We start from the raw sequence: 57671 nt of genomic DNA on the forward strand, positions 1-57671 counted from the left end.
GCAGCGCGCGCATTGCCAGCAGAGTCTGCTCATGGCCCTTTCCGGGATAGACGAAGCCGAGCACGACGACGTCAGGAGTGCCGCGGGCTCTACCAGCGTCGCGGGCCTCCGCCCGGGTCGCCCACCGCGCCGGCCGATCGACCGGCAACGGCACCACCGCCACCGGGGGCAGGGCGCCGACTCCTGCGGCCCGCCAGGTCTGCTGTAGTAGCTCGCGCTCGTGCGCGCTGCTGACCTGGATGCCGCACGCCAGCGACGCCACCCGGGCGTACCCCGCTTGCCTGCGCTGCATACCCGGCCCGTCGGAAGCCTGCGGGAGGTCGTGCAGGGTCACCGTCATCGCCCGGCCCTGCAGGATGTGGCGGACGCGTTCGGCAGCCTCGACGGCGTTTGATCCGAAGAGTGCGTCGGTGAAGTGCAGGTGCACCCGCGAGGTGGTCAACTCGGGTAGCTGTCCGTCGACGATGTTTACCGAGACGGCCCGGGGGGTATGACTTAACAGGGCTTCAGCGTGCAGCCGCACCCCGTGTCGGGGTGGCCCGGCCAGCGCCAACGTAAGGTCCCTCATTGCATCAACGCTAAGCCAGTTTGCGAGTCGAAGGAGGTGAGCGTGTCTCATCTGCAGCAGGTCCCCACGTCGCTCGGGAGACGTGAGCACCGAAAACGGTCCCGAGGGCACCGCGACCATCAGCGGATCGCGATGATCGCTCCGTCACGCCACTGCATCAGCCCCCCATTCGCCGGCGGACTGGAATCACTGGTGTGGGACCTGCGCACCCGCCTGGAAGCTGACGGCCACGACGTCACTCTGATTGCACGCGAGGGATCGGACGGTGTCGATCCACAGTGGGAAATCGGCGGGGGTCGTTGGGCGCCCAGCGATCTGGCATCGCGCGACCAGTCGATGCCGGCTGCGGAGTTCATGGCCGAGCACCACGACTACCTGCAGGTCATGCACCGACTCGCGCAGATCGGCCACCACCATTTCGACGTCATCCACAACCATTCGTTGCACTATCTGCCGGTATCGCTCGCCAGCACCTGCGAGGTGCCGATGCTCACCACCCTGCACACCCCTCCGACGCCGTGGCTGGAGTCGGCCATCAGCGCTTCCCGGGGACCGGTCGGGTCGTTCACGGCCGTCAGCGGTTTCACTGCCCGGTCATGGACGGCACTACCGCAGCCTGCGACCGTCATCCACAACGGCGTCGACCTGGACTGGTGGCGACCGGGACCTGGGGGCGACCACCTGTGGTGGTCCGGTCGCATCACCCCCGAGAAGGCGCCCCACCTGGCGATCGATGCCGCGCGACATGCGGGGTACGACCTCGACTTCGCAGGACCGATCAGCGACCCGGCCTATTTTCGCGCCGAGGTGCGACCACGACTGGGACCGGGGGTGCGCTACCTCGGTCATCTGGCGGGCGCAGCCCAGGTGGAGCAGGTGCGCACGGCGCGGGCCGTGCTCGTGACCCCTACCTGGGACGAACCGTTCGGGTTGGTCGTCATCGAAGCGCTTGCGTGCGGGACCCCGGTGGTCGCCTTCGGTAGGGGCGGCATCCCCGACATCCTGTCCTCACCCGAGGTGGGGACACTGGTGCCGTCCGGGGACACTCTCGCGATGGGTCACGCTGCGGTTGCCGCTGCCGGTATCTCGCGTGCGCGGGTGCGGCAGTTCGCCGAGCAGCATTTCTCGCTCGACCGAATGACGGCCGCATATGTCGACCTTTACGCAACGCTGACCGAGCCCGGGTTGGATCGGGCCGTTGGCCCCTGACCGCGACACCGTCCGTAGTGCCACCGTCCGTGTTGCGACCGTCCCGGGTCGCCATCCGTATGTGGACCGTTGCCTGGCCGGTGCCGACGGCATCGTGCACGCGCCCGACCCGGTGGGCAACGTCTCCTACGGTGATCCCTGGAGGCCCTCACCCGCGCTGGAACCCTCATGGGTGCATGCGCATTCCGAGGAGGTCGACGTTGTTCACCTGCATTTCGGCTTCGAGCACCGGTCACCTGATCAGCTGCGCGAATGGACGCGTGCGCTGGCCGTCGCACGAGTGCCACTCGTCGTGACCGTGCATGACCTGGACAACCCGCACCTGCGCGATCAGCACCTGCATCACGAGTCATTGGGCATTCTGACCGGCGCGGCTGCCGAGGTCATCACGCTGACCGATGGCGCCGCGAAAGAAGTCGGTTCACGATATGGAGTGACACCACACGTCATTTCGCACCCTCACCAGTTCGACCTGGACCTCGTTGGTTCCAGACACCGTGCGCGTTGCGCAGAACACCCGTTGATCGGCCTCAACCTGCGCTCACCGAGGCAGAATATCGACGCGGAAGGCGGCCTGGACGTACTGAGCGGCCTTCCCCCCACCTGGAGCGCCGTCGTGCGCGTGTCATCGCACCAGCAGATCCCACCTCGGGTGGCTGCGGGTGCACGGGACGGTCGGTGGGAGGTCCAGGTCGTGCCGGGCTGGTGCGACGAGCGGGATCTCTGGAAATTCGTGTCCGGTCTGGACGCGCTGTTACTGCCATACCGCTGGGGAACGCACTCGGGGTGGGTCGAGTCCTGCTGGGATGTGGGAACGGATGTCGTCGCACCGCCGGTCGGGTACTACGGCGACCAGCACCCGGTCATCATGCTGCCGCTGAACGCCGACTCGGAAACGGTCCACCGCACCCTGCACGACATCACAGCCACCACGGTCGTACCCGAGGCCGAACTCGCGACCCGCAGGGAGCAACGACATGTCGAACAACTCGGTGTCGCAGCCACCCATGCCCAGCTCTACCGCGCCGTGCTTCGATGATCGGGTACTACGTGCACCACCAGGGGGCCGGCCACCTGCAACGGCTGCAGACCGTCGCCGCGCATCTTCAGACACCCGTTACCGGCCTCAGTTCGCTTGCGGCACCGAACGACTGGCCGGGTCACTGGGTCGGGCTGGATCACGATGACCGTCCCGCACCATTGCCGAACGCCGATATCGACGCGCACGGCCGACTGCACTGGGCTCCGCTGAACCACGAGGGGTACCGTGCCCGGATGGTTGCCATTGCAGCGTGGCTCGGCACGGCCCGGCCGCACCTGATGGTGGTGGATGTGTCCGTCGAGGTCGCCGTCCTCGCGCGGACCCTTGGTGTACCGGTAGCCGTCGTCGCGATGCGTGGTGACCGCCGGGACGCTGGGCACGAACTGGCCTACGACCTCGCCACGAGGCTGCTGGCACCCTGGCCGGCGGACCTGGCCGAACCCGGGTGGCCGGATCGGTGGACCGCGAAAACCTTTCACAGCGGTGCGTTCTCACGCTTCGACGAGATCGCTGCGCGGCCCGCGCCGACCCCCACCGGCGTCCTACCCCGGTCGGTCACCTGCCTGCTCGGCTCCGGCGGCAGCGGGTTGTCCGTGCGCGACGCCGAGGCCATCGCAGAGGCCACCCCGACATGGACCTGGACCTTCTGCGGTGCCGATTTCGGCCCATCGCGCGAACCGTTGCCAGACCTGCTGGCCCGGTCGCAGGTCGTGGTCACGCACGCCGGTCAGAACGCCGTGGCCGAGGTTGCCGCCTTGCGCCGACCGGCCGTGGTCGTCGCCCAGGATCGCCCGCACGGTGAGCAACGCGCCACCGCGCAGGCCCTGGACCGCGGCGGTATCGCGGTGACCTGCAATGGGTGGCCGCCCGTGACGGAGTGGCCCTCGTTGCTGGATCAGGCGCTCGAACGCGGCGGTTCGCGGTGGGGATCATGGAACGATCGGGCCGCAGCGCCCCGTTTCGCCGCCGAGCTGGACCGGCTGGCGCGGCAGTGACTGCACCGATCACCACTGCACCGATCACCACTGCCCTGATCACTATTGCGCACGGTCGGCATGCTCATCTGACCGAGCAGGTGCGCCACGTTGACCGCGGCAGCAGCCGGCCGGATCACCACGTGGTCGTGGCCATGGGAGATGAGTCGATCCGTCCTCTGCTGGCCGATCACCCAGGTGTTGACGTGATCGATCTGGCGGCCGACCCAGCAGCCCTCCCACTCGCGGCAGCACGCAACCTGGGCGCTCAGATTGCACTCGAACACGGAGCGGACACGTTGATCTTTTTGGACGTGGACTGCCTGCCTGGTATCGACCTCGTACAGCGATACGCGCAGGTCACCGGTGCTGTGGCGAACGAGCCGCAGTTGTGGTGCGGGCCGGTGCACTACCTACCGCCGCTGACGACGGGTCGCCCTGGATACGACGACGGCGACCTGCTCGCCTCCCATCCGCACCCGGCCCGCCCCGCTCCGGCCCGGGGCGAGCTCATTCGCGAGCCGAGGCTGGAGTTGTTCTGGTCGCTGTCCTTCGCGATCAGTGCATTGCACTGGCGACAGCTCGGCGGATTCTGCGAGAACTACGTCGGGTACGGGGCAGAGGACACCGACTTCGCGCGCACTGCCGACGCGGCTGGGGGTGTGATGACCTGGGTCGGCGGTGCCACGGCTTACCACCAGTACCACCCGACCAGCTCCCCGCCGGTGCAGCACCTCACCGATATCGTGCGCAACGCCAATCTCTTCCACCGCCGGTGGGGCGAATACCCGATGCTGGGATGGCTGGCGGAATTCCAGGCCCGCGGCCTGGCCGGCCGCGACCCGCACACCGGCAACTGGGAAGTCACACCCAACGCGTCACCGCACTAGAGGATGAGAGCTGTCTGATGGCCTACCAATCGTTGGACCTGACACTCAGCCCCGACGGCGATGACGCCATCCGGGCCGGCTGGGAGGCGGTCACCGCACTGGGAGTGCCGTCCGAAGGCGGGCGCACGAGCGACAGCCACCGCCCGCACCTCACCCTGCTCGCCGCGCCGACGATGGGTCCTGAACTGCTGGATCTGGCTGTCCGCCGGATACGCCCCCTCCTGCCGCTGCGCATCGCGCTCGGTGCGGGCGTGGTGTTCGGCCACGGGCCGTTCGTTGCCGCGCACCTCGCGGTCATACCGCCATCGCTCGGGCTGATCGCGCAGGAGCTACGACAGCACCAATTGCCCCGGCAGACCGGTGCGCAATCCGACGGTTCCGGGCAGCCGGCGCGCGACTGGATAGCCCACCTGACCCTGTCCAAGAAGGTGCCGATCGACCAACTGGGCGAGGTGATGCAGGCCGTGCGCCAGCATCGCCCAAATTTCGTGCAGATCGATCATCTGCGACATTGGGATCCAGCCTGTCGGGTTGTCACAACTCTTGTGTGACGTCCCGGGCGCGAACGATGTCGCGAGCGTCTTCGCTCGCGCCACGACCTTGGGTGACCTTGCGTGGGGATCTCGGCTCAGATGCTGCGATCCGCGCGGTAGTCGCGGGGCGCGCCGTCTGCCTCGGTCTGTGAGTCTTCAGCGGGGGGCACACCGTCGTCGGTGCCGGGAGTGGAGTCGGCGCCACCGCCAGGGGTCATCTGCGAGACCTCCGACACCTGCTTCTCGTCATCATCGCTCATCTGGGAAGTATGCGCCGCGCCGGATGACGCAGGGCAGGCGGATGCCCGGCAGCCCTGCACCGCGCCGTACCGTTGAGACGTGACTGACTCTGCACGTGTCCTCGTTACCGGCGCCAGCGGATATGTCGGCGGTCGGCTCATCCCCGAACTGCTGCGGCGCGGCCATCACGTCGCAGGGGCGTTCACCGACGCCGCTAAGGCGCAGCGCTACTGGTGGTCCGATCAGATCGACGTCGTCGAGTTCGACGTATCGGATGAGCAGAGCGTCACGGACGGACTGCAGGGCGTGCACACCGCCTACTACCTGATCCACGGTCTCGGTGGCGAGGACTTCATGGAGAAGGACGCTCAGGGCGCGCGTAACTTTGCGCGCAGCGCCCAGCAGACCGGGGTGCGCCGGATCGTCTACCTGTCCGGAATCGTCCCGCCGGTCGAGCAGGACGAACTGTCGCACCACATCGCCTCCCGGCTGCAGGTCGAGCAGATCCTGACCGAGTCAGGCATCCCGACCTACTCTCTGCGTGCCGCCATCCTGCTCGGCAGCGGCTCCACCTCTTTCGAGATCGTCCGACAACTGTCCGAGCGACTACCCGTGCACACCGTGCCCACCTGGATGCAGTCGCAGGTGCAGCCGATTGCCGTGGTCGACGCCGTGCAGGCACTTGCCGGCTGCATGGAGCACACGGGTGAGTCCCGCTCCTACGACATCGGCGGCCCGGACACGATGGCCTACGCCGAACTCCTGAAACTGTTCACTGCGACTGCAGGCCTGACCAGACCCGAGATCGACGTGCCGCTGCTGCCGACGGGTCTCGTGGGCGCGCTCGCGGGCTCGATCGCCGACGTTCCGAAGTCCACCGTCGAATCGTTGGTCGAGAGCCTGCACGAGGACATGGTCTGCAACGAAACGGACTTCCGCACCGATCTGATGCCGAAGGGCTATGAGCTGATCGGTGTCGAAGAGGCCTTCGAGCGCGCGTTGCAGGTACCCGACGAGGGCACCGACCCCGCCACCCTCGATCCGATCGGGCCCTGGCCACAGGATCCGAACTGGGCCGGCGGCGCCATCGAACGCGATGACGACGGTGACACACACAACACCGGAATCGTGCGCTCTTTGGTGGACCGCTTCCGCAACTGAACCGCTGCCGCGCGCCGTGTACCGTGGAAATCCCTACGTCACACGGCGTCAGGCCCTGCGCGCAGAAGGAGTTCGTCATGGCCGTGCATTACACAGTCCCCGGAATGTCAGTTCAGGACAGCGAGACCCTGGTGCTGTCGCTGCAGAAGCGCCTCAGTGCCTACAACGACCTGCACCTGACCCTCAAGCACGTGCACTGGAACGTCGTCGGACCGCACTTCATCGCCGTCCACGAGATGATCGACCCGCAGGTGGAACTGGTCCGCGGATACGCCGACGAGGTCGCCGAGCGGATAGCGACCATGGGCGGCTCACCCGCGGGCACCCCCGGCGCCATCGAGAGGGATCGCACCTGGAGTGACTACTCCATTGGTCGCGACACCGTGCTCGCGCACCTCGGCGCGCTCGACAAGGTGTACGACGGTGTGGTCGAAGACAACCGCAAGGCCATCACCGACGCCGGCGAGGTCGACCCGATCACCGAGGACATGCTCATCGGTCAGACCGCGCAGCTGGAGAAGTTCCAGTGGTTCGTTCGTGCGCACCTGGAAGACCTCGGCGGTCGGCTCTCCGATGCTGACGCGACCTCGGAGAAGGAAGCGGCCGACACCGCCCGTACTGACGGCTGACACAAGCATCAAGAACACCTCGCCGAGTGGCAGGGATAAGCCTCGACCGGCGTACTCATAAGTACGCCGGTCGAGTTGGTTCCCTGCCACTCGGCGGTTTTGTCTTGTTAGTCAGGCTCTGCGCTCGAGCAGCCCGCGTACGTATGCCGCCTGACCGACGTGCTGGCTGATGTCGCCGAGTACCGAGACCACCCGTGCACCGAGGGTTACCGGCGGGTCGTACCGGTCGTCGACCACCCGCCCGTAATCCTGCGGTGAGAAAGTCTGCAGCGCAGCGAGAGTGGCAGCGTGAACTGCCGCGTGGTACCCGGTCAACAGCGTCGGTTCATCGACGGTGAACTGACCCACCTCCGGGCCGGACTGACCGAACCCGATCGAATCGTCGGGGTAGGACAGCGAGAACCTGCCGGCCCACCCGTCTTTGAGCCAGATTTGTTCCTGCCCGGTCAAGGTGGCGAAATGGTCGTCCTGGACTCGAGTCAGGTGCCAGACCAGCCAACCGATGGAGTTGGCCTCCGTATCCGGTTGCCACTCCAACTCCGCGCTGTCGAGTCCGCCGATGACCTCGGGGACGAGCTCATGCACCCGCTCGAACGCGTCGGTCAGCAGGATGGATGTCGTGTTGTCTGCCATGGCTCACCTTCCCATGCGAGCTGGTCCATCGAAATGGTCAGGAACCGAGCGCGTCCAGCCAGACCGCGATCGCCACCGCGCCAGGGTCCGGGTGCCCCTTGACCCGGTCACCGAGATAACTGGAGCGGCCGCGTCGGGCGACGCGGTCCGCTGTGCCGTCCGCGCCCCGGTGCGCTGCCTGCTGGGCTGCCGCGAGCCCGTCGCCGGCTGCTGCGGCAGCGGGCGCAAGCGCATCAACCATGGTTCGGTCGCCTTCGGCAGCGCCGCCGAGCTCCTGCACGCCCTCGCTACCCGCTCGTAGTGCTGCGGCCCAGTCGCCCCCGGCACGGACGGCTTCGGCAGCGCGTAGCAGACCCGCCGCGTAGAGCGGCCCCGAGGTGCCACCCACTTCACGACGCACGACGCCGGACAGCGCCCGCAGCTGATGCGCTGCCCCACCACTTACCGGGTCGGCCAGCCAGGCACGGGCCCCACGGGCGAGGGCTGTGCCGAGATCACCGTCCCCGACGACCTTGTCCATCTGGGTCAGCTCGTCTTCGGCGTCCAGCAGGGCCTTGCAGGCGCGCTCGATGGCGGCGCTGCACTGCTCGTCGGTTGCGTTGCCTTCGCCTGCCTCGTCGTCGGTCAACTCCGGGCCGGCCGGTACATCGACCTGCGTCAACCCGGGGGCCTGCGCAACGCCGTGACCAGGCCAACTGAGTGACCCCGTGGGCGCATCCAACAGATCCAGCAGACCGTCGTGGGTATCCGTCGCCAAGAGGGACACCGAGCATCCGGCCATCTCGAGACTCGTCATCACCAGTCCCTGGTAGAGCCGATCGACCTCAATGCCCCTGTCCTGCAACAACTTCACCACAGCGCGCGAAATAATCGACAACTCCATCGGTGGCGTACCGCCAGTGGAGTTGATGAGAGCAACCACGCGTGCACCCGAGCCGTACTGCCGGTCGGACACGATGGTGTCGACGAGGCGGGCGGCGAGCTCGTCGGCAGGCGCCATATCAATGGACAGCACCCCTGGTTCGCCGTGGATGCCGAGACCGAGCTCGGCGCCCTCGGCCGCAATCTCTGCCCCAGGCTCGTCCGACCCGGGCACGATGCACGGAGTCAGACCCAGGCCCATCGTGCCGACCGCAGCGGCGACCGCTCGAGCCACCGCGGCGACGTCGTCGAGGCAGCCGCTCTGCTCTGCGAGCGCTCCGGCGCTCTTGTGCACCAGGACGGTGCCGGCCAGTCCGCGCCGACCCGCATTGTCGTCATCGTCAGCGAGCGCGACGTCATCGCCGACGACGACCATCCGCACGTCATAGCCTTCGGAGCGGGCCAGCTCGGCAGCCAGCCCGAAGTTCAGGCGATCACCCGTGTAGGACTTCACGATCAACAGCGCGCCGCCGGTGCCGGTGACGGCTCTGATCCCGTCGAGCACGGCATCGACACTGGGCGAGGAGAAAACCGCACCACTGACGGCGGCTGTCAGCATTCCGCTCGCGACATATCCGGCGTGCGCCGGCTCATGCCCTGCCCCTCCGCCGGAGATCAACGCGACCGGCAGATCGGTGGTCGGGCCGTGGCTGACCCGGTCGGCTCGCACGACGATTGTGCGGTCGCGCAGAATCGCGGTGCCGGGTTGGGTGAGCACCACTCCTTCCATTGACTCACGGACGACGTCGAGCGGGTCGTTGATCAGCTTCTTGACCATCGCAGGTGCCGGCCTAGATCTCGTAGGTGGCGTCGTGCTGCGCGCTGCGACCCTGCGCCGCGGCGAGCCGGCTGATCTCAGCCGCCAGATCCAGATCCTTCTGGGTGACGACTGTCCCATCGTCGTGCGAGCACAGCGTCAGGTCGAGCGTGCCGTAGGTCAGGCTCAGGTCCGGGTGGTGCACTGCTGACTCCGCCGCTTCGGCGATCGCCGTGATGAACGTCGCGGCGGCGCGGTAATCGGGCACTTCAAAGCTGGCGTGCAGTGTGTTCGGGGCCTTGTGCCAGTCGGGGAGGTTGGCGTCGCGGAACTGCTGATCGGTAACGGTATCCATCCCTCCACTGTGGCATCAGCCACCGACGATGGCATCCCGGATCGACGAATCGCTCATGTGCGACATTCAGGCGCGCGGCGTACGGTTTAAATATGGACTTTCGATACTTAGGTAACAGCGGACTGAAGATCTCAGAGATCACCTACGGCAACTGGCTCACCCACGGCAGCCAGGTCGAGGACGACATGGCTGTGCGCTGCGTGCGCGCCGCGCTCGACTCCGGCATCACCACCTTCGACACGGCGGACGTCTACGCGAACGGAGCTGCCGAGTCTGTACTCGGGCGCGCACTCGCCGGTGAATCGCGCGAATCGGTGGAAATCTTCACCAAGGTCTACTTCCCGACCGGCCGTAAGCAGCACAACGACACCGGGCTGTCCCGCAAGCACATCCACGATTCGATTGATGCATCACTGCGTCGGCTGCGCACCGATTACGTCGACCTTTACCAGGCACACCGCTACGACTACGAAACCCCGCTGGAAGAGACGATGCAGGCATTCGCCGACGTCGTGCGGTCCGGCAAGGCGCTCTACATCGGCGTCAGCGAATGGACCGCAGACCAGCTCCGCGCGGGTCACGCGCTCGCGACCGAACTGGGTGTCCAGCTCATCTCCAACCAGCCGCAGTACTCGATGCTCTGGCGGGTCATCGAAGGCGAAGTGGTGCCGACCAGCAAAGACCTCGGCATCTCCCAGATCGTCTGGAGCCCGATCGCGCAAGGCATCCTGACCGGCAAGTACAAGCCGGGGGAACAGCCGCCGGCCGACAGTCGCGCCGCCGACGACAAGGGCGGAGCGGACATGATCAGCCGCTTCATGAACGACACGACCCTGACCGCTGTTCAGAAGCTCGCGCCGATCGCCGAGGACCTGAACCTCACGATGGCGCAGCTCGCCGTCGCATGGGTGCTGGCCAATGACAACGTCGCGGCGGCCCTGGTCGGCGCTTCCAAGCCGGAGCAGGTCACCAGCAACGCCGAAGCTGCGGGCGTCAAGCTCGACGCCGACGTGATGAAGAAGGTCGATGCGGCCCTGGGCGACCTACCCGACACCGACCCGGCCAAGACGAAGTCGCCGGACAAGCGCCTCGTCTGACGTCCCACCACCGAGTTGTGTGAACGGGTGCGCCCCATAGAGCGCACCCGTTCACACAACTTATGGCGCTGGCCTGATCGACATCAATATCCTGACTGACGGACGTTGCTGCGGATCTAACGTGAGTGGTGACGCCGCCTTGTCGCGATGAAGCCGGCGAGCGCGCCACCCGCAAGCACCGACGCGATAGCCGCACCGAGGATCGAACTGCCGGATATCGACCAGAGCAGTTGACTCATGATCAACAGGACGCCGACCAACGCAGCAGCTGACATCACTGTGTCGATGCGCGCCCATGGTGCCCGACCTGGGCGACCGCTCTCCCAGAGCAGGACCACCTGGACAACGGCGTAGAACACCACAGCCCAGATCACTGCGGACGATGTCGTCGGCCTGGTCGCTGCTACGAGCGGCCCGCCGACCACCAGTGCCAGGACACCGGCGCCGGCCACGGCGAAATCTCGTGTTCCGAGATGGCGGCCAGTAGGCGATTGTGTCATTCAGAGGACCGTCCGGATGCGGCTCTCGAAGTCGCGCATGTGCTCCAGCATCAGCTGCTCAGCTCGCGCTTCGTCGCCGGCGAGCACAGCGTCGATCAAGTCGACGAGCCCAATGACATGCGCCCCGATATCGGCCAGGCGCGGGGCTGCAACCGACCAGATACGGGTCGCGAGGTTGCCGTAACGGGTCAGTGCCGTCTGCAGGTGTTCGTTGTGGCAGGCCCGGTAGAGCGCCCGGTGCACGTGCAGGTCCCAGTCCATGTGGTCCCGCGCCGAGGTGTCAACGGGAAGCGCGCGCAGCGATGTTTGTAGCTGCTGCAACGCATTCCGGTCAACCATGTCCAGACGCCCGCTGGCCAGTCCGGCCGCGAGCGGTTCGAGGGACTGACGGATCTCGGAGATCTCGCTCAGCGCGGTGATGTCGACCGAACTGGCAAACGTGCCGCGCCGTGGATAGGTGACCACGAGGTGGTCGGACTCGAGCCGTTTCAACGCCTCCCGCAGCGGTGTGCGCCCGATGCCGAGCTCCTTGGACAGCCCCTGCTCGTTGATCGGCGCACCCGGCGGGATGTCGAGCAGCACCAGCCGGGACCGCAGCGATTCGTACGCGGTATCGGTGAGGGAAGCGACCGGAGCTCCAGAGGCGCCTTCGACGACGGCCGTCATCTACTCCTCCGTAGGGGTTGACAGTGTTCGACGGTTCACGCCAAGGTTATCCGACAACTGATATATCAGAAGAGGGATTCCCGTTCCGTGCCCGGAACCTCTGAAGGAGCCGCCCAATGAGCCAGCGCGACTTGCCCCAGCATCCGAAGTTCCTGTGGCACAACCCCGAGCCGGCCCGTCACTACGACGCGATCATCGTCGGCGGTGGTGGTCACGGGCTCGCAACGGCGTACTACCTCGCCAAGAACCACGGCATCACCCGCGTCGCGGTGCTCGAACGTGGCTGGCTCGCGGGCGGCAATATGGCCCGCAACACCACCATCATCCGCAGCAACTACCTGTGGGACGAGTCGGCAGCGATGTACGAAACGTCACTCAAGCTGTGGGAGGGCCTCGAAAACGAGCTCGACTACGAGATCTTCTTCTCCCAGCGCGGCGTACTCAACCTTGCGCACACCCTGCAGGATGTGCGCGAGTCGGTACGCCGGGTCGAGGCCAATCGGTTGAACGGGATCGACGCCGAGTGGGTCGACCCGCAGCAGGTCAAGGAACTGTGCCCGATCATCAATATCGGGCAGGAGATCCGCTACCCGGTGATGGGCGCTACCTACCAGGCCCGTGCAGGCATCGCCAAGCACGACTGGGTGGCCTGGGCGTATGCCCGCCGCGCCAGTGAGATGGGTGTCGACCTGATCCAGAACTGCGAGGTGCAGGGCTTCGTGATGGACGGCGACAAGGTCACCGGTGTCAAGACCAATCGCGGCACGATCTATTCGGACAAGGTCGGGCTGGCAGCCGCCGGGCATACCTCAGTGCTGACGCAGCTGGCCGGGTTCCGGGTGCCGATCCAGTCCCACCCGCTGCAGGCGCTGGTCTCGGAGCTGCACGACATCATCCATCCGACCGTGGTCATGTCGAACCACGTACATGTCTACGTTTCGCAGGCACACAAAGGCGAGCTGGTGATGGGAGCCGGTGTCGACCCCTACAACGGCTACGGCCAACGCGGGTCCTTCCACATCATCGAGCAGCAGATGTCCGCCGCCGTCGAACTCTTCCCAGCGTTCGCGCGCGCTCACCTGCTGCGCACCTGGGGCGGCATCGTTGACGTCACCCTCGACGCCTCACCGATCATGGGACTGACCCCGGTACAGGGCATGTACGTCAACTGCGGGTGGGGCACCGGCGGCTTCAAGGCCGTCCCCGGCGCAGGTACGGCCTTCGCGCACACCATCGCCCACGACGAGCCGCACCCACTCAACGAACCGTTCGCACTCGACCGGTTCGAGACCGGTGCGCTCATCGACGAGCACGGCGCCTCAGCCGTCGCCCACTGACCGGGAGGAACTTCCATGTTGATCATCGAGTGTCCCTACTGCGGGAAACGCACCGAAGACGAATTCGGCTACGGCGGGCAGGCCCACGTCCCCTACCCCGAGGACCCGCACGCACTGAGCGACGCGCAGTGGGCGCAGTACCTCTTCTACCGCGACAATCCCAAGGGCTCGTACCGCGAGCGCTGGGTGCACAGCGCGGGCTGCCGGAAGTGGTTCAACGCGGTACGCGACACCCGCACCTACGAGATCACCTCGACGTACCTGGGGGCCGGCTCATGACTGCTGCCCGCCTCGACACGGGTGGCGCGATCGACCGCGACACCACCTTGACGTTTACCCTCGACGACGCGAACTACACCGGCCACGCAGGTGACACGGTCGCCTCCGCCGCACTCGCGAACGGGGTGCGTCGGGTGGGTGACTCGATCTACCTGGGCAGACCGCGCGGCATCATGACCGCAGGTGTCGAGGAACCCAACGCGGTCGTCCGGATGAACGGTGGCTACGGCGAATCCCAGCTGCCCGCAACCACACTCGAGCTTGCCGACGGGATGCAGCTGACCTGGGAGGACGGCATCGGCACCCTCGATGAGTCGGTCGACACCGCGGAATACGACCGGATGCACGTGCACACCGATATTGCCGTGATCGGCGCCGGCCCGGCCGGTCTCGCAGCAGCGCGCACGGCGATGTCGACCGGCGCGCGCGTCACGCTGATAGAGCAGGACTTCGAACTGGGCGGCAGCCTGCTCGGGCGACCGGGTGAAAAGATCGAGGGCCAACCCGCTACGCAGTGGATCGCATCCGTGCGCGCAGAGCTGGAGGCCTCAACCGACTGCCACATCCTGACCCGGACGTGCGTTTTCGGCAGTTACGACAACAACTATCTGGTGGCGCTGGAGAAGCGTAGCCAGCACGCCATGCGGGCCGGCGTCTCGCGTCAGCGGGTCTGGCACATCACGGCCGGCCGAGTCATCCTCGCCACGGGGGCGTTCGAGCGCACGCTCGTCTTCGCCGGTAACGACTGCCCCGGCGTGATGCTCGCGTCGGCGGTACAGAGCTATCTGGGTCGGTGGGCGACGCTGGCCGGGCGAGAGGTCGTCGTGCTGACCACCAACGATTCGGCATACGGCGTCGCGAAGGCGTTGCACACGGCAGGAGCGGCGGTACGGATCGTCGACACCCGCGTCGACTCTGTGGCCACGGCGCCGGAGGGGGTGACCGTGCAGCGCGGCTGCGTGGTCGTCGGTGTCGACGGTGCCGAATCAGTGAACGCTGTCCGCATCGCCGAGCTGGGCGCCGATCCGTCGACAGCAGAACGTGTTTCATGCGACCTACTCGCTGTGTCCGGCGGCTGGTCGCCCAATGTCAGCCTGCACTCCCAACGCCAGGGCGCGTTGCGGTGGGACTATCAACTGATGGGTTTCGTGCCGTCGGGCGCGGTGCGCGACCAGCAGGCCATCGGCGCAGCAGCCGGCACCTACTGGACGACCGGCTGCGTCGCCGAGGGCAACGTCGCCGGCGCCGATCCGTCGGCCACCGGCCTGACGACCGCCGAGCGACGGTCCCACTCGGGTACGACGCACGCACTGTGGATGATCCCGGGTGCAGATGGAGACCTGTCGACCCATTTCGTGGACCCGCACCGCGACGAGACAGCGGCGAACGTCATTCGCGCAACGGGCGCCGGGATGCGGTCGGTCGAACATGTCAAGCGCTACACCTCGATCAGCACCGGCCTGGATCAGGGCAAGATCGGCGGTGTCCTCACCATCGGTCTACTGACCCAGCTACTCGGCGAGCAGGACATGGCCGCGATGCCCACCGGCCAGCCGGGACAGCATCCGAGCAGCACGCAGCAGACCACCCTTGGCGCGCTGGGCACCACCACCTACCGCGCGCCGTTCACCCCGGTTGCCTTCGTGGCGCTCGCGGGTCGCGCGCGCGGGCAGCTCTACGACCCGGCGCGGCTCACCTCGGTGCACGGGCGACATGAGGCGTTAGGCGCGAAATTCGAGGACGTCGGTCAGTGGAAGCGTCCGCGGTTCTACCCTCGCGACGGCGAGGACATGGACGCAGCGGTCGCCCGCGAATGCCGTGCGGCGCGGGAGAATGTCGCATACATGGACGCGACGACACTCGGCAAGATTGAGATCCGCGGCGCCGACGCACCCGTCTTCCTGAATCGGATCTACACCAACGCGTTCGCCAAGCTCGCCGTCGGCAGGCAGCGCTACGGGGTGATGTGTGGCCCCGACGGAATGGTGCTCGACGACGGGGTCAGCTTCCGGTTGGCCGCTGACAGGTTCCTCATGACGACGACTACCGGCGGCGCCGCCAAGGTGCTCGAGTGGCTTGAGGAGTGGAGCCAGACGGAATGGCCGGAGCTGGACGTGTGGTTCACCTCGGTCACCGAGCAGTGGACGACGATCGCCGTCGTCGGACCCCACTCCCGCGAGGTTGTCGGCGCACTCGCGCCCGACCTGGATGTGTCGAAGGAGGGCTTTGAGTTCATGACCCACGTCGACACCATCCTCGCCAGCGGCATCCCCGCCCGGGTCGCGCGCGTCACCTTCTCCGGCGAGCTCGCCTACGAGATCAACGTCAGCGGTTGGTACGGCGAAGCACTCTGGCAGGACGTGACCGCCGCCGGCGCCGAGCTGGACATCACCCCCTACGGCACCGAGACCATGCATGTTCTGCGAGCCGAGAAGGCCTTCCCGATCGTCGGGCAGGACACCGACGGCACCGTCACGCCGCAGGACCTCGGGATGGACTGGGTCGTCTCCAAGGCCAAGGACTTCATCGGCAAACGGTCCTTTGCACGGGCCTCGCACCACCAGCCCGGACGTCGGCAACTGGTCAGTCTGCTGCCCGTCGACCGGTCGTTGCGGTTACCCGAAGGAGCCCAGATCGTGCTCGCGTCGGACGCGCCGTCGCAACCGCTGACCGGGCCGGCGTCTACCCCGATCCCGATGATCGGGCACGTCACGTCGAGTTACCACAGTCAGGCCCTGGAGCGCAGTTTCGCGCTCGCCCTCGTCAAGGACGGGCGCGAACGCATCGGACAGCAGGTCATGGCATCCTTCGGCGGGCAGTTCGTGCCGGTCGAAATCGCCGATGCCGTCCTCTACGACAAAGAAGGAGCCCGACGCGATGGCTGAGGTAACCAATGCCGAGGAAAACAATGGTTGAGCGCAGCACTCTCCTGGACCGGCGACGTAGCCCGCTGCACCGGCTGACAGCTGAGTTGACGGCCGGCAGCAGCGACGGCGCGGCACTGCGCGAGGTGCCGTTCCTGACCCAGATCGGACTTCGAGCCCGGCCGGGTAGCGCGTCGGCACGTGTGTTGGAGTCGGCGTTGGGCGGTCCGTTGCCGTCCGGTGTCGGCGTCGTGACTGCGCTGCCGGCTGATCGGCACGTGCTCTGGCTCGGACCCGATGAATTCCTGGCCATTGCGCCCGATGAATCCGGTGGCGGCCCCGATCCCATGCGACTCACCGCCGATCTGGCCCACGCGCTCGGAGACCTGCCCGGCCAGGTCGTCGACCTGTCGGCCAACCGCACCACGCTGCAGTTGTCCGGGCCGCACGCACGGGACGTACTGCAGAAGTCCTGCCGGCTGGACCTGCACCCCCGGGTCTTCCTGCCCGGCCGCGCGGTCTCGACCTTGCTCGAAGGCGTCGGGATCCTCCTGTGGCGGGTCGACGAGCAGACCTGGCGCGTGATGCCACGCTCCTCGTTCGCGATCCACGTGGCCCGTTGGTTGCTCGACGGAATGCGCGAGTACGTCTGATGTCCCTCTCCGTCCTCGACCTCTTCTCGATCGGCATCGGACCGTCCTCATCACACACGGTCGGGCCGATGCGCGCCGGTCATCGCTTCGTCGGACAACTTCGCGCAAGCGACTCGCTGCCGCAGGTCACCCGGGTACAGGTCGAGCTCTTCGGCTCCCTCGCCGCGACCGGCGCCGGGCACGGCACCGACCGCGCCGTCGTCCTCGGCCTGGAGGGCGCGGAGCCCGAAACCGTCGATGTCGGCCATGCCCTCGCGAGGTACGAGGAGATCCGCACCTCGCAGGTCCTACGCCTCGGCAACGAGATAGCCGTCCCGTTTGACACCGCCACCGACCTGCTACTGCACCTCAAGAAGCTGCCTCGGCATCCGAACGGTATGCGGTTCGCCGCCTACGACGCATCCGGCTCCACCATCCACACTGCCGAGTTCTACTCTGTCGGTGGTGGATTCGTCGTCGCGGCCGATGAGGACGAGCTGGTCAGCGATGCCCCCTCGGTGCCGCACCCGTTCCTGACAGCGACTGAGTTGCTCGCCATCTGCCACGCCCGGGACATGACGATCGCCGGGGTGATGCAGGCAAACGAGGCGGCGTTCCGTCCGTGGGATCAGACCCGCGCCGCCCTGCTGCAGATCTGGTCCGTGATGCAGGAGTGCGTCACCAACGGATGCGAGCGCACCGAGGAGTTCCTGCCGGGAAGGCTGCAGGTGCGACACCGTGCTCCCCGGCTCAAACGACGCCTTTGCGAGCAGGAGGCCGTCGCCCGGGCCAAGGGAGGCGAACCGACCGACGCGCTCTGGGCCATGGAGTGGGTCAATCTCTACGCGCTGGCCGTCAACGAGGAGAACGCCTCCGGTGGCCGCGTCGTGACCGCACCGACCAACGGCGCGGCGGGCATCGTGCCCGCGGTGCTGCATTACTACATGCGTTTCGTCGACGGCCAGTACGAGGAGGCGGGCGACGACGCGGTGGTGACCTTCCTGCTCACCGCCGCAGCACTCGGCATTCTCTTCAAGGAGGGTGCCTCCATCTCCGGAGCCGAGGTCGGTTGTCAGGGCGAGGTCGGCTCCGCATGCTCGATGGCTGCCGGCGCGTTGTGTGCCGTCATCGGCGGGAGCCCCGAGCAGATCGAGAACGCGGCCGAAATCGGCATCGAGCACAACCTCGGACTGACCTGCGACCCGGTCGGCGGACTGGTGCAGGTGCCGTGCATCGAACGCAACGCCATTGCCTCGGTCAAGGCCATCAACGCCGCACGCCTCGCGGTACACGGCGACGGTACCCACCGGGTGGGTCTGGACGACGCCATCCGCACGATGCGCCAGACCGGCGCCGACATGAACGACAAGTACAAGGAGACTTCGCGCGGCGGCCTCGCCGTGAACGTCATCGAGTGTTGACCTGGTGCACCGACCGACATGCAGCTGGCTGACCTGACTCTGGACAAACCCCGTCATTGTGGGGTTTGTCCAGGCTCGTCCGGCGAGAGTGCAGGTCCGTCGCTGCGAAGCTGGGCGCTATCGGCACCGACCCAGCCGGCGAGCCGCACAAAGTCGGGAATCTCCAGGTTCTGTGCCTGATCGGATACCTCGCACAATGCATCGGCTGCCATGTCGAGGGTCGTCGCCGACAGCCGCCCCTCGCGCGCTTCGATGAGTCCGACGATCGCGAGCGTCTCAAGCTTCGTGGCGAGCGCCGCGAAATCGGCGCTGCTCACGCCCTGCCGTTCGTCGGTTCGATGCATCGGAGATCGGAGATTCATCACCTCGGTGCGCACTGCATAAAATGGCTGGACCAACTCGCTCACGTCCACGATCCGCGCCCCCGCTACAGATGAGTCCGGCACCAACTGCGCGGTGCGGCGCAGCAAGTCCTGCACCGCCTGTCTGGCGCGACGTACCCGTTCCTCGGCTCGGTCGGGTTCCAGATGTGGCACCACGACGAACCCGCACAGCAGACCAATGGTGACCCCTGCCAACAGCAAACCAATGTACTCGAGCAGGGTCCGGGTGGGATCCAGACCACGCGTGACGACATTCATACCGACGGAGACGATGACGAAACTGCCGATGGACAGCACCTGATTGCTGGCGATCAGCCACAGGCCGCAGAAGGCAGCGACCAATGCGAACGGCAGCAGCCACTCTTTCGGTAGCAGCCACAGCGCCACCGCGAGCAGCGCTGCCCCACCGGCGACACCAAGCAGTCGTTGTTTCGCCTTGAACAGTGTCTGGCTCCAGCTGATCTGCAGAATCGCGAACGCAGCCGTGGCCATCGAGGTGACCAATGGGTCGCGGGGACCGACGGTGGCCCAGGCCAGCAGGAAGGTCAGCACGACCCCGAGCACTGTGCGCAGCGCGTGCCGCAGGATCTGCGAGCGCCGCACCAGCACGGCCCGCACCGATGCTCGCCCGAACACCCAACGAGTCGCCGCCGCACCCTCCACCAGGTCGGCGTTGCGGCGTTGCGCCAGGTGCTCGATGCGGTCCAGCGCCTGCATCGCAAGGTTGAGCGCCGAGCCGCCCGGTGGCGCCGGTTCATCCGGTGGCGCCAGTTCATCCGGTGACTCGGCCACGTTGGGCGGACCAGGCTCAGCCATCGGGTGTTGTGCTGCCACGATGACGGCGACCGCTGCAGCGCGATCATCGGCGGACGACGCCTCATCGCCACTCAGCGTGCCGCGCAGCGTGCGATAGCCGACAGCTGCCTGCAGCACCTCATCGATCCAGCGGACTGGCTTGTCCCGCAACCACATCGTGTACGCCTGCTCGAAGCCCGGATCGGGTTGGGTCAGCGTTTCGGCAGCGAGCTGTCGGGTGACGTCGCTGGGATCGCGGAACTTCAGCAGGATTCGCAGCAACACGACGAAGACGACGCCCACAAAGGCCGCACCCACGGTCTGCGTGGCGGATCCGGTGTCGGATTGCAGGGCGAATCCCAGCACCGTGCCGATCCCGAGCCCGAGCCCGGCCTGCTCGTAGTTACGACCGAGCGCGGGCAGTAATCCCGCCAGGAAGATGACGGCCGCCACCATGACCAGCGCGACGCCGAGCTGATAGTCGGCGACAATCCGCGGGAGCGACACCGCAAGCGCCATCAACGGGCCGTACCACGCGGCTTTGCGTAGGTCGGCGCGCAACGATCCGCCGCCGATACCGAGTGTGAAGAAGATTGCGGTGAAACCGGCGAGGATGATCCCCGGGCCGACCCCCAACTGCGCGGAGATGAGCATCGCGCCGCCCATCACCACGATGACGACGACGATCAGCCCGATGTTCGCGGAGTATCTGCCCGCGGTGCTCGGCACTAGACGATCCAGGTCGCCGTCTGGCCGAGGACGGCGCTACCGTCCAGGTCCGCGAGCGACATCCCGACGAACGCAGATGCGCCGGGGGAAGTCTGCCAACGGAACTTCGGCTCGCTGGTCGTTGCTGCTTCGATAATGATCGCCGCCGCCCCGCGTGCGTCCTGGGCGTTCGCGAAGGCCGCCCCGCTGCGCTTGAGGTACGCGGCGCGTAATTCGCCGTACGGGTCGCCCTCGACACCGGAGCGATCCTGTACGTCGGCATTGGTCACGAAGTCGCTCGCCACGGCAGCGGGCTCGACGACGGCCACGCCGATACCGAACGGGGCAACTACCGGGGCCAGTGACTGCATCAGCCCCTCGACCGCGAATTTGGCGCCGCAGTAGGCATCGGCGAATGGCTGCCCGACCGCGCCACCGACACTCGTCACCGTCACGATGCGGCCACGACCAAGGGTGCGCATCCCCGGGAGCACTGCGCGGGTCAGCGCCGCGACGCCGAGGTAGTTGACGTCCAGCTGCTGCTGCAGGGTGGCGTCGTCGATCTGCTCCAAAGTCCCTACCGAGCCCCGACCCGCGTTGTTGACAAGCACCTCGATCTCACCGAGATCCGCGCGGATGCCGTCCAGACACGCCGCCGTTCCGGCCCGGTCCGTGACATCAAGTGCCCGAACGTCGACCTCAACGCCTGCGTCGGTCGCCGCCGCCCGCAACCGGTCGGCGCGCCCCACATCACGCATGGTGGCCACGACGTGCAGACCCCGCTGGGCGAGGCCCACCGCCGTCCACAAACCCATTCCGCTGGAGGTACCGGTCACGAGAGCTACGGGTTCCGTCGTCATACCCGCAGTCTCTCGCGGAACTCCTCGGTAGCTCGCGGTCTCACCCGAGATCGGCGTAATGTCTGAATATGAGCCCAGCAGCAGCCCACCTTCTGGAAGAACTCGAACCGGTCGTCGCCGAGAACCTCGACCGGCACATGAGGATCGCCAAGGAGTGGCACCCGCACGACTACATCCCGTACGACCAGGGGCGTAATTTCGCGGCGATGGGTGGCACGGACTGGGCACCCGAGGACTCCAAGCTGTCCGAGACGGCGAAGGCCGCGATGTTCACCAACCTGCTCACAGAGGACAACCTGCCCTCGTATCACCGCGAGATAGCCACCCGATTCGGCCGGGACGGCGCGTGGGGTACCTGGGTCGGGCGTTGGACCGCCGAGGAGAACCGGCACGGCATCGTGATGCGCGACTACCTCGTGGTAACCCGCGGCGTTGATCCCGTGGAGCTCGAGCGCGCCCGGATGGACTACATGACCTCCGGTTACGACTCCGGCGACAAGACCGCCCTCGAGGCCGTCACCTACGTCTCGTTCCAGGAGCTCGCAACCCGCGTTTCGCACCGCAACACCGGCCGGGTGACCGAAGATCCGGTCGCCGACAAGATGCTCGCGCGGATCTCCAAGGACGAAAACTTGCACATGATCTTCTACCGCAACATCGTGGAGGCAGCATTGAAGATCGCCCCCGACGAGACGCTGCAGGCCATCCTCAAAGAGGTGAAGGGCTTCGAGATGCCGGGCGCCACGATGGCCGGTTTCCGGCGCAGCTCGATGCTGATCGCCAAGGCCGGTGTCTACGACCAGCGGCTGCACCACGACGAGGTCATCATGCCGATCCTGAAGTACTGGGACATCTTCAACATGACCGGTCTGGGCGCCGAGGGCGAGCAGGCACGCGTGGAGTTGGCCGAGTTCATGAAGGGCCTGGACGAGCAGGCCTCCCGCTTCGTGGAACGCCGTGCCGAGGGTCGGGCCCGTGAGGAAGCCAAGACGGGCAAGACAGCGTTCTTCGTCAGCTGAGCCGAACACGCCCGTCAAGATCGCATCAAGACGCGTGAAGGATGGATCAAGGCGACCTGAGAGAGCGCGCGACCGGCATTGACTGCCGGGTATGGCTGAATACGTCGCAGCGGGCGCCATCGCCCTGGCACTGCTCGGATACCTGATCTACGCGCTCGTCCACCCGGACAAATTCTGATGGGCGACATCCCCGCAGGGCTGCTGACGATCCTGACGCTCGTCGCGATCCTCGCCCTGACGCATGTCCCCCTGGGCGACTACATCGCGCGCACCTTCACCAGTGAGAAGGATCTGCGCGTCGAGCGGGCGATCTACCGCGTGTGCGGAGTCTCCCCACGCTCGCAACAGCGCTGGACGACGTACGCCGTCTCGGTCATCGCCTTCTCGATCGTCAGTTTTGCGGCGTTGTTCGCGCTCTGCCTCGCACAGCCGTACCTGCCCCTCGCGCGCGGCGCAAAAATGGACGTCAGCACCTCGTTCAACACCGCGATCTCCTTCGTCACCAACACCAACTGGCAGAGCTACGGTGGTGAATCCGGCGCCTCACCGGTCCTGCAGACCCTCGGCCTGACGATTCAGAACTTCGCCTCGGCCGCCGTCGGGCTGGCCGTCGTGGTTGCGCTGATCCGCGGGCTGGCCCGCGCGGAGTCCGGCACTGTCGGCAACTTCTGGGTCGATCTCGTGCGCGGCACCGTGCGGATCCTGTTCCCATTGGCCCTCATCGGCGCCATCGTGCTACTCGCCAGCGGCGTCATCCAGGATCTTTCCGCACCGCAGGTGGTGCATACCCTCGGCGGGGGTACCCAGACCATCCAGTCCGGCCTGGTCGCCAGCCAGGAGGCCATCAAGGAGCTCGGCACCAACGGCGGTGGTTACTTCAACGCCAACTCAGCGCACCCCTTCGAGAACCCGAACGCCTTCACCAACATCGTCGAGATCCTGATGCTGCTGCTCATCCCGTTCGCGCTGCCCCGTGCCTACGGGCGGATGGTCGGCGACCGTCGCCAGGGGTACGCCGTGCTGGGCTTCATGGCCACCCTCTGGGCGGCCGGCGTCGCGATCATCACCTGGGCCGAAGCATCGTCCGCGACCAACGCGCTGGGCGCGATGGAAGGCAAAGAGGTCCGCTTCGGAGTCTGGAGCTCGGCGCTCTTCGCGGGCTCCACGACCAGCACATCCACCGGCGCGGTGAACTCGCTGCACGAGAGTTACAGCCCGCTGGGCGGCGGTACCGCGATCATCAATATGGCGCTCGGTGAAGTCTCGCCAGGCGGGGTCGGATCGGGTCTGTACGGCGCGCTCATCATCGCGATCCTCGCGGTCTTCATCGCGGGCCTGATGGTCGGTCGTACCCCTGAGTTGCTGGGCAAGTCGATCGGCCGCAAGGAGATCACCTACGCGGCGCTCTACACCGTGGTAACGCCCGCGCTGGTCCTGGTCGGCACCGGGGCCGCACTCGCCCTGAGCACTGCCCGCAAGGGTCTGCTCGCCACCGGGCCACACGGGCTCAGCGAGATGCTCTACGCCTACACCTCGGCTTCCAACAACAACGGGTCCGCCTTTGCGGGCCTCAGCGCCGACCAGCCCTATCTGAACACGACGCTCGGCGTAGCAATGGCGCTCGGCCGGTTCGTGCCCCTTGTCTTCGTCCTCGCGTTGGCCGGCTCTCTTGCCGCGCAACGCAAGCGGCCACCGAACGACGGCACGATGCCCACCCATACGACCCTGTTCGCCGGGTTGATGGTCGGTGTCGCCCTGCTCGTCACCGGCTTGACCTTCCTACCTGCACTCGCGCTCGGCCCTCTCGCGGAGGCTCTTTCATGACCACCCAGTCCAGCACGCTCATCCGGAGCGCCGGCAGTTCGCTGCCGGACGCGCTGCGCAAATTCCACCCGGCCCACCTCTTCCGCTCACCGGTGATGTTCGTCGTCGGTGTCGGCTCGGTCGTGACCACGGTGTTCGCCGTGGTGAACCCCTCGTTCTTCGCGTGGAGCATCACCGTCTGGCTCTGGGCCACCATCCTGTTCGCCAACCTGGCCGAGGCCATCGCCGAGGGTCGCGGCAAGGCCCAGGCCGACTCACTACGCAAGACGCGCACCACCACCTCCGCGCGCCGGTTGGCTGCCGATCGCAGCTCCGAAGAGCAGGTCGCGGCCGCCGATCTGCAACTGCACGATCTGGTGGTGGTCGAGGCAGGTCAGGTGATCCCCGGTGACGGTGACGTGATCGAGGGCATCGCCACCGTGGACGAGTCGGCAATCACCGGTGAGTCCGCGCCCGTCATCCGGGAGGCGGGTGGCGACCGGTGCGCGGTCACCGGCGGCACCACGGTGCTCTCGGACCGGATCGTCGTAGAGATCACCTCCAAACCGGGTGAAACCTTCATCGATCGGATGATCGCGCTGGTCGAAGGCGCCGAACGCAAGAAGACGCCCAACGAGATCGCGCTCGGAATCCTGCTGGTCGTCCTGACGATCATCTTCCTGCTTGCCGTCGCGACGATCCCGCCGCTCGCCAACTTCACCGGTAAATCACCCACGATCGTGGTCCTGGTCGCGCTACTCGTCTGCCTCATCCCGACCACGATCGGCGCCCTGTTGTCGGCCATCGGCATCGCCGGTATGGACCGGCTGGTGCAGCGCAACGTGCTGGCGATGTCCGGTCGAGCGGTGGAAGCCGCCGGCGATATCTCGACGCTACTGCTGGACAAGACCGGCACCATCACCCTCGGGAACCGGCAGGCCGACGACATCCGGGTGCTGTCCGGACGCGAGACGCACGACGTACACAGCTGGGCACAGTTGTCCTCGCTGGCCGATGAGACCCCCGAGGGTCGCTCGATCGTCACCTGGACCGCTGCCACCCTCGGTGCGACGGCCGCCTCACCGACCGACGCGGTCGTGATCCCGTTCACGGCGCAGACCAGGATGAGTGGTCTGGATCTGAGCGACGGCACCCAACTACGCAAGGGCGCGGCCGGATCGGTATGCCGGTGGGTCACCGAGACCGGCGGCACCGGGGTCGATGAAGCCATGCGCGCAGCCGACGAGATCGGCGCGCTCGGCGGGACCCCGCTGGTGATCGCGGTCCGTCAGGGCGAGGCACCGGCAGCAGCCGTCGGCGTCATCTACCTCAAGGACGTCATCAAGCCCGGCATGGTCGAGCGCTTCGCCGAGCTACGCCGGATGGGCATCCGCACGGTGATGATCACCGGCGACAACCCGCTGACCGCCAAGGCCATCGCGGAGGAGGCCGGCGTGGATGACTTCCTCGCCGAAGCCACCCCCGAGGACAAGATGCGCCTGATCAAGGAGGAGCAGCAGGGCGGCCGGCTGGTCGCGATGACCGGCGACGGCACGAATGACGCGCCTGCGCTGGCGCAGGCCGATGTCGGCGTCGCAATGAACACCGGTACGTCGGCCGCGAAAGAGGCCGGCAACATGGTCGACCTCGACAGCGACCCGACGAAACTGATCGAAATCGTGGCAATCGGGAAACAGTTGCTGATCACCCGTGGCGCGCTGACGACGTTCTCGATCGCCAACGACCTGGCGAAGTACTTCGCGATCATCCCCGCGATGTTCCTGACGCTCTACCCGGGTCTGAACAGCCTGAACATCATGCGGCTGCACTCGCCGAACTCGGCGATCCTGTCGGCCGTCATCTTCAACGCGCTGGTCATCCTCGCGCTGATCCCGCTGTCGCTCAAGGGCGTCAAATACCGACCGATGCGCGCCGATCAGATGCTCGCACGCAACCTGTTGATCTACGGCCTCGGCGGCGTCATCGCACCGTTCATCGGCATCAAGATCATCGACCTGATCGTCCAACTCCTCCCGGGAATGTGACCTGTTATGGCTTCCTCATCTCTGCCCTTGTCATCCCTGGGTCGCCAGACCCTGGCCGCCTTACGCATGCTCATCGTCTTCACACTTGTCCTGGGCATCGGCTACCCCGCCGTGGTCTGGGGGGTGGGCCGCGTCGCATTCCACGACCAGGCGACCGGCTCGATCCTGCAGCACGACGGACGCGCCGTCGGGTCCTCGCTACTGGGCCAGAAGTTCACCGGGCCCACCTGGTTCCACGGCCGGATGTCGGCCTCGGACTACGCCGGTGACACCAGTGGCGGCAGCAACCTGCCCGAATCCGACGCGCGGCTGACCAAGGCCGTCGCAGCCGCCCGCAAAGCCGCCGGCCCGATCGGTAGCCGGCTACCGCCGGACGCGCTGACCAGTAGCGCCAGCGGGCTGGACCCGCACATCTCCCCGGCGTACGCAGCCCTGCAGGCTGCCGGCATTGCGGCTGCCCGCAAGGTGCCGGTCGCGACCGTGCAACGGCTGATCGCGGCGAACACCTCGGGGCGGGTGCTGGGCTACCTCGGAGAGCCGCGCGTCAACGTGCTGCAGCTCAACCTGGCCCTGACGAAACTCCCCAACGCGGGATAATCAGGCTGTGTCACAAGGCAAACTACGCATCTACCTGGGCGCCGCGCCCGGTGTCGGCAAGACCGTCCGGATGCTGCAGGAGGGCGCCCGCCGCCGCGATCGCGGCACGGACGTCGTGATCGGGCTGGTCGAAACCCATGGCCGGACCTATACGACCGAGCAGGTGGGCGGTCTGGAGACCATCCCGCGCCTACGGGTCGCGCACGGCGACACGACCCTGGAAGAGCTTGATGTGGACGCGATCATCGCTCGCCGACCCGAGGTCGCGCTCGTCGACGAGTTGGCGCACAGCAATGCCTCAGGTTCGCGGCACAAACGCCGGTGGCAGGACATTCAGGAGCTGCTCGACCACGGGATCGACGTCATCTCCACCGTCAACGTGCAGCACCTGGAATCGCTCAACGACGTGGTCCAGGAGATCACCGGCATCAAGCAGCGCGAGACCGTGCCGGATGCCGTGGTGCGCGCCGCAGACCAGATCGAACTCATCGACATGACACCGGAGGCGCTGCGTCGCCGCCTTGCACACGGCAACGTGTACGGGCCGGACAAGGTCGACGCGGCGCTTTCCAACTACTTCCGGCCGGGCAACCTCTCAGCCCTTCGCGAGCTGGCGTTGCTGTGGACGGCCGATCGGGTCGATGAGGGTCTGCTGCGCTACCGCGCGGAGCACGACATCGACAGCACCTGGGCGGCCCGCGAGCGCGTCGTGGTCGCCCTGACCGGGGGTCCCGAGCAGGAGATCCTGCTGCGGCGGGGCGCCCGGGTCGCCAGCCGCGGTGCCGGTGGCGAGCTGATCGCCGTGCAGGTCGTGTCGGAGTCCGGACTACGTGAGATCCCGCCCGAGTCCGCACGAGCCGCACGGAATCTCACCGAAGAACTGGGCGGTGAGTTCCACACGGTCAGCGGCGAGGACATCGGCGGTGCGATCCTGCACTTCGCGCGGGGCGTCAACGCCTCCCAGATCATCGTCGGTGCCAGCCGTCGCTCCCGGCTGCAGCAGCTGCTCGGCCGCGGAGTCGGCGAGACCGTCGTCGACGGCTCCGGTGAGATCGACGTACTGATGGTGACGCACTCACGTATCCGCAGCGGCCGGTCATCGGGCCTCGTGCTGCCGGCACTCGGGCGCCGCCGCACCATCCTCGGTTGGCTGCTCGCGACCGCCGGGGTTGCCCTGCTGACGGTGTTGCTGGATGCCACGACCGATTACCACTCGCTGCCGCTGGAGGTCCTGGTCTACCTCGCGTTGACCGTCCTCGTGGCGATCGTCGGTGGTCTGTGGCCCGCAGTGACCTGCGCGGTGATCGCGAGTCTGGTGCTGAACTGGTACTTCACCCAGCCAACAGGGACCTTCACCATCGGCCAGCCGCAGAACGTTGCCGCACTGGTGCTCTTCGTGCTCGTCGCCGTGGCGGTGGCGGGCGTTGTGCACCTGACGGCACGCAGCAGTGCACAGGCGTCGGCGTTCGGGCGGGATGCCCAGTTACTGGCAGCACTCGCGCACTCGCTGCTGGACGCCGACGAACAACTTCCAGCCCTGCTCGAACAGGCCCGCGACACCTTCACCGTCCCCGGAGCGGCGCTGCTGAACACTGCAGACGGTTCGGTCCTTGCGACCAGCGGCAGCATCGAGCTGAGTGACCCGGACCGGTTGACATCCGCGCGGGTCGGCAAGAAACACAGTCTCGTGCTCGCCACCCGTGGCATCGATGCCCGCCAGCGGCGTCTGGTCGAGGCCTACGCCGATCACGCCGAAGCCATCCTGCACCGCGAAAGCCTCGCGCTCGCGGCGGCCGGAGCGGACGCGCTGGCGAAGGACAACCAGTACCGCACCGCGCTGCTCGCCGCGGTATCGCACGACCTGCGTACGCCGCTGTCCTCGATCAAGGCAGGGGTGTCCGGGCTGCGTAGTACCGACATCGAGCTGTCCCAGGAGGATCAGGACGAGTTGCTCGAGACCGTCGAGGAGTCTGCTGACCGGCTCGATGCGCTGATCGAGAATCTGCTGGACATGTCGCGTATCCAGTCCGGCAACCTGACGATCCGCGCGGATGAATCCCTCGCTGCCGACCTGATCGAGGCCGCTCTGCACACCGTCACCGATCGCGACCGCGTGACGGTGCAGCTACCCGACCCGCATCTGACGTGTCGGACCGACCCGGGTCTGACCGAACGGGTGCTCGCCAACCTGATCGAGAATGCGCTGCGTCATACCCCGCCCGGCACGTCGGTGACCGTCAGCGCCGAGGCCACCGACGGGCACGTCGAGCTGCGGGTCATCGACTGCGGTCCGGGCGTGCCGGCAGACCAGCGTGCGGGGATCTTCGAACCCTTCCAGCGGTATGGGGATGCACCCCGCGGCAGCGGAGTCGGCCTGGGGCTCGCCGTTGCCAAGGGCCTCACCGAGGCTATGGGCGGCACGGTCAACGCCGACGACACCCCCGGCGGCGGACTGACAATGACGGTGTCGCTGCTGTGACCCGTATTTTGGTCGTCGATGACGAGCCGAGCCTGGTGCGCACGCTCAGCATCAACCTGAGAGCACGCGGTTATGAGGTGGAGCGCGCGTTCGACGGTCGATCGGCGGTGCAGAGCATTGTCGACTCGGTCCCCGACTTGGTGATCCTCGACCTCGGGCTTCCCGATATCGATGGTGTCGAAGTGATCCGGCAGGTACGCAGGACCAGCGAGGTGCCGATCATCGTATTGTCCGCACGCCATGATTCCGACGACAAGGTCGAGGCACTCGACGAAGGCGCCGACGATTTCGTCACCAAGCCGTTCGGGATGGACGAGCTGTTGGCGCGGGTACGTTCCGCCGTACGTCGCTCCAGTTCGGACGCCGCCCACGCGGCGCCCATCGTGACCGACGACTTCTCGCTCGACTTCGTGGAACGCAATGCCACCCGTGACGGTGTGACGATCAGACTGACCCCCACCGAATGGTCCTTCCTCGAGCGTCTCGCGCTACATCCGGGCCACCTGGTGGGTCAGGCCGAGCTGCTGCGCGCAGTGTGGGGTCCGGGATATGAGCGGGAGACCCACTACCTGCGCGTCTACGCGGCGGGAATTCGCCGCAAACTCGAACCGGCGCCCGGTCGACCGCGGTACCTGCTCACCGATCCCGGGCAGGGATACCGTCTGCGGACCTGACCGCGACTACGAGCCCTGCCCGGTGTCCGGCCACTCGCTGATGCCTGCCACAAAATCAGCGGGGCCCGCAGCGATGACCAGCCGGGCGAACTCGGCGCCGGGATTGGTCACCGACACCGCCTCCTGTTGCCGCACCAGCACGGCGTCACCGGTATTCACGACGAGGACCTCGTTGGCCTGAGCGATGTTCACCGTCCCGATGATGGGCATAACAACGATGTCGGATCCGGAGTGCCGGTGCTGCGGCATCGCGGTACCGGCCGGCACATCTACCGTGATCAGCGCGATCGCGGGTCCGTCCGGCTCGCCACCGAAGATGATCCGCACCGTCGGGACGTTCCGTGCCGCGGGTGCGCCCACCGATGCATCGTTCAATTGGCGTAGTTCCATCTCGCTGCTCACCCCCCGCGTCAGAGGTAGGTGAAGCGGGAGTCGTAGTTCGTGGCCATCGCCACGACCATCCCGTCGAGAAGATCCGACACGTTGAGGCCCGCAGCCTGCATAGCGGGGATCAGGACGGTCTCCTCCTTCTCGATGAGTAGGCCGACCAGGGTCACCAGGGCACGCCCGGCCAGGGCAATCTGCAGCACGTTCTCAGAGCGTTCGATGTCCGTCACCAGCTTCATCAGGAAGCGGCGGTCGAGTTCCAGGGCAGCGACGAGCGCGTCCAGCCCGGCCGCGCGTGCGGCCGAATACAGGATCTGCTCCTCGGTGCGCAGATGGGCCAGGACGTCCCCGTGTAGGAAATCGAGCAGTCTGTCCCGCAGCTGACGGTCCTCAAGGCCGGGATCGGCGCTCGCGGCCGCGACCACCGCGTCGACCCGCCGGATCAACACCGACCACAGTCCGGCGTGATGATCATCGGAGACCCGGCTGTTCGCCCCTACCGACTGGTCACGATGCAGGTCAGTAATTCTGGATGAAGTGTTCATACCTATTAATACAGTTACCCCTGTATTAATAGCAACCCCCAGGGTCAGGTCGGATCATCCTGGCCGGGTTGCCTGTCTGAGCGCACGTCTGAGCGCAGTGCGAGGTGGGCAACACACAACGACGGCTGCATGAATGGCTCGAGTCGATCCACAGAGAGCGGAGAGTCCATTTCTTCCAGCGCCCCCTGCATCAGACCCAGATGAATCGTGCACGTGATCTGTGGTTGAGACGTAGCCACCTCACGAAATGGACAGTTGCGTAGGTGCAGCGGCTGTAGCGGGCCGGCATGCCCAGGCGTACGCACCTCATCGCGATCGGGCTCGAAGCCGACCTCTTCCAGCATGTCCTGCAGCCGACCGCGCGTCTGCTCGGCATCCACCGGCTCGTAGGGAACTGGCCGTTGCGAAAGATAACGCCCCCACGCCCGCCCAGCTTCGAGGGAGACACCCTCCGGATCCGGCACAGACCTGGCCACCAGGCTGGTGAGAATTGTGGACAACATCGGAAAGTTGCGCCGCCCGACGTGCGGCCCCGCGGCCACTGCGGCGTAAACCGTACGCGGCCGTCCTGCAGCAGCCAGCTTTTCTTGTTGCGGTGCTGCCAAACCCTCCTCGACGAGACCGACGAGATGAGTTCGCGCAGTGTTGGGATGCACCTCGAGCAGCTCAGCGACCTCGCGGACGCCGAGGGGCCGGCCGCTGTCGCGTAGCGCTCGCAGCACTCGCGCCCGACGTGCCTTCTGCATCTCCGGCACCTCTCGTCCGCGCGAGGATTTCCTCGCATTCTGCAGCAGATATTACTGGAAACAGGGGTATCCATAGACATCTCAAACAATATTAAACGATTTTAGTTGTTAAAATCTCCGTCGAGAGTACAGTATTGGCTGTACGGCGACCCGACGGCACGCCGAAAAGAGGCCCTGATGATCAACCAGCCGACCGGTAGTTCCCCGGAACGAACTGTCTGCAGCCACGCGCAACTGGCCGAACGGGTAACCGATGCCATCTGGGAGTTGCATCAGGCCCGCCTGACCGAGGTAAACGTCGAAGCAGCTCGCGCGCAACTCGAAGACCTGTTGGTCCGGCAGCTGCTACCGGTTCTGAATACGGAGGATCGCGCCCTTCAATCGTGCGGGACTGATCGCCACCTCGTTCGGCGGATGAAGCAACGCTCCGAACGACGGCACCACCGGCAGCTGCGCGAGCACCGCAGGATGATCGAAGCAGTGCATGACGTACAGCGCGCCCACACTTCGATGCTGGCCCTGAATCACGCGGAGCGGGTGAGCGCGCTACTCACCGCACACCTCATCGGAGAGGACCGCGAGCTTGCCGCGGCGCCGGAGTCTGAGCGGGACCACGGCGCGCTGACCGCTGAACTGCAGGAGCTGGTGCACCACGACCACGCGCGGATCACCCAGGCAATGGTTGCCGCCCGGCTCGCCGCGACGAACCGATCCGAGGATGAACTGGGATCCTTCGATCGGGTTGTCTCCGCCGTATCCCATCACGCAGTGGTGATGACGACGCGCGCCTACCCGATGCTGCGGTCAGCCGACTCAGAGCTCGGACCTGCCTGCACGGCCTCCATGCTCAGCGAATTGCGCTCGATCGAACACACCATCAGAGCATTGAACAACCTCCTGCGCGGCGGTGCGGGTGGCAATCCCTCCGTGCAGCGGCGTCTACAACTCTGGAGTGAGATCGAGCAGTCGTGGGCGCGGCACACCACCGATGAGGAAACGCTGGTCCACCATGCGGGCGCCGAGCTAGGTCCGCAACGAGCGGCCCGGCTGATCACCTTGCTGCGTCGACCGATCGGGCATTCGCTCACCCGAGCCCACCCACGCCTCCTGGGAGGCGGACGGCCCACGAGGGTGGCGATCATTTTTCAAGGCCGACTGGACCGCGCCCGCGATGAAATGGACAACAGGTCGACCTGGTCCTGAGCAACGTCGCGGCACCCCGGGCTCATTGAGTCAGAGGCGGGACGCGCACGATGGGCGGGTGGTAGCGACCCTCCAGCAGTTGAAAGACAACACCCGGAACGCGTTCCGTAGCCGCGTATCGGGCGACCCGACCGGCGCACCGGACTGGGTGCGCGCCATCGCGACGGTCGGTGAGGGGCCCGGTCTTTTCGAACCGGACGGCGTTGTCTGGCGGGTGCACGGCGACCTGTCGACCCTGGCCGGAGGAGTCGCTGCGCTGCTGGGGCAGGCCGCGCATCCTCTCGCCCTGGCGGGGGTGCAGGGCCACTCGGACTACACCGAAGACCCGTGGGCGCGCCTCGCGGGCACCGCGCGGTGGCTGGTGGTCAGCACCTTCGGCTCGGAGAAGCTCGCCGAGCGCGAATCAGCTCGCGTGCGCGGCATGCACCGGAAGGTCAAAGGCTTCGCGCCGGACGGGCGGGCGTACGCAGCGGGAGATCCGGACCTGCTGCGGTGGGTACACCTGGCCTTCACCGACGCATTCCTGGCCGCGCAGCTGGCGGTCGGCACGGACTTGAAGCCGCGATTCGGGCCGCGCTGGCCGGACCAGTACGTTTCCCAATGGGCGATCAGTGCCACCAAGCTCGGAGCGACCGACCTGCCGGACACTCAGGCTGAACTCGCCGACGCGCTCGCGGTCTACCAGCCGATACTCGAACCGGTGCCCGATGACCTGCGGGCATTTTTAGCCGGTCCGCCCGGTCTGAGTGTGGCGGAGCGCCTCGGTTACCGAGGTCTCGCGGGCGGCGCAGGCCTGCTGGTGTCGCCGGTCATGGCTCCACTGGCCGGGGTGCGGGGGCGCGGTCACTACAGCGCAGCCGACCGGGCGCGACTACAGCTGACCAAAACGCTGCTGCGCGGCCTGCTCGCGTCGTTGGGTCAGTCATACAGCCCCTCGGAGGAAGCTGCCCGTTGGCGAATCGGCGTCGGAACCAGGCCATTCTGGATGGAACCCGCCTGACCCCGGGAGGTGATCCTTCGTCAGTCCTCAGCGGCTGCGGTGTGGGGATCGGGTGAACGTGTTCGGTCGGGTGGATCTGGTGGGTCGCCGGTTCCGCCGGCGAGGATCCAGAGTTTTCGGCGGTCGCGTGTGGTGGCGGGGGTGGGGTTGGGGGCGAACCGTACCCATGCGAGGTGTAGTGCTTGCCCGGATGCGCCCCGGTAGGGGGTGGTCTGCGGGTCTGGTTCGTTGGTGGTGGGCGTTCGGCGTTCGATGGGGCCCAGGGGTGCTCCGCCGCGATCGAGGAATCTGTAGTGGCCCGGGTGTGCGGGGAGGGGTTCGATGGTGAAGTCACCGGTGTGGTGTCGGTCGTGGTGGTAGGGGCACAGACTGATCAGGTTTTCGACATTGGTGGGTCCGCCGTCGGCCCAGTGGGTGATGTGGTGGCATTCCAGGTGCCCGGTGGCGCCGCAGCCGGGATGGGCGCACCCGCCGTCGCGGTCTTCGATCAGGCGTCGGGTGCGGGCGGGCACGATGCGTTGGGCGCGTCCGACGTTGACCGGTGGCCCGCTCGTTTCCCACACGGGGTTGACCAGCCCGTTGCAGGTCCATTGACGCAGTAGGTGCGGGGGTAGCGCGCCACTGTTGGTGATCCACCCGTGTCCGCTGGTGTCCAGGTGCAGGTAGATGCGGAACGTGTTCGATCGGCCGGTGGACAGGTCAGTCCCTTGTTGCAGTGATCGGGTCGCGACTTCCAGTAGCGCCTCACCCATGGTGACGTGTGGGTGGCCGGCCAGGAACAGGGCGTCTTTGGCCTCTACTACTGCCTGGTGGACCAGGGCCCCGATGTCGGCGGGCGCGTCGTAGGTCAGGTGGAATCGTCCGTCCTGGGTGTGCATGTGTACCTGGGCCCGCTGCACGGTCGGGTCGAACTCATCCAACCGTTCGACCGTCGCGGCGGTGGTGGCGGCAGTAGCGGCGGCGGCGGGCGTGGGGCTGAATTCGTATTTGCTCAGTGCCCGGCGTAGTTGGGGCACGCTCGCGTGTCGGGCCAGTTCAACGACGTCGGTGTCGAAGTTGTCGGGGGTGTAACGGGCGATGACCGAGGCTTGTCCGATCGACAGGTCACCACCGGTCAGGCCCTGCGCCAGCGCGGGCAGGGCCCCAGACCTTTCCGCGATCCGGACAATGTCAGTCGCGACCGCGTGCGAGAGGCCCGCGTAACACGTCAACCAGTGTTGCGGTGAGCGGATCCCCCCGATCACCCATGACTGATCCGCGAGCACCTGCGTCACGAGCGTGACCAGTTCGGCGTGTGCCGCGTTGAGCCGACCCACCACGTGCGACAGCGCCGTCCGCGGATCCGGTGGTGTCAGGGCCGGGGTATCAACCCAGGCGGTGTTCGAACTCATGTCTTCATACAAGCACCGACCACCGACAGCCCCCCTTGAACAGAGCATCAGCCCCGGGAAGGAAGAAGGTGCTTCGTTGGCAACCCGGATCAGCAGCGACGAGGTCGGTAGAATTCCCGGCATCGCACGCACGACGTTGGAGGCTCATGTTCGTCCTGCACGGATTCTGGTCGTCCTCGATCGGACTGCTCCTCTGGGCGGAGGACTCAGAACTCACCGTGAAGAGTCCCAGTCAAGCGCTGAGCACCGCCCGATCCCACCCCTTCGCAGCGCCGGCGCACGTTGTCTCCGCCATCGCCGGTGTTGGTGGGGGCGCGGAAGCCAGCGCGACGCTCCTACTCCCCTCGCTGCAGTCAGCGCCGCTGGATTCCCCAGAACTGATCCGCATCGCCCCACGACCCGCGCCTCGTTCGCAGCCGCGGCTGCTGGCGTGGACCGTCCCGGTCGTGGTACTCAACGCCGCGCAGGCGTGGGCCGTCCTGGAGGACCCGCCCGACGATGTCCGACTCGGCGCATCGGTGGACTACCTGTACGACCTCGCTGACTTCGCCGAGGACCTACTCGAACGAGGGCGCGTCGTTCCCGCAGTCATCCGGGACGCTCAGGGCACGCGGGCGTCATGGCGGCCAGTGCTACACAGCCACGACCTGCTGACGCTGACCTCCCTGTGCGCCAGCATGCCGCCGGTATGCCGTGCCGAACCGAACGCCGCACCGGCGCAGATGCTCGGGTCCTGCGCTCTGGCTGCGCTGGTGGATGCTGCTGCGCGACGCGCCCTGGCGGCCGCCTATCCCGCGGGGACCGATCTCATGGCGCCCCGCCGGGGTCGTCGGCCCAAACGACAACCCGCTCAGGAAGCGTGGCTCGCCGCCCTGACGGCACCTGACGGGGAATTCGAGGCGGACCCCGACGACGTCCAGGCGCTCGCGCAGGCGTTGGCTCCGTGGGACGAGGTGGCGACGGCGCCGACGGGTCCGGCGCGGGCGACCTTCCGTCTCAGCGAACTCGAGGTAGAGGTAGACGCCGATACCGAGGTAGCAGGCCCGCTAGCCGGCACCCCACCCACCGAGGCGATATGGCGACTGGAGTTCCTGCTCCAGTCCATCGCCGATCCCAGCCTCGTGGTGTCCGCCGAGCGCGCGTGGCAGGACGACGGCAGTCTTCGACGGTGGCTCGACCGGCCGCAGGAGCTGATGCTGACCGAACTCGGCCGGGCCAGCGGGGTGTATCCCGAGTTGGTCCCCGCGCTGCGCACGGCCCGCCCGTCCCAACTCCTGTTGGACACCGCCGCAGCACACCGGTTCCTCACCACCGCGGCGCCGGCGCTCGACGAGGCGGGATTCGGTGTGCTGCTGCCCACGTGGTGGGACCGGCGCCGCCGCTTGGGTCTCGCAGTAAGCGCGTCGACCCCGGTCGAGGGTGTCGTTGTGGGGGCGGGGCGGTTCGGCCGGGATCAACTCGTCGATTTCAACTGGGCGCTGGCTGTTGGGGATGACACGCTGACCGAGGAAGAGATATCGGCGCTGTCGCAGGCGAAAGCTCCGCTGGTCCGGTTGCGCGGCCAGTGGGTGAGCGTCGATCCCGATCAGCTGCGCCGTGGCTTGGATTTCCTTACCCGTACGCCCAGCGGACAAATGACCGCGGCGGCAGTGCTCGCGCTGGCCGCGAGTCATCCGAACGATCACGACACACCGCTGCAGATCAGTTCGGTGCACGCTGACGGCTGGCTGGGTGATCTGCTCAGCGGACGCGCAGACCAGACTTTACAGCCGGTACATCCGCCGACTGATTTCACCGCGATATTACGCCCCTACCAGCAGCGCGGGCTGTCCTGGTTGACGTTCATGTCCTCCCTCGGACTGGGTTGTTGCCTGGCCGACGACATGGGCCTGGGTAAGACCGTGCAGTTACTCGCGATGGAGGCCGTGCAGCGACATGCCGAGCCGGGCACCGGGCCAACGCTGCTGCTGTGCCCGATGTCGCTGGTCGGCAACTGGCAGCGCGAGGCGGCCAGGTTTGCGCCCGCGCTGCGGGTGCACGCCCATCACGGCGTCGACCGGCTGCATGAAAAGGCGTTGCGGGAGCACGTCGCACAGACCGACCTCGTCGTCACCACCTACGCAACCGCCACCCGCGATATCGACGAGCTCGCGGGATACGAGTGGAACAGGTTGGTGCTCGACGAGGCGCAAGCGGTGAAGAACAGTCTGTCGCGGGGCGCGAAGGCAGTACGCCGTCTGTCGGCCGCGCACCGGGTCGCCCTGACCGGTACACCGGTCGAGAACCGTCTCGCCGAGCTGTGGTCGATCATGGACTTCCTGAACCCCGGACTGCTCGGGTCACCGGAGGCTTTCCGCACGCGCTATGCGATCCCGGTCGAGCGCCACGGCGAGACCGAGCCGGCCAAGCAGCTGCGAGCGGCCACCCAGCCGTACCTGCTGCGTCGGCTGAAAACGGACCCGAGCATCATCGATGACCTCCCGGAGAAGATCGAGATCAAGCAGTACTGCCGGTTGACGACCGAGCAGGCCTCGCTCTACCGGTCCGTCGTGGACGACATGATGGACCGGATCGAGAGCAGTGAGGGGATCAAGCGGCGCGGCAACGTACTTGCCGCAATGTCCAAACTCAAACAGGTGTGCAACCATCCGGCGCAGCTGTTGCATGACCGGTCACCGGTCGGGACCCGATCGGGAAAGGTGATCCGGCTCGAGGAAATTCTGGAGGAGATCCTCGCCGAGGGTGACCGGGTGCTGTGTTTCACCCAGTTCACCGAGTTCGCCGAGATGCTCGCGCCGCACCTGGCCGCGCGCTTCAACCAGGACGTGCTCTACCTGCACGGTGGCACTCCGCGAGCGCGCCGCGACGAGATGGTGGCCCGTTTCCAGTCCGGTCAAGGTCCGTCGATCTTCCTGCTGTCACTGAAGGCGGGCGGCACCGGACTCAATCTGACCGCAGCCAACCACGTCGTGCACCTGGACCGGTGGTGGAATCCAGCGGTGGAGAACCAGGCGACCGATCGGGCTTTCCGCATCGGCCAGAAACGCAGCGTGCAGGTCCGTAAGTTCATCTGCTCAGGGACCCTCGAGGAGAGGATCGACGACATGATCACGCAGAAGATGGGTCTGGCCGACCTGGTGGTAGGCGACGGCGAGGGCTGGCTGACCGAGCTGTCCACCGGCGATCTGCGAGACGTCTTCGCGCTGTCCGCAGGAGCCGTCGATGAGTGACTGGTTTCCGCCACCTTCGCGCCCGCGCACCGTGGAAGGGGGCATCAAGGCGCGTAGTCGGCGTGGCGTGATCGGTCAACAATGGTGGTCGGCGCGGTTCATCGAGGTGCTGGAGGGTCTGGGCCTGGGCAGCCGGATGCAGCGTGGCCGCAACTACGCCCGCAGAGGGCAGGTCCTCACGCTCGACGTCGGCCCGGGCTCGGTGACCGCCTCGGTGCAGGGCAGTCGGGCGCGCCCCTACCGGGTGCGGATCGGCGTCACCGCCTTCGGCAAGCAGGACTGGGCTCAGGTGGAGACGGCACTCGCGGGAAGTGCCTGGTACGCGGCGAAATTGCTTGCTGGAGAGATGCCCGAAGACATCGAGGAGGTCTTCACCGGGCTCGGCCTCTCGTTGTTCCCCAAGAACGCCCGGCAGCTGTCGATGGATTGCTCGTGCCCTGACAGCGCCGTGCCGTGCAAACACCTCGCTGCCGCGTTCTACCTGTTGGCCGAATCCTTCGACGACGACCCGTTCGCGATCCTGGCCTGGCGTGGACGCGAGCGCGAGGACCTGCTGGCCAACCTGCAGGCCGCCCGCACCGACGGGCCACCCGCCGCCGACATCGAACACGCTACGGACCGGCCGCTCGCGGACTGTCTCGATTCTTTTTTCGCGCGACCGGGCACCAAGCATGCGCCCAGCCCGTCGGGTAGGTCCACCTCCTCCTTGATCGACCAACTGCCCGCGACCGGCGTCGTGGTGCGCGGGCGTCCGCTGGAGGAGGTCCTACGACCTGCGTACGAGGTGCTCGCACACTGACCTCGGGCCCAGACTGCAGGAGTTGCCTGACGCGGGTCAAGCACTCGTCGTCGATGAACTGCATCGAGACCGCACTTCCGCACCGGGGTTGGGAGCAGGCGCTGTGGGAACAGGCCCCGCGCACCCTCAGAAAACGACGACCGTGACACCGGTCGGTGGCCGCTCACCCATGACTGCGAGCGCCCCGCGTGGACCAGCCAACTGCTCCAACCCGACCGTGGCAGTCACCAGGGACTGCGGGCGCAGAGCTCCGGTCGCGATCTCGGCGAGCATGGCCGGATAGTCGGCAGCCGCCATCCCGTGGCTGCCGTAAATCTCCAGTTCATGGGCAATGACCCGATCCATCGGCACGCTGCCGTGCGCATCATCGCCGAACAACAGCCCCACCTGTATGTGCCGACCGCGTCTGGCCAGGGTTTCGATCGCGGCGCGGCAGGTGAGCCGGCTGCCCAACGCGTCGATCGACGCGCGGGCCCCGCCATTGGTCAGTTCGCGCACCCGTTCGACCACGTGCGGCTCGGTGGCGTCGATCAGGACCTCCGCGCCGAACCGACCCGCCAGCTCACGAGCAGGTGCCGCACTGTCGACCGCAATCACCCGACCGCCACGCGACGCAGCGATCATCGTCGCTGAGAGTCCGACCCCTCCGCACCCGAAGATGACCACCCAGTCACCGGGCAGGACCCGGGCATGCGCGGTGACGGCCCGGTACGCCGTGGCGAAGCGGCATCCGAGCGCTGCTGCCGTAGCAAAGTCCAGATCCGCCGGTATCTCCACCAGATTCAGGTCGGCATGCGGCAGCGCAACCAGTTCGGCGAACGAGCCCCATCCGGTGAACCCCGGTTGGAACTGGTTCTCGCACACCTGTGGTGCACCGGCCAGACAGGTGCGACAGACACCACAACCGCAGACGAAGGGCGAGGTCACCCGTTGGCCGACGAGCGCACCGGTTTCGGGGCCGGCCTCGACGACGACACCGGCGAACTCGTGACCCGGCACGTGCGGCAGCACGATGTCGCGATCGTGACCGGCCCACCCGTGCCAATCGCTGCGGCACAGCCCTGTGGCACGCACCTCGATGACGACGCCATCGCGGGGGCAGATCGGGTCTGCGACGTTTCGGACCGTCGGCGGCATCCCGAACTCTTCGTAGAGCAGCGCCTTCACTGCGGGTGCACCCGACAACTCATGACGTCCCCGACGGGTGTTGCAGAGCACCTGTGATTCACGAAGCAAGACCTTATCGACTGGGATCCACGGCCACCGGCAACTGAGGTGACAGCAAATGGCCCGCATCGGATGTCCGATGCGGGCCATTCAGGCCGGTGAACCAGCCTGTCGTGGTGCGCGAGGGGGGAGTTGAACCCCCACACCCTTTCGAGTACACGGACCTGAACCGTGCGCGTCTGCCTATTCCGCCACTCGCGCGAGTGCCGCCTCAGTTTGCCCTGTACAGACCAGGATCGCCAAACTGAGCCCTCCCGACGCCACTGGGAACACCACGGGCCGGGCGTCGTTTCGGCTCTAGCATGGGGCGCCCCGTTACGATCGGGAACGCCTGCGGCGCATGTCGCGGCGACCGAGACCACGACCGGGAGCAGGGAGGCAGCGATGGGTTTGTTCTCCAACCTCGAACGTCGGCTGTCCGAAGGCGTCAACGGTGCGTTCGCCAAGGCGTTCCGCTCCGAGGTCCAGCCCGTGGAGATCGCGGCCGAGATGCGCGGCGCGATGGATGACCGTGCGGCGCACACCAAGAAGGGCCAGCGCGCGGTCGTACCCAACCTCTTCACCGTCGACCTCAGCCCCGGCGATTTCGAACGCCTGGACCGCGCCCGCGATGAGGTCGGCGACGAGCTGATCGCGAGCGCGACCGAGCATGCCGACGTGCAGCGGTACCTTCCCGGCGGCCCGATCGTCGTGGAATTCGCCGAGGACCCCGACCTGGAGACGGGCGTCTTCCGCCTGCGCCCCTCCATCGCCCGGCAGGTCGACAACGACCGGCGGCCGGCCCGACCACAGCCGCGTGAGTACGACGAGTTCCAACCCTCCTCGGCACGGCAGGAGCCCCAGCACGAGCCGGCCCCGCAACCGTATTTCCATGACGATTACGACCAGCAGGATTACCAACAGCAGGACTACCAACAGCCTTACGCCGAGCCCGCACCGACGCCGCGCACCCCGAGCCCGGCCGCTCCACGTCGTTTCAAGCAGCGGCCGTCGCTGGTCATCGACGGCGACCGCTATCCCCTCCTGGGTGCGATCACCGTCATCGGCCGCGACGACGACGCGGACATCATGCTGGACGACCCGGGGATCTCCCGCCGACACAGCGAGATCCGGGTGACCAACGACGGTCCGCACCTGGTGATGACGGTGCGCGATCTCGGCTCCACCAACGGCACCTTCCTGAACGGCGACGCCATCGACCGGGCGCACCTGCACGACGGAGACCGGATCACCGTGGGCCGCACCCATCTGCTGTTCGAGGAAGGTGGCCGTAAGTGAGCGAGCTGACCATCACGGTCATCCGCATCGGTCTGCTGGTGCTGTTGTGGGCGTTCATCTTCAGCATCGTCGGTGTACTACGTGGGGACCTCTACGGACTGCGCGCTCCGCGTACCGAGGGCCGTCGCGCCCCCGCCCGCGCAGAAGCGGACCGTCGTCCGCCACGCGCTGTCCGCCGAGGCCCGACCCACCTGGCCGTCATCGAAGGCTCGATGCGCGGGATCAGCGTGCCGCTGTCCGAGGGCGGCGTGCTGATCGGCCGCAACCCCGAGTGCGTCCTGGTGCTGTCCGACGATTTCGCCTCCGGTCGCCACGCGCGGGTGTACCGCGACGGCGACGGCTGGTTCGTCGACGACCTCGGCTCCACCAACGGAACGTTCATCGGCGATCAGCCCATCGGCCAGCATGTGCCGCTGCGCGAAGGCAGCCGTATCCGGATCGGGCAGACCGTCCTCGAGGTCAGGAAGTAGGCCATGTCGATCGCTCTGCGCTACGCCGCCCGCACCGATCTCGGGCTCGGCTCCAAGACCCGCAACGAGGATTCCGGATATGCCGGCCCGGACCTGCTCGTGCTGGCCGACGGCATGGGCGGGCACGCCGCCGGCGACACCGCCAGCTCCACCGTCGTCGCAGAGTTGGTGCACCTGGACGGGGAATCCCACGGTGCCGACGACGCGCTGGCGCTGCTACGCGAAGCCGTCATCCGGGCCAACGAGCGGTTGCGCGATGAGATGGACGATGAGCCGGACCTGGAGGGGATGGGCACCACGCTCATCGCCTTCCTGCGCACCGGGAACAAGCTGGCAATAGCGAATATCGGTGACTCCCGGGCCTACCTCGTGCGGGACGGCACATTCACCCAGATCACCAAGGACCACTCCCTGGTGCAGACGTTGCTCGACGAGGGCCGCATCACCCCCGAAGAGGCCGAGCACCACCCGCAGCGGTCCTTCGTGACCCGGGTACTGACCGGTCGCGCCGACGACGAGCCGGACCTTTCGCTCCGTGAAGCGCGGATCGGCGACCGCTACCTGATCTGCTCGGACGGATTGTCCGACTATGTCGCCGGCTCCACCATCGAGGACATCGTCACCTCCGAGGGGATGCCCGGGGAGATTGCCGACCGACTGATCGCCATCGCTCTCAAGGCCTCTGCACGGGACAACGTCACGGTCGTCATCGCCGACATCGTCGACTCCCTGGACCCGACGTCCTCCACCCCGCAGATCGTCGGTGCAGCCGGCGCACCCGCGACCTCCACCGAGCACGACGTGCCCAGTTCACCGACCACACCGGCCGAGAAAGCCGCTGCCCTCAGTCGGGAGGCCAACGCACCTGCAGCCGGCAACGCTGACGACGAGGCCGGTGACGAGGCCGAACCGCCGGTGTTGGCCGAGGAGGGCCCGTCCCGGTTGCGCCGGTTCCGCTGGCTCGGTCTGGGCGTCCTGGTCGTCGCGGTGCTTGCCGTGGGCGGGTGGGTCTCCTACTCCTGGACCCAGTCCCAGTTCTACGTGGCCGACAGCAACGGCTCGGTCGCCATTTACCGGGGCCTGCACGACACCATCGGACCGCTGCACCTGAACTCGATCGACCAACGCACCGACATCCGCCTGCAGGACCTGCCCCCGTACTACCAGACCCGCGTGCGCGCCTCTATCACCGCGACCGACCTGGCCGACGCCCGCCGGGTCGTGCAGACCCTGACCGCCCAGGCAGCCAGCTGTGCGGCGCAACCCGGCGGGTGCAGTCCGTGAGTCCGGTGACCGCGATCCGGACCGGTGCGCCCCGTACCCGGCGCGGGGTGGAGCTGCTCCTACTCATCTTCGCGATCGCCATCGTGCTGCTGGCGTACGCCGACGTCGGACTCGCCGTCAACGACACCCTGCCGCCGGACCTGCTCGTGCTCGGCGTGGGTTTCGCAGGGGTCGCGCTGGCCCTGCATCTGGTGGTGCGGTGGCAGGCTGCGTATGCCGATCCCGTCCTGCTACCCGTCGCCACCCTGCTCAACGGCCTCGGTCTGGTGATGATCCACCGGTTGGATCTGGCAAAGGGCACCAGCATCGGGCAGGGAGTGGCCCTCCGGCAGCTGATCTGGACCGGCCTCGCCGTGCTGGTGGCCGCGATCCTGCTCATCGTCCTGCGTGATCATCGACGACTGGGTCAGTACACCTTCACCTTCGGTCTGGCCGGGGTCGTGCTGCTCCTGCTGCCCCTCACGCCGATCCTGGGACGCAACATCAACGGCAACCGCATCTGGATCGGCCTGGGCCCGCTGTCGTTCCAGCCGAGCGAAGTCGCCAAGATCTGCTTCGTCATCTTCTTCGCGGGTTACCTCGTGCAGAAACGCGATGCGTTGTCGCTCGTCGGCCGACGGGTACTCGGCTTCCCCCTGCCGCGTGCGCGCGACCTCGGCCCGATCATCCTGTCCTGGTTGGCCAGCCTGGCGGTCCTCGTCTTCGAAAAAGACCTCGGCACGTCGCTGCTGTTCTTCGGGCTGTTCGTCGCGATGCTCTACGTCGCGACCGAGCGCCGTTCATGGATCATCATCGGGCTCGGCCTGTTCCTCGCCGGGTGCTACGTGGCCTACCTGCTGTTCGCCCACTTCCAGGTGCGGGTGGACCTGTGGATCAACCCGTTCAACCCGGGTCTGTCCGACCAGCTCGGGCTCGGGCTGATGGGGATGGCCAGCGGTGGCATGCTCGGCACCGGCCTCGGCAAGGGCCGCCCCGACCTCACCTACTTCGCCAACTCCGACTTCATCATCCCCTCCTTCGGTGAAGAGCTCGGCCTGGTCGGCCTGGTCGCGATCATCGTGCTGTTCGCGGTTCTGGTCGAGCGCGGGCTACGCGCGGGGATTGCGGCCCGCGACGGCTTCGGCAAGCTACTGGCCACCGGGTTGGGTTTCGCGGTGGCCATGCAGGTCTTCGTCGTCATCGGCGGCGTGACCCGCGTGATCCCCCTCACCGGCCTCACCACGCCGTTCATGTCGGCCGGCGGCAGCTCCCTACTCGCGAACTGGATCATCGTCGTACTCCTGCTGCGCATCAGCGATCAAGCCCGTCGTCCGGCACCGGAAGAACTCGGCAGCGCCCCGATCGGGGCGGCCGACACCCAGGCGGTGAAGATTCGATGAATGCCCCGATCCGACGCCTGGGCCTCGTCGTGGCAGCGATGTTCTGCGCGCTGCTGATTGCCGCGACCAGCATCCAGTTCTTCCAGGCCAAGGCCCTGGACAACCGCCCCGGCAACCGACGCACACTGTTGGAGTCGTATGCCCGACAGCGTGGTTCGATCCTGGTCGACGGAACGGCCGTTGCCGTGTCCAAACCCAGCAAAGACGAATACAAGTGGCTGCGTACCTACCCCCAGGGCAGCACCTACGCCGCGGCAACGGGGTACTTCTCCTTCATCTACGGCTCCTCGGGCATCGAATCGCGCTACAACGCGCTGTTGTCGGGTACGTCCGACCAGTTGTTCTACCGCCGCTTCAGCGACATCATCACCGGACGCCAACCGCAAGGCGCCAATGTCGACCTGACGCTGAACGCGAAGATGCAGAAGGCAGCAACCAGTGCCCTGGGCTCGAAGGTCGGCGCGGTGGTCGCGCTGGATCCCAAGACCGGCGCCATCCTGGCGATGGTCACCAGCCCGACGTTCGACCCCAACAAGCTCGCCGGCCACGACATGTCCCAGGTCCAGCGCAACTGGAAGGGCCTGATCAACAACTCGGGTCAGCCGTTGCTGGACCGCGCCATCTCCGAGCTCTACCCGCCCGGGTCGACCTTCAAGCTGATTGTCGGCGCGGCTGCGCTGTCCTCGGGCAAGTACACCCCGTCGTCCTCGGTTCCCGGGCCGGCCCGGTTGAAGTTGCCGCAGACGAGCACCACGTTGCCCAACGACTTCCCGGGAGCCTGTGGACCTGGGGACCGTACGACGCTCACCAACGCGCTGGCAATCAGCTGCAACACGGCGTTCGCGAGCCTGGGGCTGACGCTGGGCCAGGACGCCATTGCCGCGCAGGCGAAGCGCTTCGGTTTCGGTCAGCCGCTCACCATTCCGATGCCGGTCGTCGCGAGTCAATTCCCGACGGGCCTCAACCCGCCGCAGTTGGCGCAGTCCTCGATCGGCCAGTTCGACGTGAAGTCCACCCCCCTGCAAATGGCGATGGTCGCTGCGGGGATCGCCAACGGAGGCAAGGTGATGACGCCCTACCTGGTCAAGGACGTGCGTGATGGCGACCTGTCGGTGATCTCCTCGACCGACCCGAAACTGTTCTCCACTGCCGTGACCTCGCAGGTGGCCGCCGAGCTGACGACCATGATGCGCGCCGTGGTCGACACCGGCACCGGCACCAAGGCCCAGATCCCCGGGGTCCAGGTCGCCGGCAAGACCGGCACCGCGCAGCACGGCAACAACCAGCCCGCCCACGCGTGGTTCACGGCGTTCGCGCCGGCCAACGACCCGAAGATCGCGATCGCCGTGCTCGTCGAGGACGGCGGCAAGTACGGCGCCGAAGCCGGTGGCGGCTCGATCGCCGCGCCGATCGCAAAACAGGTCATCGAAGCGGGGCTGCAGCGGTGAATGTCGGGAAAGGCGACACCCTGGGCGGCCGCTACCGGTTGGACGACCGGATCGCAGCCGGCGGGATGGGCGTGGTCTGGACCGCCACCGACGCCATCCTGGGGCGTACCGTCGCGGTCAAAGTACTGACCGGCGGACTCACCGACGATATCGGCTTCGAACACCGCTTCCGCACCGAGGCGCGGCTGGCTGCAGCGTTGACGCACGCCAATATCGCGGCCGTTCACGACTACGGCGAGGACGAGGGCTCCGCCTACCTGGTGATGGAGTACGTCCCCGGCCTGCCGCTGTCGCGCATCATCGCGGACCGCTCCCCGATGCCCGCGGCCGACACGGTCGGCCTGATCTCGCAGACCGCAACCGCCCTGCAGACCGCGCACCGCAGCGGTCTCGTGCATCGTGACGTCAAGCCCGCCAACGTGCTCGTAACCCCCGACGGGATCGTCAAACTCACCGATTTCGGTATCGCGCGTGCCGTTGGGTCGGCAGCGATGACCAAGACCGGTGAGGTGATGGGCACCGCACAGTACCTCGCTCCCGAGGCCGCACTCGGGCTCGAGACGACCCCGCTCAGCGATGTGTATGCATTGGGCGTCGTGACATACGAGATGCTCTGTGGATTCAGACCGTTCGTGGCTGACAGCCCCGTCGCGCTGGCCATGGCCCATGTCAACGAACTCCCGCCCCCGATGCCGGACTTCGTGCCCCCACCGGTGCGTGCGGTCGTCCTGGCTGCGCTGGAGAAGGACCCGAACCTACGTCCGGATTCAGCCGCCGAATTCGGCCGAGCATTGCGTCAGGCAATCGACGACAGCGCCCGGATGGGATTTGATCCGTACCGCGAACCGCCCCGCCACCCGTCCGCAGCCGGCGGACGCCGGGTGCCCCCGCCCGCGGCGACACCCACCCCCACCCGCACGGCCCGGGCCACTGCGGTGCCCCGCACCGCAGTGCACCATCGCGAGCAGGCAACCGGCAGTTCATCTGCGGACCCGAATGGCGGCCGGGGCCGGTCACGCCGCTTCATGCTGCTCGCTGTCGTCGCCCTGGTCATCGTGATCGGGGTCGTGGTGGCGATCGTGCTCACCCAGGGCTCCTCGCCCTCGCAACCGACGGAAAACTTCACCAAGCCCATCCAGATTGTGACGCTCGGCCACCCCGGCGCGTCGCCGAAGGAGTTCCGGTGACCGACACCCCCCGCATCCTCGGCGGTCGTTACGAGGTCGGTGAGCTCATCGGTCGTGGCGGTATGGCCGAGGTCCACCTCGGCCACGACACGCGTCTGGGACGCACCGTTGCCATCAAGATGCTGCGCTCGGACCTGGCCCGCGACTCTTCGTTCATCACCCGGTTCCGCCGTGAGGCGCAGTCCGCCGCTGGCCTGAACCACCACGCGATCGTGGCCGTCTACGACTCCGGTGAGGATGTCTTCCTGGAGACCGGCGGGGCCCGCATCGACGTGCCCTACATCGTCATGGAGTACATCGAAGGCGAGACGTTGCGCGAAATCCTCGACGAGGAGGGCAAACTGGCCCCCGACGAGGCCGCGCGGATCGCGATGGGCATCCTGTCGGCACTGGACTACTCCCACGAAAAGGGCATCGTCCACCGTGACATCAAACCAGCCAACGTGATGCTGACCCGGGGCGGCAGCGTCAAGGTGATGGACTTCGGCATCGCCCGCGCGATGGCCGACACCGGCGCGACCATGACCTCGGCGCAGGCCGTCGTCGGGACGGCGCGTTACCTGTCACCGGAGCAGGCACAGGGCGAAACCGTCGACGCCCGCTCCGATCTGTACTCCGCCGGGTGCGTCCTGTTCGAGCTGCTGAGCGGTCGTACGCCGTTCGTCGGCGAGCCGGTCAGCCTGGTCTACCAGCACATCACCGATCCACCGAAGGCTCCATCGGTGTACGAGCCGTCGGTGCCGCCCTCGATGGACGCGGTGACCCTGCACTCCCTGGAGAAGCCGCGTGAGGGCCGCTACCAACAGGCGGCGGATTTCCGGGCGGACCTGCAGCGGGCACGCACGGGCGAACCGCTCAGTGCGGCGGCGGCAGCAACGCTCAGCAACCGTGACGTCGGCGACCGTCAGCCGCAGGCAGTCCCGGCAACGCAGCGACACGACCACACGGCTGAGTACGACGGATCGCAGTCACCACCTCGGCGGACCGCCATCTGGATCGCTGCGATCGTGGCGCTGTTGCTCGCCATCCTCGGCATCGGATACGTGGTGTCGCAGAATTCACCCGGCACCAAGTCGGTGAAGGTGACCAGTGTCCTCTACCTGCAGCAGGGGGCCGCCGAGTCGGCGTTGCGGGCCGACAATTTCGGGGTCCTGGTCCGCAACGTCACCAATGACGCCACCGTCGGCGAGGTCGTGAAGCAGACTCCCGTCGCAGGTGCGGACGCGCCATCTGGCAGCACGGTGACCATCGACGTGTCCAGTGGTCCGGACTCCCGGCAGATACCCAGCGTCGCCGGACAGAGCGTGGCGGATGCCACCCAGATGCTGAAGAACGCCGGCTTCCTCAACGTCGTTCCCAGCCCGCAGAAGGTCTCAGACACCCAGTACGCCGATGGGCAGGTCGCCAGCACCACGCCGGCGGCGACCAATTCCACCGCACCGAAAACGCAGATCGTGCTCAACGTCAGCGACGGTCAGGTCACCGTGCCGACCGATCTCAAGGGCAAGACCAGCGCCGCTGCGCAGACCGAGCTACGCGCAAAATTCCTGTACTCCTCGATCCAGAACGTCGAAACATCCGACTCCAGCCTGGTGGGCAAGGTCGTCAAGGTCGACAACGCCGGGCAGAAGGTCGCGGTGAACTCGGTGATCACCCTCTCGATCGGCACACTCAAGCCCACGACCGCGACGGTGACGTCGACGTTCACGCAGCCACCGCCGACTTCCACGTCCAGCAGCCCGCCACCGAGCAGCCCGCCACCGAGCAGCACGCCACCCAGCTCCACGAAGCCCTCCGGCTCCTCGACGTCATCCAAATCGGCGAGTCCGCCGACCGCGAACTCCGGCTGAAGCAGCAGTCAGCTCGGCACGCTGATCTTGGCCAGGCGTCGTTGCAGTCGATCGACGCGATGCTCGTTGCCGTGCAGCCGCACATACCGCTCGCCGCGGGTGAGCAGTAGCGCGTCGTCCAGGCGGCGTACGGCGCCCGCCGGATTGCGGTAGTCCATCCGGGCGTCGATTGTCGTCGCGTCGACCGCGCGGATGGTCTCGGCCAGCTCGGCCAGCGAGGTGATGCCCAGCTCGAGCACCAGGCCGGCGATCCAGGCGTACTGCTCCGGGCGTGACCAGCTGGCGTCGGCGTACTCCCCCGCCAGGAACGCCGCGAGTTCCTGCGGGCTGATCCGGGGATCATCGTCGGCCGTGCGCGCATCGGTCTCGCGGACACCCTCCTGCAACCGCTGGCGGATTGTGGAGAACTCCTGGTCGGCCAGCTCCAGCAGCCCGGCTGCCAGGGTAAATCGGCGGTCGAGGTCGGCTCGCTGTTCCTGCGGGATGGTGCCTTTGTAGCGGATGTCGTGCTCGAACTCCGCCCAGGCGTGCTGCAGCACTGTGCGGATCTGTACCTGGATCTGCCGATCTCCGATGCTGGGGTGAGCCGCCCGCTCATCCGGGTCCAGCAGGATCTGCAGGTGCCGACTGGAGTACCCGAAACCGCCTTCGCGGGCGGTCACTTCGCCCATGTCCCGGTCCTCGATGACCACGGCTTCAGTGGCCAGCAGTTCCGCCACCGACGCGACGTCGCTGTGTACGTAGGTGATGACCCGTAGTCCGATGACATCGCCGATCTGGGCTGTCGGGTCGGTGAAGAGTGGAACCTCGCCATTGGAACGACCGGCCTTCTCGGCGAACGACGCGATGCTCTTGGCCCGTCCGGTGACGCTCAGGTAGTTCAGCCCGGCGTCGTCCAGCACACCGACGACGATGGCCATCGCCTCCACGGCTGCACGCTGCAACTGCGGGAACACCTTGGCGTACTGCTGGGTTGCGCGACGCACCATCTCCACCCGCGCGTCCACTGTGGCCTCGATGGTCGGGATCCGCTGCGAAGGTCGTAACCCGACCGGCAGGGTGGGCGTGACGATGTACCCGTTCGCGAAGTCGCCGTACGTGGTCGTCGCATCCGGCCGACGTTCGCGAAAGAGTGCGACGTAGGCGCAGACGACCGCGTCGACCTGATCCTCAGCCACCCGCAGCGCAGCTTTGGTGCCGGCCTGCTCGACATGGGTCACCAGCGCGCTCCATCCAGGATGCGAGACCAGGTGCAGCACGGGGCTACTGGCCGAGAGCGATTCCAACCGGCGCATCAGGATCAGTAGCTGCTCGCGTAGCTGGGCCATCGAACGGCCCTGCTTGTTCTTGTACTTCAGGGTCCGGCCGAGCTCGAAGAGCGCCACGGTTGCTGGGTGCGGGTAGACCTCGATCCCACGATCTGCGGCGCGGGAGTCAGGGTCCATGTCCAGGCCGAGCAGGGCACATACCCGGGCTGCCCGGGTGCCGTTCGCGAACGCCGGGTTCGCCAGATTCGCCGGGTGGGCACCGGCCTGGAACGGGGCGAAGTCCCGGTTGAGGTCGCGTTCGGCAGGTCGGTTGCCCCCCTCGTTCACCACGATCAGCGGGGCGTCGATTCCGACGAGGATGCCGCCGTCGAGGTACGGGGTGAGCGCCGCGACGATCTCCTCGTCGGTACGCACCGCGGACAGGTGCAGCAGGGAGCCGGCGTCGTCCAGGACGGCGACCCCGGTCGGACTCCTGGTGCCCCAAGCGAGGTCTAGGCCGGCGTAGTGCATCCGGTCAGCATGCCCCACCCGCGGCTTCCTCCAGTCCGCGCACCAACGGGGCCATGCCGGCGCTACGGGCGACCGCGTCCGGCATCCCGGTGATCTCCAACCAGTTGGCCAACATCCGGTGGCCACCTTGGGTCAGCACCGATTCGGGATGGAACTGGATCCCGTGCAGCGGCAGGGTTCTGTGTCGCAGGGCCATCACGACGCCGGTATCGGTGCGGCCGTTGACGACCAGGTCGTCCGGAATCGTGCTGGGTACGACGGTCAGCGAGTGGTATCTCGTCGCACGCAGCGGCGAGGGCAGTCCGGCCATCACCCCGCTCGCGTCGTGCTGCACCTGGGAGGTCTTGCCATGCAGCAACTCCGGTGCCCGATCGACCGTGGCTCCGAAGACCACGCCCAATGCCTGGTGGCCCAGACACACCCCGAGCATCGGTTGCGCGCGTTGGGCGCAGGCCTCGATCATCGCCATGGAGATCCCGGCTCCCTGCGGGGTGCCGGGCCCGGGAGAGATCAACACCCCGTCGTACTGTGCGCCCTGGGCGACATCGATGCGGTCGTTGCGCACGACGGTGCACTGCGCACCGAGCTGTTCCAGATAACCGACGATCGTGAAGACGAAACTGTCGTAGTTGTCGATCACCAGGATCCGGGTCTCGGCTGTCATCGCGCATCCTCATAGCTCGTTGCGTATCGCAGTTGGGTACTGCCGTCGTAGGCCGGAAAACTCTTGGCATCCAGGTCGCGCACCGCGTAGCCGAGCCCGACCAGCGATACGTAATCGCGGAAGTTGCTCACCGCATCGTCCTGGGTCAGGGCACTGCGCAGCCTGCTTTGGTCGCCCATGGCGGTGATGGTGAAGGGCGGGGAGTAGACCCGGCCCTGCAGCAGCAGAGTGTTGCCCACGCACCGCACCGCTGAGGTGGAGATCACCCGCTGGTCCATGATCGTCATCGCGGTTGCGCCACCGCGCCAGAGTGCGTTGACGACGCCCTGCACGTCCTGCTGATGCACGAGCAGCCAGTTGGGGTCGGTATCGGCGGGCAGGGTGGACGGGTCGCGGTGCGAGTCGTCCAGCGTCACCGATACTGCCGAACCCCTGACTGTTGTCATCCCGGCTCTGGCGGCGATCGCGTCGCCCTGACGTCGCAGGGCCGCGATCCTCGCGGAACCGGGCGCGCGTGCGGCGCTCAGTGCATTGACCGACGCCTGCAGGGCCTTGACCTCGGCGGCCTTCTCCTGCACCGTCCGGTCGCCGTTGCGCACGACCTGTACCAGGTTGCGCGTCGCCGGCCGCAGGTCGGTGCCCTGCGAGGTGGCCGCGCTGATTCCGAAGATCGCCCCCGCGCCTACTGCCGCGACCGGAACGGCGACGGCCCAGCGGGTACGTCGCCGACGTGGCGCCGATCGTCCGCGCCGCAGCGTGTGGCGGACACGGGCCAGACCGGACATCCCCACACTCCTGCTGTTGCCCACCATTTCGACATCGTGCCGGTGGTCACCGGTGATCTACTCTCTAGCTTAGCGATGCCCGACCTAGGAGATTTCCCCGTGAGTAAGTCCAGCAAGGACCCGTCGACCTCGTCCGCCGACCCGAAGTCCGCATCTTCGACTGCAGCGTCATCAACTGCAGCGTCATCGACTTCGAAGGCCGCGAAGAAGTCCAAGTCCTCGGGTTCAGTGTCCCGTTCGGCAGCCGCCGATGAGCTGACCCGCCGAACGACGGCGCAGAAGGTGCGGGTGACCACCGGGGACAACCCGCAGTACTGGGTGCCGACGATGGTCACCTTGATGGTGCTCGGGTTGCTGTGGCTCGTCGTGACCTACCTGGCCCAGGGCGAATACCCGGCACCCGGGATCGGGGTCGTCTGGAACCTGGGCATCGGTTTCGCCCTGGTGATGGCCGGCTTCCTGATGACCACCCGCTGGAAGTAGCACCGCTCCGGGCGCCTGGCGACCTGCCACTACGTTGTCCACAGTGTTATCCCCAGTTGGGGATAACCACACGCGTGTAACTTCGTACGCCCGTTCGGGTGGTGGCAGGTCATGCTCCAGCACTGCCTCACCCGCCGCCGAGCGCCGCGGTCAGCATCGGAACGCTGGAGAACCGCACGGCGGCCAGCACGATCAGCACCACGACCACCGCGCCGTACGCGGGCCATTGCAGGTTGCGGTACCTACTGCCGAGCAACGTTGCGATCGCGCCGCAGACCAGGCCCACGACGGCCCCGCCCAGGTGTGCCTGCCACGCGATGCCGGGCACCACGAAGCCGATACCGATGTTGATCGCGACGATCGTGGCAAGACCGCCGATCGGCACCCCGAGCCGCTTGTTGGCCACGATCGCCGCGCCGAACAGGCCCATGATCGCGCCGGAGGCGCCAAGGGTAGGTGTGTACCAGCCGAACGACCCGTTGACGGTGTTCACGGTCGGCGCACTGGCGAGCAACTCATACCCGACCGAGCCGCCCAACCCGCAGATCAGGTAGATCGCCAGGAAGCGTGCCCGGCCGAGGGCCGGCTCGAGGAACTGCCCGCCGATCCAGAGCGCGAACATGTTGAAGAGCAGGTGCGTGGGGGTGCCCTGAGCGTGCAGGAAGGTCGCGGTCATCAGCCGATACGGCTGGTCGCCGGTCTCGAACGGGGCGTAGAAGAAGCTCGCGGTGATCGAGGAGTCGACCTGCTGAAGCAACCAGACGACCGAGCAGATGGCAATCAGCGAGATGGTGACGACCGGACGCCCGCCCGCCAGCCGTCCACCGAAAACCGTCATCGGGCTGCGCTGGGACTTTGCGGATTCACGCAGGCAGTCGACACAGTGGATGCCGACGGGGGCGGGGTGTTGGCAGTCCGGGCAGGTGGGCCGTCCGCACACCTGGCAGCGCACGTACGCCACCCGGTCGGGGTGCCTGGGGCAGACGGGCGCCGTCTGTTGCGGTGGGGTGCTCACTGGTTCCTCAACGACCGACGCCGGTGAATTAGTGCCTCAAGGCGACGAATTCACCGGCGTACCGAATCAAGAGATCAGTCGGTGATCTCGACGGACTCGATGACGACATCTTCGACGGGCTTGTCCGAGCCACCGGTACGCACGGCGCCGATCTTGTCCACGACATCGCGGCTGGCCTGGTCGGCGACCTCGCCGAAGATGGTGTGCTTGCCCTGCAACCAGGTGGTCGGGGCCACGGTGATGAAGAACTGCGAGCCGTTGGTGCCCTTGCCGGCGTTGGCCATCGCGAGCATGTACGGAGCGCGGAAGTCCTTGTCGGGGGAGATCTCGTCGTCGAACTTGTAGCCGGGGCCACCGACGCCCTTACCCAGCGGGCAGCCGGCTTGCAGCATGAAGCCGGAGATCACGCGGTGGAAGATCAGTCCGTCGTAGAACGGCGTAGGGCTGGTACGACCGGCGTCATCCTTGTATTCCTTGGTGCCACGAGCGAGGCCGGCGAAGTTCTCCACCGTCTTCGGGGCGGCATCGGGGAAGAGGACGATATTGATGTCGCCGTGGTTGGTGTGCAGCGTTGCATTCATGGCCAGAAGTTTGCCACGGCGGCGCCTATTGGCCGACTCCGGTGCAACAAGGCAGGATAGGTGTCGAACTCATACCTCTGGAGGACGCTCTTGCTCACCACGAAATCACGCTCCGATGTCGCCAAGGACAAGGCCGACCAGTTGATGGCCGCAGCATCTGACACGCTCTCGAGCGTGAAGGAGAAGGCTGCTCCCGCAGTGGAGCAGGCCATCGACAAGGCAACCCCGGTCCTCGAGGCAGGTCTTCAAAAGGCCGGTCACGCTGCTGACGTTGCGCGCGAGAGAATCGCCGACGCTGCGACGGACGCAGGCGCGACTGTGGCGGACAAGACCTCCGATGCGAAGAAGTCGGCGCGCAAATCAGCACAAAAGGCCGGTAAGTCCACGGGTCGTAAGGGCAAGAAGGCCCAGAAGAAGGCGGTGAAGCGCACCGCCACCGTGCAGAAGAAGGCCGCGAAGAGCACCGCCCGCGCGCAGAAGAAGGCCGGCAAAGTCGCACAGAGCGTGCAGAGCAAGACCTCCGACCTGGGTGACTCGATCGCCGCAGCGCCGGTGACCAAGAAGGTGCGCGAGGCCGTCGGCCCGCAGTTCGCGAAGCTCAACGACGCAACCGCGACGCAGCAGGAAAAGGTCACCGAGGCGGTGTCCGCCGCTAGGGGACAGACCTCGGACGCTGCAGCGGAATGGGCCGAACGACTGCACCACGCGCTGTTGGCGGCTTCCGGGGCAGCTACCGCAGCGGGCGCCAATGCTTACACCTCGCTACCCGGTGGCGCTCAGCAGCAGATCGAGCGGGTGGCCCCCCAGGCGGCCAAACTTCGCAAGAAGAGGGGCACCGTCCTGATCGTTATCGGCGTCGTAGCCGTGGTCGGCGCGGGAGCGCTCATCTTCGCCGGTCGCCGCGCCAAGACGCAGGCTGCCCAGCAGAAGTCGACCGCAGCACCGCTGACGACCCAGCGAGCGGACGAGATCGCCACCCCCACCGACGATCTGGTCGGCTCGGTGGAGAACAAGACCGACGCGGCTCTGTCCGGTGAGGCCAGGGGCAAACACAGCGCCAACTAGCCCACACTCCGGTAACCCACCACCCCGGTTTCCCGACACTCGACCGGCGAGTCGTCAGCCGCATCCCGACTTCGGGTCTGTATCCCGACACTCGACCGGTGAGTCGCCGGGGGCGTGTGTAACGTGGCCGGGTGATGACGCAGGTGCCCAACGCAGATGACGTAGCTGCTGCTGCACAGCGGCTGAGTGACGTGGCGTCGCATACGTTGCTGGAGCCCACCACTCGGCTTTCGGCGTTGACCGGTGCCCGGGTCTTCCTCAAGCGTGAGGATCTGCAGCCGGTGCGGTCCTACAAGATCCGTGGCGCGTACAACCTGATCGCCCAGCTGGACGATCAGCAGCGAGCGCGCGGCGTCGTATGCGCGAGCGCAGGCAACCACGCGCAGGGCGTCGCGCTCGCCTGCGCCCAGCTCGGGGTGGACGCCCGCATCCACCTGCCGCGTACGACGCCACGGCAGAAGCGTGACCGGGTGATTGCCCTCGGCCTGGGCCGGGTCGAGCTGGTTGTGGCGGGCGAGACCTACGACGACGCCGCAGCCGAGGTGTACGCCGAAGCGCGCCGGACCGGCGCGACAATAGTGCCGGCTTTCGATGATCCGCGCACCATCGCCGGGCAGGGCACCGTGGCGGCCGAGATCGTGCGGCAGTTGGGCCGCGCACCCGACGTGCTGGTGGTCCCGGTGGGTGGCGGCGGCTTGTTGGCGGGATCGATCGCCGCACTTGGCGCCGACTACCCGCATACCCGCATCGTCGGCGTCGAACCGGAGGGCGCGGCCAGCATGACCGCAGCCCTCGATGCCGGCGGACCGGTCACACTCGAGACGATCGACGGATTCGCGGACGGCACTGCAGTGCGCCGGGTCGGTGACTTCACTTTCCCGATCGTGCGCGATTCCGGATGCGAGGTGCGCACCATCTCCGAGGGTGCGATCTGCATCGAGATGCTCGCGCTCTACCAGAGCGACGGCATCATCGCCGAGCCGTCGGGGGCCATCGCGTCCGCGGCGGTGCTCGAGCTGGATCTGGAACCAGATTCCACGGTGGTCGCCATCGTTTCCGGCGGTAACAACGACGTCAGCCGGTACGGAGAGGTCGTCGAGCGGGCGCTCATCCACGAGGGCCGCAAGCACTATTTTCTGGTGGAGTTCCCGCAGGAACCTGGTGCATTGCGCAAGTTCCTGGACGAAGTTCTCGGCCCTGACGACGACATCGCGCTCTTCGAATACGTCAAGCGCAACAGTAGGGAATACGGCCCGGCGCTGGTCGGGGTCGAACTGGGCAACGTGGCTGACCTGCAACCGCTACTGGACCGGATGCAGGCCAGCCCGCTGGTCATCGAGCGGGTACCGAACGACAGTCCGATGTTCCGCTTCCTGCTCTGACTGACGGGCGCAGCCCGCCCCGCTCAGGTAGGAGTGCCCTCCAGTCCGAAGAAGGCCCTGCGCAGCGAATCGTCGGCCTGCAGTTGCTCCACACTCCCGCAGAACTGGGTCCGGCCGCCTTCCAGCACCACCACCTGCTCGGCGAGGTCCAGGAATGCGATGTTCTGCTCGGCGATCAGCATCGACACGCCGGACTGGTCGACGTTGCGAAGCCCGTCGATGACCTCTTGGACGGCGATCGGCGAAAGACCGGACGACGGCTCATCCATCACGATGAGCTGCGGGTCGCCCATCAGCACTTTCGCGACACCGACCAGCTTGCGCTGCCCGCCGCTCAAACTACCGGCTGGACGCTTGCGATGCGCTGAGACCACAGGGAACAGGTCGTAGGCGCGTTCGAGGTTCTTCTTACCCGTCTTCGCA

At 66.9% G+C, this 57671-nt stretch carries 53 protein-coding genes and 1 tRNA gene (2 of these 54 cut by a window edge); 33 read left to right on the forward strand and 21 right to left on the reverse strand.

Annotated elements, in window-relative coordinates; all coding sequences use genetic code 11:
* Nucleotides 1-568, reverse strand: the 5' portion of a protein-coding gene (locus V3G39_02025; GenBank protein XAS76838.1) for a hypothetical protein. 461 nt of this gene lie to the left of the window's left edge; the window shows 568 of its 1029 coding nt (coding positions 1-568); its start codon is at nucleotides 566-568; the stop codon falls past the left edge of the window.
* Nucleotides 569-610: 42 nt separating this feature from the next.
* Here V3G39_02025 and V3G39_02030 point away from each other — a divergent pair, with 42 nt between their 5' ends.
* From V3G39_02030 to V3G39_02050, 5 genes are read left to right on the forward strand one after another with little or no spacing between them, the layout of a single operon-like run.
* Complete coding sequence (locus V3G39_02030; GenBank protein XAS76839.1) at nucleotides 611-1777, forward strand: glycosyltransferase family 4 protein; 1167 nt, start codon at nucleotides 611-613, stop codon at nucleotides 1775-1777.
* Nucleotides 1767-2816: a hypothetical protein gene (locus V3G39_02035; protein ID XAS76840.1), complete on the forward strand. Its 1050-nt coding sequence runs from the start codon at nucleotides 1767-1769 to the stop codon at nucleotides 2814-2816. The genes V3G39_02030 and V3G39_02035 overlap by 11 nt, the downstream gene beginning before the upstream one ends.
* Nucleotides 2813-3814, forward strand: coding sequence for a glycosyltransferase (locus V3G39_02040; protein ID XAS76841.1), 1002 nt, complete (start codon nucleotides 2813-2815; stop codon nucleotides 3812-3814). Before V3G39_02035 ends, V3G39_02040 begins: the two co-directional genes overlap by 4 nt.
* The gene (locus tag V3G39_02045) at nucleotides 3811-4683 is read left to right on the forward strand and encodes a galactosyltransferase-related protein (protein XAS76842.1); all 873 of its coding nucleotides are present in this window, start codon (nucleotides 3811-3813) and stop codon (nucleotides 4681-4683) included. Before V3G39_02040 ends, V3G39_02045 begins: the two co-directional genes overlap by 4 nt.
* A 17-nt stretch (nucleotides 4684-4700) precedes the next feature.
* A complete protein-coding gene (locus tag V3G39_02050; GenBank protein XAS76843.1) occupies nucleotides 4701-5234 on the forward strand; it encodes a 2'-5' RNA ligase family protein in 534 nt (177 codons plus the stop codon).
* A gap of 77 nt (nucleotides 5235-5311) precedes the next feature.
* On the opposite strand, the gene V3G39_02055 is transcribed toward V3G39_02050, so the two are convergent.
* Nucleotides 5312-5476 carry a hypothetical protein gene (locus V3G39_02055; protein ID XAS76844.1) on the reverse strand — a complete coding sequence of 55 codons (165 nt, stop codon included), beginning with the start codon at nucleotides 5474-5476 and terminating at the stop codon, nucleotides 5312-5314.
* Nucleotides 5477-5555: 79 nt separating this feature from the next.
* Between V3G39_02055 and V3G39_02060 the strand changes: the two genes are divergently transcribed.
* Both V3G39_02060 and V3G39_02065 read left to right on the forward strand, forming a co-directional pair.
* Entirely contained in the window at nucleotides 5556-6617 is a 1062-nt protein-coding gene (locus V3G39_02060; GenBank protein XAS76845.1) for an NAD(P)H-binding protein, read from the forward strand.
* Nucleotides 6618-6694: 77 nt separating this feature from the next.
* Nucleotides 6695-7246 (forward strand): DNA starvation/stationary phase protection protein, encoded by a 552-nt coding sequence (locus tag V3G39_02065; GenBank protein ID XAS76846.1) that lies wholly within the window; start codon nucleotides 6695-6697, stop codon nucleotides 7244-7246.
* Between the two features lie 111 nt (nucleotides 7247-7357).
* Here V3G39_02065 and V3G39_02070 read toward each other — a convergent pair whose 3' ends face one another.
* Genes V3G39_02070 through V3G39_02080 form a run of 3 tightly spaced genes read right to left on the reverse strand, consistent with a single transcriptional unit; the run spans nucleotide 7358 to nucleotide 9912 of the window.
* Nucleotides 7358-7879: a DinB family protein gene (locus V3G39_02070; protein XAS76847.1), complete on the reverse strand. Its 522-nt coding sequence runs from the start codon at nucleotides 7877-7879 to the stop codon at nucleotides 7358-7360.
* A gap of 37 nt (nucleotides 7880-7916) precedes the next feature.
* Nucleotides 7917-9578 carry a dihydroxyacetone kinase family protein gene (locus V3G39_02075; GenBank protein ID XAS76848.1) on the reverse strand — a complete coding sequence of 554 codons (1662 nt, stop codon included), beginning with the start codon at nucleotides 9576-9578 and terminating at the stop codon, nucleotides 7917-7919.
* Nucleotides 9579-9591: 13 nt separating this feature from the next.
* On the reverse strand, nucleotides 9592-9912 hold the full coding sequence (locus V3G39_02080) for a 4a-hydroxytetrahydrobiopterin dehydratase (GenBank protein XAS76849.1): 321 nt from the start codon (nucleotides 9910-9912) through the stop codon (nucleotides 9592-9594).
* A 92-nt stretch (nucleotides 9913-10004) separates the two neighbouring features.
* On the opposite strand from V3G39_02080, the gene V3G39_02085 reads away from it, so the two are divergent.
* A complete protein-coding gene (locus V3G39_02085) occupies nucleotides 10005-11009 on the forward strand; it encodes an aldo/keto reductase family protein (GenBank protein ID XAS76850.1) in 1005 nt (334 codons plus the stop codon).
* A 116-nt stretch (nucleotides 11010-11125) separates the two neighbouring features.
* Here the strand turns inward: V3G39_02085 and V3G39_02090 are convergent, their stop codons facing one another.
* A complete protein-coding gene (locus V3G39_02090; protein ID XAS76851.1) occupies nucleotides 11126-11509 on the reverse strand; it encodes a hypothetical protein in 384 nt (127 codons plus the stop codon).
* Nucleotides 11510-12175 (reverse strand): GntR family transcriptional regulator, encoded by a 666-nt coding sequence (locus V3G39_02095; GenBank protein ID XAS76852.1) that lies wholly within the window; start codon nucleotides 12173-12175, stop codon nucleotides 11510-11512.
* A gap of 116 nt (nucleotides 12176-12291) precedes the next feature.
* Here V3G39_02095 and V3G39_02100 point away from each other — a divergent pair, with 116 nt between their 5' ends.
* Genes V3G39_02100 through V3G39_02120 form a run of 5 tightly spaced genes read left to right on the forward strand, consistent with a single transcriptional unit; the run spans nucleotide 12292 to nucleotide 18708 of the window.
* On the forward strand, nucleotides 12292-13512 hold the full coding sequence (locus V3G39_02100; protein ID XAS76853.1) for a sarcosine oxidase subunit beta family protein: 1221 nt from the start codon (nucleotides 12292-12294) through the stop codon (nucleotides 13510-13512).
* A 15-nt stretch (nucleotides 13513-13527) separates the two neighbouring features.
* On the forward strand, nucleotides 13528-13791 hold the full coding sequence (locus tag V3G39_02105) for a sarcosine oxidase subunit delta (GenBank protein ID XAS76854.1): 264 nt from the start codon (nucleotides 13528-13530) through the stop codon (nucleotides 13789-13791).
* On the forward strand, nucleotides 13788-16676 hold the full coding sequence (locus V3G39_02110; protein ID XAS76855.1) for a 2Fe-2S iron-sulfur cluster-binding protein: 2889 nt from the start codon (nucleotides 13788-13790) through the stop codon (nucleotides 16674-16676). Before V3G39_02105 ends, V3G39_02110 begins: the two co-directional genes overlap by 4 nt.
* Nucleotides 16677-16699: 23 nt before the next feature.
* On the forward strand, nucleotides 16700-17308 hold the full coding sequence (gene soxG / locus V3G39_02115) for a sarcosine oxidase subunit gamma family protein (protein ID XAS76856.1): 609 nt from the start codon (nucleotides 16700-16702) through the stop codon (nucleotides 17306-17308).
* The gene (locus V3G39_02120) at nucleotides 17308-18708 is read left to right on the forward strand and encodes an L-serine ammonia-lyase (protein ID XAS76857.1); all 1401 of its coding nucleotides are present in this window, start codon (nucleotides 17308-17310) and stop codon (nucleotides 18706-18708) included. The genes soxG and V3G39_02120 overlap by 1 nt, the downstream gene beginning before the upstream one ends.
* A 53-nt stretch (nucleotides 18709-18761) precedes the next feature.
* On the opposite strand, the gene V3G39_02125 is transcribed toward V3G39_02120, so the two are convergent.
* Entirely contained in the window at nucleotides 18762-20615 is a 1854-nt protein-coding gene (locus V3G39_02125) for an FUSC family protein (protein XAS76858.1), read from the reverse strand.
* The gene (locus V3G39_02130; GenBank protein XAS76859.1) at nucleotides 20615-21454 is read right to left on the reverse strand and encodes an SDR family NAD(P)-dependent oxidoreductase; all 840 of its coding nucleotides are present in this window, start codon (nucleotides 21452-21454) and stop codon (nucleotides 20615-20617) included. Before V3G39_02130 ends, V3G39_02125 begins: the two co-directional genes overlap by 1 nt.
* 68 nt (nucleotides 21455-21522) lie before the next feature.
* Between V3G39_02130 and V3G39_02135 the strand changes: the two genes are divergently transcribed.
* The 6 genes from V3G39_02135 to V3G39_02160 all read left to right on the forward strand — a co-directional run bounded on the left by V3G39_02135 (nucleotide 21523) and on the right by V3G39_02160 (nucleotide 30071).
* Entirely contained in the window at nucleotides 21523-22473 is a 951-nt protein-coding gene (locus V3G39_02135; GenBank protein XAS76860.1) for an acyl-ACP desaturase, read from the forward strand.
* Between the two features lie 177 nt (nucleotides 22474-22650).
* Nucleotides 22651-24297, forward strand: a complete 1647-nt coding sequence (gene kdpA / locus V3G39_02140) for a potassium-transporting ATPase subunit KdpA (protein XAS76861.1) — start codon at nucleotides 22651-22653, stop codon at nucleotides 24295-24297.
* The gene (gene kdpB / locus V3G39_02145) at nucleotides 24294-26321 is read left to right on the forward strand and encodes a potassium-transporting ATPase subunit KdpB (protein XAS76862.1); all 2028 of its coding nucleotides are present in this window, start codon (nucleotides 24294-24296) and stop codon (nucleotides 26319-26321) included. The genes kdpA and kdpB overlap by 4 nt, the downstream gene beginning before the upstream one ends.
* A 6-nt stretch (nucleotides 26322-26327) precedes the next feature.
* Nucleotides 26328-26918 (forward strand): potassium-transporting ATPase subunit KdpC, encoded by a 591-nt coding sequence (gene kdpC / locus V3G39_02150; protein ID XAS76863.1) that lies wholly within the window; start codon nucleotides 26328-26330, stop codon nucleotides 26916-26918.
* A gap of 7 nt (nucleotides 26919-26925) precedes the next feature.
* The gene (locus V3G39_02155; protein XAS76864.1) at nucleotides 26926-29397 is read left to right on the forward strand and encodes an ATP-binding protein; all 2472 of its coding nucleotides are present in this window, start codon (nucleotides 26926-26928) and stop codon (nucleotides 29395-29397) included.
* Nucleotides 29394-30071 carry a response regulator transcription factor gene (locus tag V3G39_02160; protein ID XAS76865.1) on the forward strand — a complete coding sequence of 226 codons (678 nt, stop codon included), beginning with the start codon at nucleotides 29394-29396 and terminating at the stop codon, nucleotides 30069-30071. The genes V3G39_02155 and V3G39_02160 overlap by 4 nt, the downstream gene beginning before the upstream one ends.
* 6 nt (nucleotides 30072-30077) lie before the next feature.
* Here the strand turns inward: V3G39_02160 and V3G39_02165 are convergent, their stop codons facing one another.
* From V3G39_02165 to V3G39_02175, 3 genes are read right to left on the reverse strand one after another with little or no spacing between them, the layout of a single operon-like run.
* A complete protein-coding gene (locus V3G39_02165) occupies nucleotides 30078-30431 on the reverse strand; it encodes a hypothetical protein (protein XAS76866.1) in 354 nt (117 codons plus the stop codon).
* A 50-nt stretch (nucleotides 30432-30481) separates the two neighbouring features.
* Nucleotides 30482-31003, reverse strand: a complete 522-nt coding sequence (locus V3G39_02170) for a hemerythrin domain-containing protein (GenBank protein ID XAS76867.1) — start codon at nucleotides 31001-31003, stop codon at nucleotides 30482-30484.
* A 44-nt stretch (nucleotides 31004-31047) separates the two neighbouring features.
* Nucleotides 31048-31749: a helix-turn-helix domain-containing protein gene (locus V3G39_02175; protein XAS76868.1), complete on the reverse strand. Its 702-nt coding sequence runs from the start codon at nucleotides 31747-31749 to the stop codon at nucleotides 31048-31050.
* 177 nt (nucleotides 31750-31926) lie between these two features.
* On the opposite strand from V3G39_02175, the gene V3G39_02180 reads away from it, so the two are divergent.
* Together V3G39_02180 and V3G39_02185 are read left to right on the forward strand one after the other, a co-directional pair.
* Nucleotides 31927-32952, forward strand: coding sequence for a hypothetical protein (locus tag V3G39_02180; protein ID XAS76869.1), 1026 nt, complete (start codon nucleotides 31927-31929; stop codon nucleotides 32950-32952).
* Nucleotides 32953-33010: 58 nt separating this feature from the next.
* A complete protein-coding gene (locus V3G39_02185) occupies nucleotides 33011-33952 on the forward strand; it encodes an oxygenase MpaB family protein (protein ID XAS76870.1) in 942 nt (313 codons plus the stop codon).
* A gap of 20 nt (nucleotides 33953-33972) precedes the next feature.
* Here V3G39_02185 and V3G39_02190 read toward each other — a convergent pair whose 3' ends face one another.
* A complete protein-coding gene (locus V3G39_02190) occupies nucleotides 33973-35343 on the reverse strand; it encodes a DUF222 domain-containing protein (protein ID XAS76871.1) in 1371 nt (456 codons plus the stop codon).
* 146 nt (nucleotides 35344-35489) lie between these two features.
* Between V3G39_02190 and V3G39_02195 the strand changes: the two genes are divergently transcribed.
* Complete coding sequence (locus tag V3G39_02195) at nucleotides 35490-38573, forward strand: DEAD/DEAH box helicase (protein XAS76872.1); 3084 nt, start codon at nucleotides 35490-35492, stop codon at nucleotides 38571-38573.
* The gene (locus V3G39_02200; GenBank protein ID XAS76873.1) at nucleotides 38566-39372 is read left to right on the forward strand and encodes an SWIM zinc finger family protein; all 807 of its coding nucleotides are present in this window, start codon (nucleotides 38566-38568) and stop codon (nucleotides 39370-39372) included. The genes V3G39_02195 and V3G39_02200 overlap by 8 nt, the downstream gene beginning before the upstream one ends.
* A 126-nt stretch (nucleotides 39373-39498) precedes the next feature.
* Here the strand turns inward: V3G39_02200 and V3G39_02205 are convergent, their stop codons facing one another.
* Both V3G39_02205 and V3G39_02210 read right to left on the reverse strand, forming a co-directional pair.
* A complete protein-coding gene (locus tag V3G39_02205) occupies nucleotides 39499-40590 on the reverse strand; it encodes a zinc-dependent alcohol dehydrogenase family protein (GenBank protein XAS76874.1) in 1092 nt (363 codons plus the stop codon).
* A gap of 123 nt (nucleotides 40591-40713) precedes the next feature.
* Nucleotides 40714-40800: transfer RNA gene (locus V3G39_02210), tRNA-Leu, on the reverse strand.
* Between the two features lie 183 nt (nucleotides 40801-40983).
* Between V3G39_02210 and V3G39_02215 the strand changes: the two genes are divergently transcribed.
* The 7 genes from V3G39_02215 to pknB are packed head-to-tail and all read left to right on the forward strand — an operon-like array spanning nucleotide 40984 to nucleotide 49495.
* On the forward strand, nucleotides 40984-41877 hold the full coding sequence (locus tag V3G39_02215; GenBank protein ID XAS76875.1) for a DUF3662 and FHA domain-containing protein: 894 nt from the start codon (nucleotides 40984-40986) through the stop codon (nucleotides 41875-41877).
* Nucleotides 41874-42347: an FHA domain-containing protein gene (locus V3G39_02220; GenBank protein XAS76876.1), complete on the forward strand. Its 474-nt coding sequence runs from the start codon at nucleotides 41874-41876 to the stop codon at nucleotides 42345-42347. The genes V3G39_02215 and V3G39_02220 overlap by 4 nt, the downstream gene beginning before the upstream one ends.
* A gap of 3 nt (nucleotides 42348-42350) precedes the next feature.
* Nucleotides 42351-43631, forward strand: coding sequence for a PP2C family serine/threonine-protein phosphatase (locus V3G39_02225; GenBank protein XAS76877.1), 1281 nt, complete (start codon nucleotides 42351-42353; stop codon nucleotides 43629-43631).
* 5 nt (nucleotides 43632-43636) lie between these two features.
* Nucleotides 43637-45010: an FtsW/RodA/SpoVE family cell cycle protein gene (locus V3G39_02230; protein ID XAS78159.1), complete on the forward strand. Its 1374-nt coding sequence runs from the start codon at nucleotides 43637-43639 to the stop codon at nucleotides 45008-45010.
* Nucleotides 45007-46458 carry a penicillin-binding transpeptidase domain-containing protein gene (locus V3G39_02235; GenBank protein XAS76878.1) on the forward strand — a complete coding sequence of 484 codons (1452 nt, stop codon included), beginning with the start codon at nucleotides 45007-45009 and terminating at the stop codon, nucleotides 46456-46458. Before V3G39_02230 ends, V3G39_02235 begins: the two co-directional genes overlap by 4 nt.
* Nucleotides 46455-47645 (forward strand): protein kinase, encoded by a 1191-nt coding sequence (locus V3G39_02240; protein XAS76879.1) that lies wholly within the window; start codon nucleotides 46455-46457, stop codon nucleotides 47643-47645. Before V3G39_02235 ends, V3G39_02240 begins: the two co-directional genes overlap by 4 nt.
* Nucleotides 47642-49495, forward strand: coding sequence for a Stk1 family PASTA domain-containing Ser/Thr kinase (gene pknB, locus V3G39_02245; protein ID XAS76880.1), 1854 nt, complete (start codon nucleotides 47642-47644; stop codon nucleotides 49493-49495). Before V3G39_02240 ends, pknB begins: the two co-directional genes overlap by 4 nt.
* Before the next feature lie 8 nt (nucleotides 49496-49503).
* Here the strand turns inward: pknB and V3G39_02250 are convergent, their stop codons facing one another.
* Genes V3G39_02250 through V3G39_02260 form a run of 3 tightly spaced genes read right to left on the reverse strand, consistent with a single transcriptional unit; the run spans nucleotide 49504 to nucleotide 52749 of the window.
* On the reverse strand, nucleotides 49504-51291 hold the full coding sequence (locus V3G39_02250; protein ID XAS76881.1) for a DUF429 domain-containing protein: 1788 nt from the start codon (nucleotides 51289-51291) through the stop codon (nucleotides 49504-49506).
* A complete protein-coding gene (locus V3G39_02255) occupies nucleotides 51278-51937 on the reverse strand; it encodes an aminodeoxychorismate/anthranilate synthase component II (protein ID XAS76882.1) in 660 nt (219 codons plus the stop codon). Before V3G39_02255 ends, V3G39_02250 begins: the two co-directional genes overlap by 14 nt.
* Nucleotides 51934-52749, reverse strand: a complete 816-nt coding sequence (locus V3G39_02260; protein XAS76883.1) for a DUF881 domain-containing protein — start codon at nucleotides 52747-52749, stop codon at nucleotides 51934-51936. Before V3G39_02260 ends, V3G39_02255 begins: the two co-directional genes overlap by 4 nt.
* Nucleotides 52750-52821: 72 nt before the next feature.
* On the opposite strand from V3G39_02260, the gene V3G39_02265 reads away from it, so the two are divergent.
* Nucleotides 52822-53205, forward strand: coding sequence for a cell division protein CrgA (locus V3G39_02265; protein XAS76884.1), 384 nt, complete (start codon nucleotides 52822-52824; stop codon nucleotides 53203-53205).
* 127 nt (nucleotides 53206-53332) lie between these two features.
* Here V3G39_02265 and V3G39_02270 read toward each other — a convergent pair whose 3' ends face one another.
* Together V3G39_02270 and V3G39_02275 are read right to left on the reverse strand one after the other, a co-directional pair.
* Complete coding sequence (locus V3G39_02270; protein ID XAS76885.1) at nucleotides 53333-54220, reverse strand: rhomboid family intramembrane serine protease; 888 nt, start codon at nucleotides 54218-54220, stop codon at nucleotides 53333-53335.
* Between the two features lie 74 nt (nucleotides 54221-54294).
* A complete protein-coding gene (locus V3G39_02275; protein ID XAS76886.1) occupies nucleotides 54295-54801 on the reverse strand; it encodes a peptidylprolyl isomerase in 507 nt (168 codons plus the stop codon).
* 60 nt (nucleotides 54802-54861) lie between these two features.
* Here V3G39_02275 and V3G39_02280 point away from each other — a divergent pair, with 60 nt between their 5' ends.
* Entirely contained in the window at nucleotides 54862-55866 is a 1005-nt protein-coding gene (locus tag V3G39_02280; protein XAS76887.1) for a hypothetical protein, read from the forward strand.
* Between the two features lie 134 nt (nucleotides 55867-56000).
* Entirely contained in the window at nucleotides 56001-57248 is a 1248-nt protein-coding gene (gene ilvA / locus V3G39_02285; GenBank protein ID XAS76888.1) for a threonine ammonia-lyase IlvA, read from the forward strand.
* Between the two features lie 23 nt (nucleotides 57249-57271).
* Here ilvA and V3G39_02290 read toward each other — a convergent pair whose 3' ends face one another.
* Nucleotides 57272-57671 carry the 3' portion of an ABC transporter ATP-binding protein gene (locus V3G39_02290; protein ID XAS76889.1) on the reverse strand. It continues 365 nt past the right edge of the window, so the window shows 400 of its 765 coding nt (coding positions 366-765); the start codon falls outside the window, past its right edge; it ends in the stop codon at nucleotides 57272-57274.

The sequence above is a fragment of the Dermatophilaceae bacterium Sec6.4 genome (assembly GCA_039636865.1).
Classification (GTDB): domain Bacteria; phylum Actinomycetota; class Actinomycetes; order Actinomycetales; family Dermatophilaceae; genus Allobranchiibius.

Coding starts and splice junctions, on each gene's coding strand:
- kdpB (XAS76862.1), top strand. CDS start 24,294: ATGACCACCCAGTCCAGCACGCTCATCCGGAGCGCCGGCAGTTCGCTG.
- V3G39_02085 (XAS76850.1), top strand. CDS start 10,005: ATGGACTTTCGATACTTAGGTAACAGCGGACTGAAGATCTCAGAGATC.
- V3G39_02105 (XAS76854.1), top strand. CDS start 13,528: ATGTTGATCATCGAGTGTCCCTACTGCGGGAAACGCACCGAAGACGAA.
- V3G39_02195 (XAS76872.1), top strand. CDS start 35,490: ATGTTCGTCCTGCACGGATTCTGGTCGTCCTCGATCGGACTGCTCCTC.
- V3G39_02075 (XAS76848.1), bottom strand. CDS start 9,578: ATGGTCAAGAAGCTGATCAACGACCCGCTCGACGTCGTCCGTGAGTCA.
- kdpC (XAS76863.1), top strand. CDS start 26,328: ATGGCTTCCTCATCTCTGCCCTTGTCATCCCTGGGTCGCCAGACCCTG.
- V3G39_02235 (XAS76878.1), top strand. CDS start 45,007: ATGAATGCCCCGATCCGACGCCTGGGCCTCGTCGTGGCAGCGATGTTC.
- V3G39_02095 (XAS76852.1), bottom strand. CDS start 12,175: ATGACGGCCGTCGTCGAAGGCGCCTCTGGAGCTCCGGTCGCTTCCCTC.
- V3G39_02225 (XAS76877.1), top strand. CDS start 42,351: ATGTCGATCGCTCTGCGCTACGCCGCCCGCACCGATCTCGGGCTCGGC.
- V3G39_02190 (XAS76871.1), bottom strand. CDS start 35,343: ATGAGTTCGAACACCGCCTGGGTTGATACCCCGGCCCTGACACCACCG.
- ilvA (XAS76888.1), top strand. CDS start 56,001: ATGACGCAGGTGCCCAACGCAGATGACGTAGCTGCTGCTGCACAGCGG.
- V3G39_02180 (XAS76869.1), top strand. CDS start 31,927: ATGATCAACCAGCCGACCGGTAGTTCCCCGGAACGAACTGTCTGCAGC.
- kdpA (XAS76861.1), top strand. CDS start 22,651: ATGGGCGACATCCCCGCAGGGCTGCTGACGATCCTGACGCTCGTCGCG.
- V3G39_02260 (XAS76883.1), bottom strand. CDS start 52,749: ATGGTGGGCAACAGCAGGAGTGTGGGGATGTCCGGTCTGGCCCGTGTC.
- V3G39_02170 (XAS76867.1), bottom strand. CDS start 31,003: ATGAACACTTCATCCAGAATTACTGACCTGCATCGTGACCAGTCGGTA.
- V3G39_02100 (XAS76853.1), top strand. CDS start 12,292: ATGAGCCAGCGCGACTTGCCCCAGCATCCGAAGTTCCTGTGGCACAAC.
- V3G39_02130 (XAS76859.1), bottom strand. CDS start 21,454: ATGACGACGGAACCCGTAGCTCTCGTGACCGGTACCTCCAGCGGAATG.
- V3G39_02255 (XAS76882.1), bottom strand. CDS start 51,937: ATGACAGCCGAGACCCGGATCCTGGTGATCGACAACTACGACAGTTTC.
- V3G39_02175 (XAS76868.1), bottom strand. CDS start 31,749: ATGCAGAAGGCACGTCGGGCGCGAGTGCTGCGAGCGCTACGCGACAGC.
- V3G39_02135 (XAS76860.1), top strand. CDS start 21,523: ATGAGCCCAGCAGCAGCCCACCTTCTGGAAGAACTCGAACCGGTCGTC.
- V3G39_02120 (XAS76857.1), top strand. CDS start 17,308: ATGTCCCTCTCCGTCCTCGACCTCTTCTCGATCGGCATCGGACCGTCC.
- V3G39_02215 (XAS76875.1), top strand. CDS start 40,984: ATGGGTTTGTTCTCCAACCTCGAACGTCGGCTGTCCGAAGGCGTCAAC.
- V3G39_02065 (XAS76846.1), top strand. CDS start 6,695: ATGGCCGTGCATTACACAGTCCCCGGAATGTCAGTTCAGGACAGCGAG.
- V3G39_02080 (XAS76849.1), bottom strand. CDS start 9,912: ATGGATACCGTTACCGATCAGCAGTTCCGCGACGCCAACCTCCCCGAC.
- V3G39_02070 (XAS76847.1), bottom strand. CDS start 7,879: ATGGCAGACAACACGACATCCATCCTGCTGACCGACGCGTTCGAGCGG.
- V3G39_02050 (XAS76843.1), top strand. CDS start 4,701: ATGGCCTACCAATCGTTGGACCTGACACTCAGCCCCGACGGCGATGAC.
- V3G39_02275 (XAS76886.1), bottom strand. CDS start 54,801: ATGAATGCAACGCTGCACACCAACCACGGCGACATCAATATCGTCCTC.
- V3G39_02055 (XAS76844.1), bottom strand. CDS start 5,476: ATGAGCGATGATGACGAGAAGCAGGTGTCGGAGGTCTCGCAGATGACC.
- soxG (XAS76856.1), top strand. CDS start 16,700: ATGGTTGAGCGCAGCACTCTCCTGGACCGGCGACGTAGCCCGCTGCAC.
- V3G39_02200 (XAS76873.1), top strand. CDS start 38,566: ATGAGTGACTGGTTTCCGCCACCTTCGCGCCCGCGCACCGTGGAAGGG.
- V3G39_02110 (XAS76855.1), top strand. CDS start 13,788: ATGACTGCTGCCCGCCTCGACACGGGTGGCGCGATCGACCGCGACACC.
- V3G39_02040 (XAS76841.1), top strand. CDS start 2,813: ATGATCGGGTACTACGTGCACCACCAGGGGGCCGGCCACCTGCAACGG.
- V3G39_02090 (XAS76851.1), bottom strand. CDS start 11,509: ATGACACAATCGCCTACTGGCCGCCATCTCGGAACACGAGATTTCGCC.